The 57,550-nt window shown below is 38.1% G+C and carries 58 protein-coding genes, 2 riboswitches and 1 other annotated feature; of the genes, 24 read left to right on the top strand and 34 right to left on the bottom strand.

The window, feature by feature from the left end:
* Positions 1–39: 39 nt before the first annotated feature.
* Positions 40–2,454: a leucine--tRNA ligase gene (gene leuS, locus BN1068_RS07385; RefSeq protein ID WP_077602174.1), complete on the bottom strand. Its 2,415-nt coding sequence runs from the start codon at positions 2,452–2,454 to the stop codon at positions 40–42.
* Positions 2,455–2,562: 108 nt separating this feature from the next.
* Positions 2,563–2,785 (bottom strand) — a binding site (T-box leader).
* 283 nt (positions 2,786–3,068) lie between these two features.
* On the opposite strand from leuS, the gene BN1068_RS07380 reads away from it, so the two are divergent.
* Positions 3,069–3,635 carry a tRNA 5-(aminomethyl)-2-thiouridylate-methyltransferase MnmM gene (locus BN1068_RS07380; RefSeq protein ID WP_077602173.1) on the top strand — a complete coding sequence of 189 codons (567 nt, stop codon included), beginning with the start codon at positions 3,069–3,071 and terminating at the stop codon, positions 3,633–3,635.
* Positions 3,636–3,657: 22 nt separating this feature from the next.
* Here BN1068_RS07380 and BN1068_RS07375 read toward each other — a convergent pair whose 3' ends face one another.
* Positions 3,658–4,047: a hypothetical protein gene (locus BN1068_RS07375; RefSeq protein WP_077602172.1), complete on the bottom strand. Its 390-nt coding sequence runs from the start codon at positions 4,045–4,047 to the stop codon at positions 3,658–3,660.
* A 545-nt stretch (positions 4,048–4,592) separates the two neighbouring features.
* Between BN1068_RS07375 and BN1068_RS07370 the strand changes: the two genes are divergently transcribed.
* Positions 4,593–5,120, top strand: coding sequence for a gamma carbonic anhydrase (locus tag BN1068_RS07370; RefSeq protein WP_077602171.1), 528 nt, complete (start codon positions 4,593–4,595; stop codon positions 5,118–5,120).
* 62 nt (positions 5,121–5,182) lie between these two features.
* On the opposite strand, the gene metK is transcribed toward BN1068_RS07370, so the two are convergent.
* Positions 5,183–6,382 carry a methionine adenosyltransferase gene (metK, locus tag BN1068_RS07365; protein ID WP_077602170.1) on the bottom strand — a complete coding sequence of 400 codons (1,200 nt, stop codon included), beginning with the start codon at positions 6,380–6,382 and terminating at the stop codon, positions 5,183–5,185.
* 178 nt (positions 6,383–6,560) lie between these two features.
* Positions 6,561–6,666, bottom strand: a riboswitch (SAM riboswitch).
* A gap of 388 nt (positions 6,667–7,054) precedes the next feature.
* On the opposite strand from metK, the gene pckA reads away from it, so the two are divergent.
* From pckA to BN1068_RS07345, 4 genes are all read left to right on the top strand, one after another.
* Positions 7,055–8,641: a phosphoenolpyruvate carboxykinase (ATP) gene (pckA, locus tag BN1068_RS07360; RefSeq protein ID WP_139344763.1), complete on the top strand. Its 1,587-nt coding sequence runs from the start codon at positions 7,055–7,057 to the stop codon at positions 8,639–8,641.
* Between the two features lie 255 nt (positions 8,642–8,896).
* The gene (locus BN1068_RS07355) at positions 8,897–9,811 is read left to right on the top strand and encodes an ABC transporter substrate-binding protein (protein WP_439822972.1); all 915 of its coding nucleotides are present in this window, start codon (positions 8,897–8,899) and stop codon (positions 9,809–9,811) included.
* A gap of 12 nt (positions 9,812–9,823) precedes the next feature.
* The gene (locus BN1068_RS07350; protein ID WP_077602167.1) at positions 9,824–10,630 is read left to right on the top strand and encodes an ABC transporter ATP-binding protein; all 807 of its coding nucleotides are present in this window, start codon (positions 9,824–9,826) and stop codon (positions 10,628–10,630) included.
* Positions 10,617–11,408, top strand: coding sequence for an ABC transporter permease (locus BN1068_RS07345; RefSeq protein WP_077602166.1), 792 nt, complete (start codon positions 10,617–10,619; stop codon positions 11,406–11,408). The genes BN1068_RS07350 and BN1068_RS07345 overlap by 14 nt, the downstream gene beginning before the upstream one ends.
* Positions 11,409–11,450: 42 nt before the next feature.
* On the opposite strand, the gene ytkD is transcribed toward BN1068_RS07345, so the two are convergent.
* From ytkD to BN1068_RS07300, 9 genes are all read right to left on the bottom strand, one after another.
* On the bottom strand, positions 11,451–11,921 hold the full coding sequence (ytkD, locus tag BN1068_RS07340) for an RNA deprotection pyrophosphohydrolase (protein WP_077602218.1): 471 nt from the start codon (positions 11,919–11,921) through the stop codon (positions 11,451–11,453).
* 30 nt (positions 11,922–11,951) lie between these two features.
* A complete protein-coding gene (locus BN1068_RS07335; RefSeq protein ID WP_077602165.1) occupies positions 11,952–12,464 on the bottom strand; it encodes a hypothetical protein in 513 nt (170 codons plus the stop codon).
* A gap of 188 nt (positions 12,465–12,652) precedes the next feature.
* Entirely contained in the window at positions 12,653–12,967 is a 315-nt protein-coding gene (locus BN1068_RS07330; protein WP_077602164.1) for a hydrolase, read from the bottom strand.
* A 141-nt stretch (positions 12,968–13,108) separates the two neighbouring features.
* Complete coding sequence (locus tag BN1068_RS07325) at positions 13,109–14,662, bottom strand: mechanosensitive ion channel (protein ID WP_077602163.1); 1,554 nt, start codon at positions 14,660–14,662, stop codon at positions 13,109–13,111.
* Between the two features lie 117 nt (positions 14,663–14,779).
* Positions 14,780–16,216, bottom strand: a complete 1,437-nt coding sequence (locus BN1068_RS07320) for an o-succinylbenzoate--CoA ligase (protein WP_077602162.1) — start codon at positions 16,214–16,216, stop codon at positions 14,780–14,782.
* 96 nt (positions 16,217–16,312) lie between these two features.
* Positions 16,313–17,131, bottom strand: a complete 819-nt coding sequence (gene menB, locus BN1068_RS07315; RefSeq protein ID WP_077602161.1) for a 1,4-dihydroxy-2-naphthoyl-CoA synthase — start codon at positions 17,129–17,131, stop codon at positions 16,313–16,315.
* 39 nt (positions 17,132–17,170) lie between these two features.
* Positions 17,171–17,953: a 2-succinyl-6-hydroxy-2,4-cyclohexadiene-1-carboxylate synthase gene (menH, locus tag BN1068_RS07310; protein WP_077602160.1), complete on the bottom strand. Its 783-nt coding sequence runs from the start codon at positions 17,951–17,953 to the stop codon at positions 17,171–17,173.
* Positions 17,950–19,695, bottom strand: coding sequence for a 2-succinyl-5-enolpyruvyl-6-hydroxy-3-cyclohexene-1-carboxylic-acid synthase (gene menD / locus BN1068_RS07305; RefSeq protein WP_077602159.1), 1,746 nt, complete (start codon positions 19,693–19,695; stop codon positions 17,950–17,952). Before menD ends, menH begins: the two co-directional genes overlap by 4 nt.
* A gap of 4 nt (positions 19,696–19,699) precedes the next feature.
* Entirely contained in the window at positions 19,700–21,100 is a 1,401-nt protein-coding gene (locus BN1068_RS07300) for an isochorismate synthase (protein ID WP_077602158.1), read from the bottom strand.
* A gap of 312 nt (positions 21,101–21,412) precedes the next feature.
* Between BN1068_RS07300 and BN1068_RS07295 the strand changes: the two genes are divergently transcribed.
* On the top strand, positions 21,413–22,348 hold the full coding sequence (locus BN1068_RS07295) for a 1,4-dihydroxy-2-naphthoate polyprenyltransferase (protein ID WP_077602157.1): 936 nt from the start codon (positions 21,413–21,415) through the stop codon (positions 22,346–22,348).
* A 41-nt stretch (positions 22,349–22,389) separates the two neighbouring features.
* Positions 22,390–22,743 (top strand): TraR/DksA C4-type zinc finger protein, encoded by a 354-nt coding sequence (locus BN1068_RS07290; RefSeq protein WP_077602156.1) that lies wholly within the window; start codon positions 22,390–22,392, stop codon positions 22,741–22,743.
* Between the two features lie 344 nt (positions 22,744–23,087).
* Here the strand turns inward: BN1068_RS07290 and BN1068_RS07285 are convergent, their stop codons facing one another.
* The 4 genes from BN1068_RS07285 to BN1068_RS07270 all read right to left on the bottom strand — a co-directional run bounded on the left by BN1068_RS07285 (position 23,088) and on the right by BN1068_RS07270 (position 27,980).
* Complete coding sequence (locus tag BN1068_RS07285) at positions 23,088–23,891, bottom strand: alpha/beta fold hydrolase (RefSeq protein WP_077602155.1); 804 nt, start codon at positions 23,889–23,891, stop codon at positions 23,088–23,090.
* A gap of 14 nt (positions 23,892–23,905) precedes the next feature.
* Complete coding sequence (locus BN1068_RS07280; RefSeq protein WP_077602154.1) at positions 23,906–24,988, bottom strand: Gfo/Idh/MocA family protein; 1,083 nt, start codon at positions 24,986–24,988, stop codon at positions 23,906–23,908.
* Positions 24,989–25,018: 30 nt separating this feature from the next.
* Positions 25,019–25,837: a sugar phosphate isomerase/epimerase family protein gene (locus tag BN1068_RS07275; protein WP_077602153.1), complete on the bottom strand. Its 819-nt coding sequence runs from the start codon at positions 25,835–25,837 to the stop codon at positions 25,019–25,021.
* A gap of 97 nt (positions 25,838–25,934) precedes the next feature.
* Positions 25,935–27,980: a PTS sugar transporter subunit IIABC gene (locus tag BN1068_RS07270; protein ID WP_077602152.1), complete on the bottom strand. Its 2,046-nt coding sequence runs from the start codon at positions 27,978–27,980 to the stop codon at positions 25,935–25,937.
* Between the two features lie 481 nt (positions 27,981–28,461).
* Between BN1068_RS07270 and BN1068_RS07265 the strand changes: the two genes are divergently transcribed.
* Entirely contained in the window at positions 28,462–29,214 is a 753-nt protein-coding gene (locus tag BN1068_RS07265) for a DeoR/GlpR family DNA-binding transcription regulator (RefSeq protein WP_077602151.1), read from the top strand.
* Between the two features lie 205 nt (positions 29,215–29,419).
* Here BN1068_RS07265 and BN1068_RS07260 read toward each other — a convergent pair whose 3' ends face one another.
* Together BN1068_RS07260 and BN1068_RS07255 are read right to left on the bottom strand one after the other, a co-directional pair.
* Positions 29,420–30,001: an ECF transporter S component gene (locus tag BN1068_RS07260; protein WP_077602150.1), complete on the bottom strand. Its 582-nt coding sequence runs from the start codon at positions 29,999–30,001 to the stop codon at positions 29,420–29,422.
* A 163-nt stretch (positions 30,002–30,164) separates the two neighbouring features.
* Positions 30,165–30,288, bottom strand: a riboswitch (FMN riboswitch).
* Between the two features lie 93 nt (positions 30,289–30,381).
* A complete protein-coding gene (locus tag BN1068_RS07255) occupies positions 30,382–31,446 on the bottom strand; it encodes a M20/M25/M40 family metallo-hydrolase (RefSeq protein ID WP_077602149.1) in 1,065 nt (354 codons plus the stop codon).
* A 185-nt stretch (positions 31,447–31,631) separates the two neighbouring features.
* On the opposite strand from BN1068_RS07255, the gene BN1068_RS07250 reads away from it, so the two are divergent.
* The 5 genes from BN1068_RS07250 (at position 31,632) to BN1068_RS07230 (ending at position 36,988) form a co-directional block, all read left to right on the top strand.
* Positions 31,632–32,186 carry a thioredoxin family protein gene (locus BN1068_RS07250; RefSeq protein WP_077602148.1) on the top strand — a complete coding sequence of 185 codons (555 nt, stop codon included), beginning with the start codon at positions 31,632–31,634 and terminating at the stop codon, positions 32,184–32,186.
* 132 nt (positions 32,187–32,318) lie between these two features.
* Positions 32,319–33,317 carry a potassium channel family protein gene (locus BN1068_RS07245; RefSeq protein WP_077602147.1) on the top strand — a complete coding sequence of 333 codons (999 nt, stop codon included), beginning with the start codon at positions 32,319–32,321 and terminating at the stop codon, positions 33,315–33,317.
* Positions 33,318–33,511: 194 nt separating this feature from the next.
* A complete protein-coding gene (gene yugI, locus BN1068_RS07240) occupies positions 33,512–33,880 on the top strand; it encodes a S1 domain-containing post-transcriptional regulator GSP13 (RefSeq protein WP_077602146.1) in 369 nt (122 codons plus the stop codon).
* Positions 33,881–34,112: 232 nt separating this feature from the next.
* A complete protein-coding gene (locus BN1068_RS07235; protein ID WP_077602145.1) occupies positions 34,113–35,459 on the top strand; it encodes a glucose-6-phosphate isomerase in 1,347 nt (448 codons plus the stop codon).
* Between the two features lie 341 nt (positions 35,460–35,800).
* Complete coding sequence (locus tag BN1068_RS07230; RefSeq protein ID WP_077602144.1) at positions 35,801–36,988, top strand: MalY/PatB family protein; 1,188 nt, start codon at positions 35,801–35,803, stop codon at positions 36,986–36,988.
* Between the two features lie 105 nt (positions 36,989–37,093).
* On the opposite strand, the gene BN1068_RS07225 is transcribed toward BN1068_RS07230, so the two are convergent.
* From BN1068_RS07225 to BN1068_RS07215, 3 genes are all read right to left on the bottom strand, one after another.
* Complete coding sequence (locus BN1068_RS07225) at positions 37,094–37,702, bottom strand: superoxide dismutase family protein (RefSeq protein WP_077602143.1); 609 nt, start codon at positions 37,700–37,702, stop codon at positions 37,094–37,096.
* 72 nt (positions 37,703–37,774) lie between these two features.
* Positions 37,775–37,996 (bottom strand): hypothetical protein, encoded by a 222-nt coding sequence (locus tag BN1068_RS07220; protein WP_368483273.1) that lies wholly within the window; start codon positions 37,994–37,996, stop codon positions 37,775–37,777.
* Between the two features lie 118 nt (positions 37,997–38,114).
* Positions 38,115–38,378, bottom strand: a complete 264-nt coding sequence (locus BN1068_RS07215) for a phosphocarrier protein HPr (RefSeq protein ID WP_077602142.1) — start codon at positions 38,376–38,378, stop codon at positions 38,115–38,117.
* Between the two features lie 207 nt (positions 38,379–38,585).
* Between BN1068_RS07215 and deoD the strand changes: the two genes are divergently transcribed.
* Together deoD and BN1068_RS07205 are read left to right on the top strand one after the other, a co-directional pair.
* Complete coding sequence (deoD, locus tag BN1068_RS07210) at positions 38,586–39,293, top strand: purine-nucleoside phosphorylase (protein WP_077602141.1); 708 nt, start codon at positions 38,586–38,588, stop codon at positions 39,291–39,293.
* Between the two features lie 141 nt (positions 39,294–39,434).
* Entirely contained in the window at positions 39,435–39,914 is a 480-nt protein-coding gene (locus BN1068_RS07205) for a divergent PAP2 family protein (RefSeq protein WP_077602140.1), read from the top strand.
* 60 nt (positions 39,915–39,974) lie between these two features.
* On the opposite strand, the gene BN1068_RS07200 is transcribed toward BN1068_RS07205, so the two are convergent.
* Both BN1068_RS07200 and BN1068_RS07195 read right to left on the bottom strand, forming a co-directional pair.
* A complete protein-coding gene (locus BN1068_RS07200; RefSeq protein WP_077602139.1) occupies positions 39,975–40,286 on the bottom strand; it encodes a YuiB family protein in 312 nt (103 codons plus the stop codon).
* A gap of 426 nt (positions 40,287–40,712) precedes the next feature.
* Positions 40,713–41,921 (bottom strand): NAD(P)/FAD-dependent oxidoreductase, encoded by a 1,209-nt coding sequence (locus BN1068_RS07195; RefSeq protein WP_077602138.1) that lies wholly within the window; start codon positions 41,919–41,921, stop codon positions 40,713–40,715.
* A 310-nt stretch (positions 41,922–42,231) separates the two neighbouring features.
* On the opposite strand from BN1068_RS07195, the gene BN1068_RS07190 reads away from it, so the two are divergent.
* On the top strand, positions 42,232–43,215 hold the full coding sequence (locus tag BN1068_RS07190; protein WP_077602137.1) for an NAD(P)/FAD-dependent oxidoreductase: 984 nt from the start codon (positions 42,232–42,234) through the stop codon (positions 43,213–43,215).
* Positions 43,216–43,474: 259 nt separating this feature from the next.
* Here the strand turns inward: BN1068_RS07190 and BN1068_RS07185 are convergent, their stop codons facing one another.
* The 3 genes from BN1068_RS07185 to BN1068_RS07175 all read right to left on the bottom strand — a co-directional run bounded on the left by BN1068_RS07185 (position 43,475) and on the right by BN1068_RS07175 (position 45,110).
* Entirely contained in the window at positions 43,475–43,831 is a 357-nt protein-coding gene (locus tag BN1068_RS07185) for a HesB/IscA family protein (RefSeq protein WP_077602136.1), read from the bottom strand.
* Positions 43,832–43,908: 77 nt separating this feature from the next.
* Positions 43,909–44,763: a diaminopimelate epimerase gene (gene dapF, locus BN1068_RS07180; RefSeq protein ID WP_077602135.1), complete on the bottom strand. Its 855-nt coding sequence runs from the start codon at positions 44,761–44,763 to the stop codon at positions 43,909–43,911.
* Positions 44,764–44,783: 20 nt separating this feature from the next.
* Positions 44,784–45,110, bottom strand: a complete 327-nt coding sequence (locus BN1068_RS07175; protein ID WP_077602134.1) for a YuzD family protein — start codon at positions 45,108–45,110, stop codon at positions 44,784–44,786.
* Positions 45,111–45,342: 232 nt separating this feature from the next.
* On the opposite strand from BN1068_RS07175, the gene BN1068_RS07170 reads away from it, so the two are divergent.
* Both BN1068_RS07170 and BN1068_RS07165 read left to right on the top strand, forming a co-directional pair.
* Entirely contained in the window at positions 45,343–46,704 is a 1,362-nt protein-coding gene (locus BN1068_RS07170; RefSeq protein WP_077601279.1) for a transposase, read from the top strand.
* Positions 46,705–46,858: 154 nt separating this feature from the next.
* Positions 46,859–47,083, top strand: coding sequence for a NifU family protein (locus tag BN1068_RS07165; RefSeq protein ID WP_040979025.1), 225 nt, complete (start codon positions 46,859–46,861; stop codon positions 47,081–47,083).
* Between the two features lie 68 nt (positions 47,084–47,151).
* Here the strand turns inward: BN1068_RS07165 and BN1068_RS07160 are convergent, their stop codons facing one another.
* Both BN1068_RS07160 and BN1068_RS07155 read right to left on the bottom strand, forming a co-directional pair.
* Positions 47,152–48,117, bottom strand: a complete 966-nt coding sequence (locus BN1068_RS07160; protein WP_077602133.1) for a 2-hydroxyacid dehydrogenase — start codon at positions 48,115–48,117, stop codon at positions 47,152–47,154.
* A gap of 74 nt (positions 48,118–48,191) precedes the next feature.
* Positions 48,192–49,157 (bottom strand): hypothetical protein, encoded by a 966-nt coding sequence (locus BN1068_RS07155; protein ID WP_077602132.1) that lies wholly within the window; start codon positions 49,155–49,157, stop codon positions 48,192–48,194.
* 86 nt (positions 49,158–49,243) lie between these two features.
* On the opposite strand from BN1068_RS07155, the gene BN1068_RS07150 reads away from it, so the two are divergent.
* On the top strand, positions 49,244–49,762 hold the full coding sequence (locus BN1068_RS07150; RefSeq protein ID WP_077602131.1) for a phosphatidylglycerophosphatase A family protein: 519 nt from the start codon (positions 49,244–49,246) through the stop codon (positions 49,760–49,762).
* A 49-nt stretch (positions 49,763–49,811) separates the two neighbouring features.
* Here BN1068_RS07150 and BN1068_RS07145 read toward each other — a convergent pair whose 3' ends face one another.
* The 3 genes from BN1068_RS07145 to BN1068_RS07135 form a co-directional block, all read right to left on the bottom strand.
* On the bottom strand, positions 49,812–50,579 hold the full coding sequence (locus BN1068_RS07145) for a TIGR01457 family HAD-type hydrolase (RefSeq protein WP_077602130.1): 768 nt from the start codon (positions 50,577–50,579) through the stop codon (positions 49,812–49,814).
* 62 nt (positions 50,580–50,641) lie between these two features.
* The gene (locus BN1068_RS07140; protein ID WP_077602129.1) at positions 50,642–51,277 is read right to left on the bottom strand and encodes a helix-turn-helix transcriptional regulator; all 636 of its coding nucleotides are present in this window, start codon (positions 51,275–51,277) and stop codon (positions 50,642–50,644) included.
* A 30-nt stretch (positions 51,278–51,307) separates the two neighbouring features.
* Complete coding sequence (locus BN1068_RS07135; RefSeq protein WP_077602128.1) at positions 51,308–51,745, bottom strand: DUF86 domain-containing protein; 438 nt, start codon at positions 51,743–51,745, stop codon at positions 51,308–51,310.
* A 161-nt stretch (positions 51,746–51,906) separates the two neighbouring features.
* Here BN1068_RS07135 and BN1068_RS07130 point away from each other — a divergent pair, with 161 nt between their 5' ends.
* Both BN1068_RS07130 and BN1068_RS07125 read left to right on the top strand, forming a co-directional pair.
* Entirely contained in the window at positions 51,907–53,337 is a 1,431-nt protein-coding gene (locus BN1068_RS07130; RefSeq protein ID WP_077602127.1) for an amidase, read from the top strand.
* A 62-nt stretch (positions 53,338–53,399) separates the two neighbouring features.
* Positions 53,400–53,648, top strand: a complete 249-nt coding sequence (locus BN1068_RS07125) for a hypothetical protein (RefSeq protein ID WP_077602126.1) — start codon at positions 53,400–53,402, stop codon at positions 53,646–53,648.
* Positions 53,649–53,721: 73 nt separating this feature from the next.
* On the opposite strand, the gene BN1068_RS07120 is transcribed toward BN1068_RS07125, so the two are convergent.
* Entirely contained in the window at positions 53,722–53,997 is a 276-nt protein-coding gene (locus BN1068_RS07120; RefSeq protein ID WP_077602125.1) for a YutD family protein, read from the bottom strand.
* Between the two features lie 199 nt (positions 53,998–54,196).
* Here BN1068_RS07120 and BN1068_RS07115 point away from each other — a divergent pair, with 199 nt between their 5' ends.
* Positions 54,197–54,742 (top strand): YhcN/YlaJ family sporulation lipoprotein, encoded by a 546-nt coding sequence (locus BN1068_RS07115; protein WP_077602124.1) that lies wholly within the window; start codon positions 54,197–54,199, stop codon positions 54,740–54,742.
* Positions 54,743–54,813: 71 nt separating this feature from the next.
* Entirely contained in the window at positions 54,814–55,758 is a 945-nt protein-coding gene (locus BN1068_RS07110) for a M23 family metallopeptidase (RefSeq protein ID WP_077602216.1), read from the top strand.
* Positions 55,759–55,841: 83 nt separating this feature from the next.
* Here BN1068_RS07110 and BN1068_RS23330 read toward each other — a convergent pair whose 3' ends face one another.
* Together BN1068_RS23330 and BN1068_RS07100 are read right to left on the bottom strand one after the other, a co-directional pair.
* Positions 55,842–55,943, bottom strand: coding sequence for a methionine/alanine import family NSS transporter small subunit (locus BN1068_RS23330; RefSeq protein ID WP_077602123.1), 102 nt, complete (start codon positions 55,941–55,943; stop codon positions 55,842–55,844).
* 14 nt (positions 55,944–55,957) lie between these two features.
* Positions 55,958–57,481: a sodium-dependent transporter gene (locus BN1068_RS07100; protein ID WP_077602122.1), complete on the bottom strand. Its 1,524-nt coding sequence runs from the start codon at positions 57,479–57,481 to the stop codon at positions 55,958–55,960.
* Positions 57,482–57,550 lie beyond the last annotated feature (69 nt).

The raw sequence follows: 57,550 nt of genomic DNA, 5'->3' as shown, positions 1-57,550 counted from the left end.
TCCGGTTTCTTTTTAATATACATTCATTTAATAAAGGTATTAATTAGCTACAACATTAACAAGTTTATCCGGCACAACAATCACTTTCCGGATTGTTTTTCCTTCCAGCCATTTTTGGACGCTGTCTTCACTTAATGCCAGTTTTTCAAGGTCATCTTTCGCAGTACCAACAGGAACGCTTAGTTTTGCACGAACTTTCCCCATTACCTGCAGCACTACCTCAACCTCATCCTCAACAAGCTTTGATTCATCATAAGCAGGCCAGCCAGCATAACTAATACTCTTCTCGTTACCAAGCTTTTGCCAAATCTCTTCACACATATGTGGTGCGACCGGAGAAAGAAGCTTCACAAATCCTTCTGCATAATTCTTTGGAATCGAATCTGCTTTGTAACATTCATTAACAAATACCATCATTTGTGAAATTCCAGTATTAAAGTGAAGGTTCTCAAAGTCTTCTGTTACCTTCTTCACTGTTTCATGATAAACCTTATCCAGCTCTGTTGCAGCCTCATCTGTAATTTTATCTGTTAACGAGTTATCATCATTAATATACAGTCTCCAGACACGGTCCAGGAAACGGCGGGAGCCGTCTAAACCATTTGTTGACCAGGCAACAGAAGCATCCAATGGTCCCATGAACATTTCATACAACCTTAATGTATCTGCACCATGAGAAGAAATTATATCATCCGGATTAACTACATTCCCCTTTGATTTACTCATCTTCTCATTACCTTCTCCAAGAATCATCCCTTGATTAAACAATTTCTGGAAAGGTTCTTTTGTAGAGACAACACCGATATCATAAAGGAATTTATGCCAAAAACGTGCATATAGAAGATGAAGTACAGCATGTTCTGCACCGCCGATATAAATATCAATCGGGAGCCATTCTTCCAATGCTTTGGGATCAGCAAGCTGTTCCTTATTATGCGGATCAACATAACGAAGGAAGTACCAGCAGCTTCCGGCCCATTGCGGCATTGTATTTGTTTCTCTTCTGCCCTTCATTCCCATTTCAGGATCGACTACATTCACCCACTCTTCATTCGTAGCAAGTGGAGATTCACCAGTTCCCGATGGTTTGATTTCTGTCATTTCAGGAAGTTCCAGCGGAAGCTCCTCATCTGGAACAGCTGTCATACTGCCATCTTCCCAATGAATAATTGGGATAGGCTCACCCCAGTAACGCTGTCTTGCGAAAAGCCAGTCACGCAAACGATACGTAATTTTCTTTGTACCTTTTTCATTTTTTTCCAGCCAGTCAATCATTTTTGAGATAGCTTCGTCTTTACCCAGACCATCCAGGAACTCTGAATTCACGTGAGAGCCATCTCCAGTATAAGCTTCTTCTTCTATATTTCCGCCAGCAACAACTTCTTTAATCGGAAGTTCAAACACTTTGGCAAATTCATAATCGCGCTCATCATGTGCAGGTACAGCCATGATTGCTCCGCTGCCATAACTCATCAATACATAATCTGCTACCCATATTGGCATTTTTTCACCGTTAACAGGATTGACAGCATAGGCACCGGTAAATACACCTGTTTTATCTTTCGCAAGGTCTGTACGCTCTAAATCAGACTTTGTTTGTACTTCATGCAAATAATTTTCCACAGCTTCTTTTTGATCAGCTGTAGTAATCATCTTAATAAATGGATGTTCAGGAGCCATTACTGCATAAGTTGCTCCGAATAATGTATCTGGACGTGTCGTAAATACAGTAAAGGTTTCATCATGTCCTTCAATGGAAAAAGTTACCTCAGCACCTTCTGAACGGCCGATCCAGTTACGCTGCATTTCTTTCAGACTTTCCGGCCAATCCAAATCTTCTAAATCAGTAAGCAGACGATCTGCATATGCCGTTATTTTAAGCATCCATTGTTTCATCGGTTTACGGACTACCGGATGCCCTCCCCGTTCACTTTTACCATCAATTACTTCTTCATTTGCAAGGACAGTTCCAAGAGCCGGACACCAGTTTACAGCCACTTCATCCATATAAGCAAGATCATTTTCATAAAGCTTTTTGAAAATCCATTGTGTCCATTTGTAATAATCAGGATCTGTTGTATTCACTTCTCTATCCCAATCATAGGAAAAACCTAACTCTTTAATCTGTCTTTTAAAGGTTTGAATATTCGCTTCTGTAAACTCTTTAGGGCTGTTTCCTGTGTCAATGGCATATTGCTCCGCCGGAAGTCCAAAAGCATCCCAGCCTATTGGATGCATGACCTCATATCCTTGCATTCTTTTCATTCTGGCTAGAATATCTGTAGCTGTATATCCTTCCGGGTGCCCAACGTGCAGCCCCTGGCCGGATGGATAAGGAAACATATCAAGTACATAAAACTTTTCTTTATTAGAAAATGTATTTGTTTTGAATGTTTTATTTTCGTCCCAATATTTTTGCCATTTTTTCTCGATTCCCAGATGCTCAAAGCTCATCGTTATCCTTCCTTTCCTTCCTAACTTTTGTATCGTCCAATCACCAGCGATACTAGTCTCTAACCTGATATTCCTAAAATTAGGTATAAAAAAAGCCACTCATCCCTGTGAAGGGACGAGAAGCTGTGATTATTTCCCGCGGTACCACCCAAATTAGCGCATCAGCGCCCGCTTGACATCAGTAACGTTGATGAAACGACAGTAACTACTTTACTTTCGTTACTGCAAACTAAAAAGGTGAGTTCATATGTTTATCAGTAGCAGTTTTCACCACCCACTGCTTCTCTGGAACTGATACAACTTATTACTAATCCTTTTTCATTGTCTTTGATTTTATGATATTGGAATTATAATGAAATAAACATATCATGTCAAGATGATTAAAATTTATCTTATCTTTAGTATACACAATTTTATACATTTGGAAACAATATATTGAAGAAATTTGGATAAACTTATTTATTTTTCCTTTTACAACTAATAAACAAGAACCTGCTTTCCTTTGTTATAATAAAGGAAAACTGCAAAACGGGAGTCTTTCATCCAGTTATACTGCGATAAATGATGAAGTTTTGAACAATTGAGTCAGAAAAGTATATAAGGAGACAGTTTAGATGCTATTAAATATTTTAACCTACGCACACACTCTATTAAGGGAAAGCCTGAAAGAAGGAGATATAGCAATTGATGCCACTTGTGGAAACGGTCACGACACGTTGTTTTTAAGTCAGGCAGTCGGATCTGCAGGCAAGGTCTATGGATTCGATATTCAAAAGCAGGCTATTCAAAAAACGAAAGAAAAACTTCAGGAAAACGACTGTCAAAATGTATCTCTAATTCAAGACAGCCATGAAAAGATTCCTGACTATATTAAAGAAGATATTTTCGGGGGAGCTATTTTTAACCTTGGTTATTTACCAAAAAGTGATAAATTAATTATTACAAAACCTCATTCCACCCTGGCAGCAATAGGAGCTATATTGGAAAGGCTAAAAACAAATGGTCTGATTATCCTGGTTGTATATTACGGACACTCCGGCGGAAAGGAAGAAAAGGAAGCAGTTCTTTCTTACACATCACAATTAGATCAAAAAAAGTATCAAGTACTTCAATACAGATTTATCAATCAGCAAAATCAGGCTCCATTTTTAATCGCTATCGAAAAAAAGAAACGCTCCTGAATCAGAGCGTTTCTTTTGATGATTATGCAATTCCTAAAAATAATAACCGGAAGAATAAATTTAAAAAATGTCCGGTTGTCATGATAATAAATATAATAAGTGCAATCATGAGAGCGCGGCTCCGTAATGTTTTATATTTTTTCGGATAAGGAATCCAAATATAAGCTGATACAATCATCAGCGGAACGGAATATAAGTATCCGAATACGTAGACCCACTGCTGCAGAGCAGAAATATCGAACACTTCCGTATTCTGTAAACTATTTAACTCATTAATATATCCAATTGCAAAAATAATTGTTAACAGAATAATATAACTGTACGTCGTCACGCGCAGCCATTTCTGTTCATCACTAATCAGTATATAAACACCAATAAAAAATAAAATTCCTATGACAATTTGAATTAACATGAAAGTACAACCCCATTTTTAACGATAAATCAGTTTTCTTCCTGACAGGCAAAAAGTTCATTTTCAAAGAAATGCTTTTGCTGTAAAAGTTCATCTGGTTGAATAATATTTTACTCATTCATAGATTAGACCGATTTATACAATTACTTGTCCCGATAATAACCGAAACAACTGCCAGTTCTCCCATTTATAAGATTACAGATGGAATAAATCAGGATAGCATTTATCTATTTATTTATCACTATCATTATGTAACCAGCTTATTTATTCTACCATAAAAAGATTCACATCTGTAGAGGATATAAAGAAATAAATATACATTCAAACTAATTATCCATAAGAAATAAGTGATTTAGAATATATGCCCATAACTTAAAAATTATTTTAGAATCCTGCATTACTATTTCTATCATAATTTGGGGGAACCAATGAGCCGGCGGGAAAAATTCATAAACAGCTGAAAATCAACAGTTATCCAGACTTCTTTTCAGAAAATATTTCCTCTGATATACTTTAATCATTATGTATTTAGTTGGAGGAATACGATGATTGAATCTTATAAAGGCATCTCCCCTTCTATTAATCCTGCAGCATTCATTGCAAAAAATGCTGTGATTAATGGTGATGTGACAATTGAAGAAGAAGCAAGTATCTGGTTTCATACTGTTATCCGGGGAGATGTTGCCCCTACAAAAATCGGTAAAAGGACAAATGTACAGGACCTTTCCATGCTGCATCAAAGTCCGGACATGCCATTAATTCTTGAACATGATGTAACCGTCGGCCATCAGGTGACCTTGCATTCAGCGATTATACGCCATCATGCACTGATCGGTATGGGTTCTATTATTTTAGACGACGCAGAAATTGGAGAGCATGCGTTTATCGGCGCCGGGAGCCTGGTGCCTCCGGGAAAGAAAATACCTCCTGGAACACTAGCAATGGGCAGGCCTGCTAAGGTAGTCCGTGAATTAACAGATAAGGACTATAAGGAAATGGAACGTATCCGCAAATCCTATGTGGAAAAAGGACAATACTATTTAAAAGAAACATCAATGGGAATGGATAAATAACATCACCATCCCTTGAATGTATGTAAGAAAAACGTCAGGTATCCTCGGACACCTGACGTTTTTTATTTAGCAGTTAAAGCTTTTAATTCTTCCACTTTATCTGTTTTTTCCCACGGAAATGTGATATCTGTGCGGCCAAAATGACCATAAGCAGCGGTATTTTTAAAGATTGGTCTTCTTAAATCCAGCATGCGGATAATACCTGCCGGACGCAAATCAAATAGCTCGCGCACTGCTTCCACTAATTTTTCTTCACTGACCAGCCCTGTACCGAATGTATTAATCGAAATTGAGACCGGCTGAGCAACACCAATAGCATAAGCTAATTGAACTTCACAGGAATCAGCCAGACCTGCAGCAACGATATTTTTAGCAACATAGCGTGCAGCATAAGCAGCAGAACGGTCCACTTTCGTTGCGTCTTTTCCGCTAAAGGCTCCACCGCCATGTCTTGCATAGCCTCCATATGTGTCAACAATGATTTTTCTTCCTGTCAGACCAACATCTCCTTGTGGTCCGCCTAATACAAAACGGCCAGTCGGATTAATGAAGTATTTTGTTTTATCATCCAGTAATTCACCTGGCACAACAGCTTCTACAACATGTTTGATAATATCCGCTTCAATTTGTTCATTTGTTATATCTGGATGATGCTGTGTAGAAACAACAATGGTATCTACACGCAGCGGCTGATCATTTTCATCATACTCAACCGTTACCTGAGTCTTTCCATCAGGACGCAGGTAATCCACAATCTTCTCTTTACGGACATCCGCTAATCTTCTTGATAAACGATGTGCTAAAGAGATTGGCAGAGGCATAAGCTCTTCTGTTTCATTGCAGGCAAAACCAAACATCAAGCCCTGGTCTCCAGCTCCTATTGCTTCAATTTTCTCTTCACTTTCCTGTCCCTGCCTTGCTTCTAATGCTACATCCACGCCACCGGCAATATCAGGAGATTGCTCATCAATAGCAGTTAACACAGCACAGGTTTCAGAATCAAAACCAAATTTTGCCCGTGTGTATCCAATATTTTTCACTGTTTCACGTACAATTGCAGGAATATCTACATATGTACTTGTAGAAATCTCTCCGGCAACTAATACAATTCCTGTTGTAACAGTTGTTTCACACGCTACTCTGGCATTCGGATCCTTCGAAAGAATTTCATCCAGAATAGCATCAGAAATTTGGTCAGACATCTTATCCGGATGCCCTTCAGTAACTGACTCAGAAGTAAATAAACGACGATTTGCAGCCATAAGGCTAACTCCCCTTTTCCTTGTATGTTACGGAACTCTGTTTCAATATAAATCTATCATTCCACCCAATGGGCTTTCATTTTTTATGCAAACTTTTAAGATATTTAAAAAGTCTCCTAAAAACAAAAAAACCTCTCCTTCAAAATACATGAGGAAAGGGAAACATATTGGCCTTTCGCTCTTATTGTTCAAGGAATGATCCTTGCATCAGGTTAGCACCTTTCACACTTTGTGAGGTTGCTGGGCTTCATCGGGTCTGTCCCTCCACCATCTCTGAATAAGAGTATCCGTTCAATAATTAGATTAACGAAACAAGCCTCTCCTGTCAACCCAATTATCCTATGTAGCATAAAAAATATTTTTTCATAAATGAATTCTTATTCAATATTAGCCTCGTCCAGCTCCAAGCGCCAAAAACTAGGTGATTTCCCGTCGCAACCTATGATAAGTCATCATCGATTCGCTAAAGCTCATCGTGATTCCTTTATCTCAGTTGAGCCGCTCCAATCACTACGTTTTTAAACAGGCGCTTTCCGCTTTTGGCCCTATGTAGCATAAAAAATATTTTTTCATAAAGTAGTATGGACTATTATATTTAATGTGTTATACTAATAAACATATTTTAAGGATAAATTGAATTCTATACCATTAAAAGGAGTGAATAATTGTCTTATGAAAATATTACGGAGAAGTATTCTGGAGGAGTTCACTTCAACAAATATTTACAGCAACTATTCTGTAGGCCAGCTTATTGAGAAAATTATTAATCGCGATGAAGCAAAATTGACAGCTACCGGTGCTGTTCGTGCTACCACTGGAAAATATACGGGACGTTCTCCGGAAGATAAATTTATTGTAAAAGATGCTTTATCAGCAAATAAGGTAGACTGGGGAAATGTCAATCGGCCTATTGAAGAAGATGTCTTCAATCAGCTGCTTGACAAAGTAATTGCTTATTTAGACAATAAAGAGGAAATTTTTCATCTCCAGGCTTATGCCGGTGCAGATGAAAAGTATAAACTTCCTATTCAAGTTATTAATGAATATGCTTGGCACAATTTATTTGCAAGACAATTATTTATTCCTATTGAAAAAGAGATGGAACAATTGCATGAAGCTGATTTTACAGTAATCTCTGCTCCCGGTTTCAAAGCAGATCCTGAAGCAGACGGTACAAATTCAGAAGCGTTTGTTTTAATTTCTTTTGAACAGCGCATTGTACTTATTGGAGGAACAGAATATGCAGGAGAGATAAAAAAATCAATCTTTTCTGTAGCTAATTTCCTGCTTCCTGAGCAGGATGTCCTGTCCATGCACTGCTCTTCCAATGTAGGAAAAGAAGGCGATGTAGCTTTATTTTTTGGATTATCCGGAACTGGAAAAACCACACTCTCAGCAGATGTTGACAGACGATTAATCGGTGACGACGAGCATGGCTGGAGTGACGATGGTGTATTCAATATTGAAGGCGGCTGCTATGCAAAATGCATCAATTTATCTGCAGAAAAAGAACCTCAGATCTTTGATGCTATCCGTTATGGCTCTGTCCTGGAAAATGTAGTATTGGATGAAGATACACGCATTCCTGATTATGATGATACTTCTTTAACCGAAAACACACGTGCGGCATATCCATTAGAAAATATTGATAATAGCCTGGAGCCGAGTGTTGCAGGACATCCAAATACGATTATTTTCCTGACAGCAGATGCTTCAGGAACCTTACCGCCAATCAGTAAACTGACAAAAGAACAGGCGATGTATCATTTCTTAAGCGGATATACGAGTAAACTGGCCGGTACAGAGCGTGGTGTAACAAAGCCTGTCGCGACATTTTCAGCATGCTTCGGCTCTCCATTTTTACCATTAAATCCGTCGGTATATGCAGAAATGCTTGGAGAAAAAATTGATAAGTTTAATACAAATGTATTTCTTATTAATACAGGCTGGACTGGCGGCGCTTATGGGGTTGGAAACAGAATGAAGCTGTCCTATACACGGGCAATGGTCCACTCTGCTTTAATAGGTGAGCTCAATGACGTTGAAACAACGACAGATGAAATTTTTGGATTAGCTATTCCAAAATCAATTCCAGGTGTTCCAGATGAAGTCCTTGTTCCAAGAAATGCCTGGGATGATAAAGAAAGCTATGAAACTGAAGCAAAAAAACTGGCTGGCAAATTCCATATGAATTTTGAGAAATTCACTGAAGTGAGTGAAGACATTCGGCAAGCAGGTCCAGTTTATAAATTAGTATAATTATCTGCTCTATAAAAAGGGTAAGCTCATTATTTTCTGAGCTTACCCTTTTTTTACTTTTTTCCCCCTCTGTAATTATTTAGCCTATTTCTCCTAATTTATAGGCATTCACACAATCAACCCGCTAATCATATATTTTTAGAAGATGTTCAAGAACAGTTTTTTTTAGAAAGGAAGATGAAGGTGAGAAAACTTTCCTGTTTCATTTTATTAATAAGCTCTCTGCTTCTAATTAGCGCCTGCGGCCAAAATAAAATGACTAAAATAGATCTTGCAGAAGTAACTCGTTCTATTTTTTATGCACCGCAATATGTTGCTTTAGAAAAAGGTTTTTTTGAGGAAGAGGGACTGGACGTCGATTTACAAACAACCTGGGGGGGAGATACGACAATGACAGCGCTTCTGTCTGATAGTGCAGATATTGCTCTCGTAGGTTCTGAAACATCTATCTATGTCTATGCTCAGGATTCCAGAGACTATGCTGTCAACTTTGCCCAGTTAACCCAAACAGACGGAACATTTTTAGTAGCCAAAGAAGCAGATGAAGACTTTCATTGGGAGGATTTACGGGACAGCAATTTTCTTGGCCAGCGGGTTGGCGGGATGCCGCAGATGGTTGGAGAATATGTTTTGAAGCAGCATGATATTGATCCCCATGAAGACTTAGATTTAGTTCAGAATATTGACTTCGCTAATATCCCGGGTGCTTTTGCCAGCGGTGATTATGAATATGTTCAGTTATTTGAACCTACAGCAAGTATTTTTGAAGCAAATGGTCAAGGACATATTATTGCTTCCTTCGGTGAAGAATCCGGTCAGGTCCCATATACGGTCTTCATGGCAAAGGAAAGCTTCTTAGATGAAGAAGAGGAAACTGTGAAAGCATTCACCAGGGCAATTTATAAGGCACAACAGTGGGTACAGGAAACAGACTCATTAGAAATTGCCAAGGTAGTAGAGCCTTATTTTGAGGATACAGATGTAGAAATGCTCGCAAATGCAATCGAGCGTTATAAACAGCAAGGCTCTTATGCAACATCTCCACTGCTTGAAGAAGCCGCCTGGGAAAATCTGAAAGGTATTATGGATGAGGCCGGCGAGCTCCCTGGAGATGCTCCATATGAAGATCTTGTTAACACAGATTATGCCGAGCAAATTATTGAAGAATAAAGGAGGGTAAAGATGTCTTATCTAACATTAGATGGAGTATCTCATTATTACTTCTCCAAAAAGCAATACACGGAATCATTGCACAATATTTCTTTCTCTGTTAAGAAGAATGAATTTGTTGCTTTACTCGGGCCAAGCGGCTGCGGGAAATCAACATTGCTTTCAATGATTTCTGGAATGCTCCAGCCTGCTGAAGGTGAGATTTTAATAAATAATGAAAAAATAGAGATAAGCGAGTTAGAAATCGGCTATATGCTGCAGCAGGATTATTTATTTCCCTGGAAAACTATTATTGATAACGTACTCATTGGACCTCAAATTAGAAAAAGACAGACTAGTGATTTAAAACAAAAAGCAATTGCTCTTTTGGAAGAAGTCGGGCTCAAAAATGTAGCTGATAAATATCCAAGTGAACTATCTGGAGGGATGCGGCAGAGGGCAGCTTTAATAAGAACGCTTATCACAGAGCCGGAAATTCTATTGCTGGATGAACCTTTTTCTGCCCTTGATTTTCAGACAAAATTAAAACTGGAAGTATTGGTATCTGATTTACTTAAAGCTTATCAAAAAACGGCTATACTGGTAACACATGATATTGGAGAAGCAATTTCCATGAGCGACCGGATTATTTTAATGTCCTCGAACCCTGGTGCTATTGCTAAAATATACGATGTACCTGTTGAATTAAGAGATGAATCTCCTTTCCTTGCAAGGAAGCATCCTAAATATGGACGGCTGTTTGACAAGATCTGGGCAGACTTAGACCAGCAGAAGCATACTGTAAAACCTATGGAGGAGAATGCTTATGAACGGTCCTAAGTTATTTGCAGCTTATCAGCAAAAGTTAAAAAAAGAAGCAAAAATTGTACTGACCTGGCAGCTCTCCATTCTGGTTCTTTTTTTCGCCTTTTGGGAAGCAGCCAGCAGATTGTATTGGATTGATCCGCTTTTATTCAGCTCTCCCAGCCGTGTATTCAGCTCTATATGGAGCAGACTTATACAAGGATCTTTACTTGGTCACATTCAGATTACGCTGTTTGAAACCATACTTGGCTTTTTAATCGGTACGATTGCCGGAATCGTCATAGCTTCCATGCTTTGGAGTTTTCACCGCTTTTCAAAAATCATGGATCCTTATCTGGTAGTCTTTAACGCTATGCCAAAGGTTGCTCTCGGTCCAATACTTATTGTCGCTCTCGGCCCAGGGTATTTATCAATTATTGCGATGGGATTTATTATTTCTGTAATTGTTACCACGCTGGTCGTATTTGCAGCCTTTAATGAAGTCGATCAAAATTATCTAAAAGTATTAAGGAGCTTTGATGCTACAAAATGGCAATGCTTTAAAGAAGCTGTCTTTCCCGCTTCCTTGCCTGCCATTATCTCCACATTAAAGGTAAATGTCGGGCTCTCCTGGGTAGGCGTTATTGTCGGAGAATATTTAGTTTCCAAACAAGGTTTAGGATATTTAATTATTTACGGCTTCCAGGTATTTGACTTTACACTTGTTATGTCCAGCCTGGTCATTATCGCTATCCTCGCTGCAATTATGTACAAAACCGTAGAGAAAATTGAACAGCTGCTAATAAGAAAATAGTCTTCTTAAGTAAAGAACAGACAGCTGCGTGCTGTCTGTTCTTTACACATACGTTTTTTTAATCCGGAGCATACAGGATTCTAAAACTGCATCCTTCATAATAAAACTGTAATTTGATTTTCTTTTTACATTCGCCGGTACTTCTTTCAATAATACCGGTCCATTTGTTTCGTAATAGGTGGGCTGCGGAACAAGTTCTTCAATTTCTGCAAAATAAACGTTCTTAATTACTGTTTCATAACGCCCGTCCACTTTATATTGGCCGATATAATGAAGCTTTTTTACAGTAGCTCCTGTTTCCTCCATTACTTCCCGCACTGCTGCTTGTCCGGCAGTTTCTCCAGGTTCTACCTTTCCTCCGGGAAACTCTATTCCTCTTTCCTTATGATCTGTTAACAGCCATTTACCTTTATATCTGCAGATAACCCATACATGCTTTGGATTTTTTGAAAATGGATGATCTAAAAAAGATAATTGTACCGTATTATTGTAATAATCTTTAAAAACGTTCACTTCTTCCACTACTTTCCCACGGTGGTGTCATCACTTATAGCTTATATCTTGGATTTTCCAGCCGTTTTGAAGTGTCATCTCCACTACAAGAGTGTAACTTCCTACCATGTCATTTTCATTTTCCTGTACCAGTTGTACGGAATGATTAGATGTATTAATCATATCATATTCATTTTCTTCTTGAAACCATGGCATTGTTTCTGTCGGAATCACATAAACACCATCTGCTTCAGTCCGGAAATAGTAATCAACAAACTGTGCAGCTAATTCTGGTGTTAAATATACTTCAAAAGCTTCCGTAAGTTCTTGTTCCGTTGCATAGTTTTTTAGCTTGTACGAATCATCAGCCTCCTGAACCAGAGTGTCTAATACTCCATTCATTATACGCATAACTTCTTCTTTATCAGGCTGTGTTTCCTCTGCTTCAGCTACAGATATATTTGTCTGGTTCTCTCCTTGTACAACACCCTCTTCTGATACAGTCACCGAGAATACTATTGCTGTCATCATGATAAAACAAAGAATTAAAGCGAGCTTTCTCATTGGCAGCACTCCCTCACGTTATCTATGTTTGAATACAAATAAACTATTTGTTCCTTCTGACAGATAAAGTTATATTTTTTTGATTATTCTCTAATATACTGTACCTTTTTATTATATCATTTAAACATTCCTATACTAAAGTACTAATTTACCTATACTTTTATAATTACTTCTGTTTTTTACGCTATTTATTTTTCATTTAATATCCCCATCGTCCGGATATGGTTCTTCGTCTGTTCATCCCCTAAATCATATAACGTCTGATACACATCTGACATTGTTTCATCATATACATCATTAGCCGTATCCAAATGATATGGAACAAAGGGTATATGGGACCGTTTATAAGTATCGAAGCTTGCTTCATGCATTCCCTCAAATTTTCTGCGCAGCATTAACACCTCATCTGCAGTTGCATAAATAACAAAGTCATCATTGCCTTGATATGGAATTCGTGAAATCTCACCCTGTCCGATACTGATAAAATATTTTTGTTTATCCATTTTAATCACCTCCCGCTTATATTCTCCTCAAAAAATAAAAATAAACGAAATATATCATTTGAAATTAATCATTTCAATAAATCTTCTAAAGAAAAAACGCGTATACCAATTTTGGTACACACGCTTTTTCCATATCTATTGTTATTGAAAATCCTGACTGTCAGGATTATCTTGATTTTGCTGCTCCTGATTAATGGAAGTACTACCAATCGTCCGGTCAAATTTCTGCAGATATTTTGCTGCAAAATCCTTTCCTCCCAAACCAAAGGCAAGACCAAAGGCCAGCGCCAATGCTGCAAGTAATAAGATAAACGCACTGTTAACGATTGTTGATGCAATACCTAATTGCGACACCGCCATAAATGCTGCAAGAATTAAAATACTATACTTCGCAAAACCTGCCAGTGCAGCTGATGCCGGTCCATTTAACAGATGCAGCAACAATTTCTGCACCAATGAAGCAAGAAGCAGGGCAATACCTAAAATAAGCACTGCTGCTAACACATTTGGCAGATAAGCAGTAATTGCTGTTGCTATACCGACTAAGAAATCCAGCTGAATCAGATACAGAGCCTGTACGGTTAAGAAGAAAATAATTAAAATCTGTACAACATATCCAGCAATATAAGATGGTGTCCATTTCGCCTGGTTCACTGCTTTATTATTACTGACAGCAGAAACAAAACGGTTAAATCCTAATTGGGCCAGATATCCGCCTACAAATTCTCCAATCAGCTTGCCTAACCAGATTCCAACCAAAATTAAACCAATCGCAATTAAGATATTTGGAATCATTTGCACGACACTGTGCAGCATACCAATTGCTGGTTCCGTAATCCCTGCCAGCTCTAATTGCTCTAAAGCAGAGATAGTAATCGGAATCAAAATAAGGATGAAGACAATGTTTCCGACAAATTTTGCAAAAGATGTCCCTTCAAATAAATTGGACAGCTTTAATTTATAAATCCACTTTTCTGTACCTGCTGCTTCTAATAAATTCGTCACAACACTGCGGACAATCTTTCCGACAAACCAGCCTACTGCAAAAATAAGTACTGCTGCGGCCAGTTTAGGGATAAAGTTTAAAACAGAAGCCAGTAAACCGCTGAAAGGTTCAGCTACTCCCTGAATATTTAATGCCTGCAATATTCCAGGAATAAATAAAAGTAAAATCAGATAGAATGCAAACTTACCGACTGTTTCCGTCGTTTTTTGGATTCCTTCTTCATTATCTGCAATTCCTAATTTTGTAAACAAACGCTGAATACGTAATTTCCTGCTTCCCTGTACAATAAGCCACTGTACAATTGTTGCAATTACCCAAGCCAGCATTAATATTAAGGCTGCCTTAATCACTGCCGGGATAAAGTTTAAGAATGTTGAAATTAAATCCGATAATGGATTGGCAATCATCGACAGATTAAGGATATTTAAGAACAAGATTAAAGCAACAACCAGCAGTATGTAATAAACTACTTTCGCAATAATCTTTTCCGACTTCACCGGTTCTCCTTTTAACCGGAAACGGTTAAATAATTTGTCATCCCAGTTCGTTTTCTTTAACGCTTTTTCTACCGTATTGCTAACCAGTTTAGCGATTAACCATACAATAAGAAAGACAATAAGCGCTATAACTACATTTTGGAGCCCCGTCCAAAAATTTGCTGTAAAATAATCATTCATAAAGTTTTCCATAGATTTATGCTCCCTTCTAAACAGTATATTTAGCGCTACCCTCCAGCAAAAAGGACAAAACCTATGTTATGGAATTGTAACAAAACAGCAAAGAACATGCTCCAAACTGTCATGTATTTAAAGATACTTCTTTAATGCCTGTCGAACCAGTTTATTTGCTGCATTTCTCGGCAGCTGGTCAACAAAATAGACCTCTTTGGGCTGCTTATAACGTGCTAATTTATTTCTTAAAAATAAGTTTATATCTCTATTTTCGATTTCTCTGTCAGTGACAACAAAAGCGATTGGAACTTCTCCCCACTCCTTATCTTCTCTTCCAGTTACTCCTGCTTCACGAATCCCGTCTATCTGCAGCAATACATTTTCAATTTCTGAAGGGTAAATATTTTCACCACCAGAAATAATCAAATCACTGCGTCGGTCTATGACATATAAAAAACCTTCCTCATCAAGGCAGCCCACATCTCCTGTTGCCAACCAGCCATTATCAAAAGATTTTTTATTTGCTTCTTCCCGATGGTAATAACCCGGCGTTACCATCGGGCCCTTCACCAGAATTTCTCCAACCTCATTCGGACCCTGCCCCCGGATTTTTAATTGCGCCGGAAATAATGGCTTACCAGCAGAACCAATTTTACGCAATGCCTCTCCAGGACTTAATGTTACAATTTGCGAAGCCGTTTCCGTCATCCCATAGGATTGAAATACGGGAATCTGTTTTTCTTTCGTCTGCAAAAGTAAAGATTCAGGAGCTGGACCACCGCCGAGCAGCATACAGCGGAAGGATTCCGGATAGCTGGCATCTCCAAGATATTTCAAAAGATGCTGAAGCATCACTGTTACAACTGATGCCATTGTCACCTGCTTATTCATAATGGCATCGTGCACATCTTTGATATCGAATTTTTCAAGCAGATAAATTGGCATGCCATAAATAATTCCTTTTAGCATTGTTGACAAACCACTCACATGAAAAAGAGGCAGGGGAATCAGCCATTTATCATCTTTGTGTATTCCAAAATTAAGACCTGAGCTGGTTGCACTCCACCAATGATTTTCATATGTATGCTGGACAGCCTTTGGAAACCCGGATGTACCTGATGTATACATCATTGTAAATACATTGGACAGCTCTATTTCCTCTAACAACAGCACTTCCTGGGAAGCGTCGATCTGATCCAGTTCTTCAAAAGTCAGCTGCTTTATTTCCGTTAAATCAGTTTCCTCAGCTTCTCTAATCAGAATAGTAGCCTCTGCATCCAGCAGCTGCTGTTTTCGCTCATAAGCTGTTAATCGTTTATTTAATAGCACCACAACTGCACCTAAATAGCTGCATGCGTGGATCATTTCCATCATTTCAACACTATTTCCTGAAAGAATAGCAACGTGATCTCCTTTTTTGATATTAGCAGCTGCAAGCTTTCTTGCCTTTATTCTGCTATTTTCAGCCAGCTGGCTAAAAGTAACTGTTGTTCCATCCTTTAGTTCTACCGCTACTTCATTCGGGGATAAATCGGCTTGTTTATCAAGCCAATGGGGAATAACTGTACTCATTTTTCTTCCTCCATCATTATTATTGTCGTCTGTTTATTCCTTCTTTTTGCGAAAAGAAACCTTTGCGTTATCTGCAAAGGTTTCTTAAATACAAGCTTAAGGGAATCTAGGGAACTGCTTGAAGTCCGGCTTTCTTTTTTCTTTAAAAGCATCTCTTCCTTCTTTCGCTTCATCGGTAGTGTAGTAAAGAAGCGTTGCATCTCCACCAAGCTGTTGAAGACCTGCCAGGCCATCTGTATCTGCATTGAAGGATGCTTTTAAGAAGCGTAATGCCATCGGAGATTTTTCTAAGATTTCCTCACACCACTGTAATGTTTCTTCTTCCAGTTTTTCTAAAGGTACAACGGTATTTACTAAGCCCATCTCATAGGCTTCTTCTGCATTATATTGACGGCATAGGTACCAAATTTCACGTGCTCGCTTATGACCGACTAATCGAGCTAAGTAGCCTGCACCATAACCAGCATCGAAGCTGCCCACTTTTGGTCCGGTTTGGCCGAAGATGGCATTGTCAGCCGCAATAGTTAAATCACAGACAACATGAAGCACATGACCGCCGCCAATTGCATAACCCGATACCATAGCAATAACCGGCTTTGGTATCGTACGGATTAAACGCTGCAGGTCAAGTACATTCAAACGTGGAACTTCATCGCCGCCAACATAGCCGCCGTGACCGCGCACTGACTGGTCTCCACCGGAACAGAATGCTTTATCCCCTTCTCCGGCTAAAACAATCACACCGATAGAAGAATCATCTCTTGCTTCCGTAAAAGCATCAATCATTTCTTTTACGGTATTTGGAGTAAATGCATTGCGTTTTTCAGGACGATTGATGGTTACTTTTGCAATCCCGTTATATTTTTCATAAATAATTTCTTCATAGTTCTTTACTTTTTGCCATTCAACTGACATGTTAATGACTCCTTTCAAGCTCAAGGCTTATGTAGTAATTTAATTTTCACCTAAGAACACATTTACCATTTTACCAAAGTTTCGCGATTTTTCCACATGAACAGCATGCCCTGCTTTTGGACAAATAATAAATTCTGCCTGTGAAATCTCCTTTTGCATCATTTTATTTATCTCAACAAACTTTTCATCCGCTTCACCGGCAATTAATAAAGTTGGTTTCGAAAGCTTTGGCAACTCCCTCCACCATGAGGGCTGAGCTCCTGTTCCCATAGCATGAAGGGACATTGCTAAACCTGCTTCAGCTTGAGAAAGACGTTCGTCTCTGATTTGTTTTTGCACAGCATCCGGCAGCTGTTTTTGCGTTGCGAACAGAGGAAGCCCCTGCCACATATTCACAAAATTCTCTACTCCATAATCTAAAATACGCTGCGCAAGCTTTTCATCCTTTTCTCTCCGGGCAAAACGAGCTGCCTCTTCCTTTAACCCTGGAGAGGAGCTCTCTAAAATAAGGGATGAAACATAATCCGGATAATACAGCGCAAAGCTTAACGCTGTTCTCCCCCCCATAGAATAGCCAATGACATGTGTTTTATTTATCCCTAATTTATCTAACAGATCCACTAGTAAGGAACAGCAATCTTCCATAGAAGAAATTTTACTATTTGTTTTCCCATGACCAGGCAAATCAACTAAAATACATTGATAGCTTGTTAAATAAGAACACGTCTCTCTCCACGTATCCTTTGTTCCTGTGAACCCGTGTAATAATAATACCGGCTCACCCTTACCAATGATTTCATATTGTAAGCCGTCTGCACTCATTGCCATCCCTCTTTTATTTCTTTCATAATCCGGGCCCATTTATCTCGATGCCAGGCAGCATTTTCAGCACGGTTTGTTTGCACTTCAATGATAGATAAACCCTTATTCTCATAACTGCGCTCCAGCTGTGTTTTTAACGCGCTCTCTGTGGAAGCAACTGAATAATCGGCTCCATATAATTCTCCTGCTTTTTCAAAAGGTAAATCAACCGGCGTGCCAAAAAGCGCTTCAAAATGTTTCTTATCATTTGCTTGCGGAAGGAAAGAAAATATTCCGCCGCCATTATTATTCACGAGCACAATGGTGATTGGCAGCTGGTATTGTTTCGCTGCCAGCAGCCCATTCATATCGTGGAAAAAGGATAAATCGCCAATCAGCAGCGTAACCCGCTCTCCGGAGGCGGCTGCTCCAACAGCACTTGAAATTACTCCATCAATACCATTTGCACCACGGTTGCAAAGAATCGAAACATTTTTCGAGGTTGTCATAAAAAAGCTGTCTACATCACGGATAGACATGCTGTTACCTGTATACAGTGCTGTATTATCGGGAATAACTTCTGCTATCCCCCGAACTGCCTCTCCTTCTGTAACCTGTGCCTCTTCGCCTGATAATAAATGCTGTTTGGCAATTTGATTGTATTTCATCCACTCAATCAGCCATTCCTCATTATTCTGCCTATCTGCTGATTTTTCTATCAGCTGATTACACATCTGCTTTGGATCAGCATAAATATAAACAGTATCATTCCCGGATGGATCACGGAAGCCTTCATTTTCTTCCACAATAAATTGTGGGATACTACTATTCTCTTTTATAAAGAACAAATATGCTTTTGATACGGGCATTGCGCCAAAGCGAATAATATAATCCGGTTTCAGCCGCTCACGAATATCTGGATCACGTAAGAAAGCATCATACCCTTCTATCACTTGGGTTTTATCATGTGCGCCTGTCCGTACTTGTGATAACGGATCAGCCAGGAGAGGAATATTCCAATGATGTGCTAACTGACACACACTTTCTGCAAAATCTGTATCCTGCTGTGGACCGCACACAAGGAGACCCTTTTGAGAAGAGCCAATAAGGTCTGTAAGTGCCCTTACATTTTCAGCAGCTAAATACTTCACGCCTTCCATTCTGCTTATGCCGGAAGTATTTTCATTCCTTTTCATCCCCCAAATATCAGGAAGCGAAAAGTCAGGTGTAAGTGGTTCCCGGAATGGAAAATTCACCTGCACCGGCCCCTTATTCCCCTGCTCTGTATAAGCAAAGGCCTGTGCTGCTTTTTGACGGGAGTACCTGAGCATTTGCAGTGACCCTTCCGGGGTTGCCATTTCATGAAACCATTTCACATAGTCCCCATACATTTTAATTTGCTCAATCGCCTGCGGAGCACCTACCTGACGTAATTCATGCGGGCGGTCAGCTGTCAAAACAAGCAATGGCACTCTGCTGTAAAAAGCCTCTACAATAGCGGGATAATAATTGGCGGCAGCTGTTCCGGATGTACATACCAGTGCTACTGGCCGATTCGTTTTTTTTGCTAAACCTAATGCAAAAAAGGCAGCTGACCGTTCATCAATTACAATCCATTCTTTAATAGATGGATGTTCAGAAAAAGTAAGTGCTAAAGGAGTAGACCTGGAACCGGGAGAAATAATGACATCTGTCATTCCATTATTCACCAGCTCATCAACAAAGTTTGCAGTATAACGTGTTAAACTTTCCGTATAATTCATTTCTCTAATCCACTCCTAAAACAGATAACATCGGCATTAATTTAATCTTAGTTTCTTCATATTCACTCTCGGGAACAGAGTCTTCTACAATTCCACACCCTGCAAACAGGGAGGCTTCATCCTTTTGAATAAGGGCGGAACGTAAAGCCACAGCAAATTCCCCATGATTATTACTGTCCATCCAGCCAATAGGCGCACCATACCAGCCCCGGTCCAATAATTCATTATCACGGATAAATGCTAAAGCATCCCGTCTCGGTGTTCCCCCAAGTGCCGGAGTTGGATGCAATCCGCTTATAATGGAAAAAATACGATGATTCTCTTTTAACTTTGCCCGCACAGGCGTATATAAATGCTGCAAAGTTTTGTACTGATGAACCACAGGCTCATCAGGAACCACTATATCCGTACAATATGCTTCCATCGTACTGCGAATCATTTGCACAACATAATCATGCTCTTCACGGTTTTTCGGATCTTGAAAAAGATTATTTGCTATTTGCTCATCTTCTTCTACTGTCTTTCCTCTTGGTGCCGTTCCTGCCAAACAGGTCGATAACACCTCATCATCCTTTACCTTCACAAGACGCTCAGGTGTTGCTCCAAGAAAACAATCCTCCCCCATCTCATAGCCAAACACATATGAATTGGGCTGTGTACTTACAAGCCGCTGAAGAATGTCTGGAATGTTTACTGACTGATTGAAATGTAACCGCACTTCTCTCGCAAGAACAATTTTATCAACTGCCGTTTTTTTCATAACATCCGTAGCTTTTTTAATCGTTTCTTTCCACAGTTCCGGTGCAATCTCCTGTTTGCTTTGAACACGTAATACTGATGCATTATGTGGGAGATCTGTATTATCTATCAACGCTTGACGGTTATTTTGTAATTCCTCTAATACAGTTGAATAAGTTTCCCCGGCACGGATGAGACGGTTTATAGTAAGGTAATAATTTCCATCTTCGTGCGTTAAAATATAACTCGGAACGGAAAAATGACTTTCAGGAAAATTTTTCCACAGCTTTGTCTGAGGCTTCAACGGATCAAAAGAAAATCCTCCCAGTGCGACAACTCCGGTTCCCGATGTATGGTAAGGATTATAGATAACAGCATCATCTAATAAAGCGTTCCATTCTTGCTCTACCTGATCATAGCGGTATCTGGAAGCCTCCGCAGATAATTCAAAAGCATGCCCTGCTCCCGCCAGCTGAAAAGCTTCCGTCGCGCTGGACCAAAATGTCCGTGGGAGCTCCAATATCCCGGCTTTTTCTAAAAATCTATATAAGTTGACTTGATTTATTTTTTCTGTATAACTAAACAGTTTATTTTTTTGATCTGTTTGAACTGACTGTATGGCAGCCTCCAATTCAGCTGTAAACTGTTTTTCTTTTACTTCAATCATGACGATAAACCTCCATAATAGTTGGACAGGTATTTAATTATCCTTTACTATTTTATGCCCTTTTCTCTACTTTCTCAAGAAAAGCCTTCTAATTCATTCAAATCCGTTATTCTTTTCCAATTTTCTGTCGATGAATACGACCTTTCCGAAGATGAATAAAGAAAACATTATAGAAAAGAAAATAGGTATTTAAAATAATAAAAAAGAATTACTTTCCTTCTTTAATTCTGTTGTTATTATAAAATAGGTTTGACACGCCCATACCACTTATCTAAAATAAATACGATATGGTTTTTTAGGAGGAAGCAGGTAATGACAACAAATGATTCAGCTAATATAAAAGAATTGTTAAATGAACGGGAAGGATTTCACAAATGGTGGCGTTTAATCCGGCCCCATACACTTACAGCATCCTTCGTCCCTGTTTTTGTCGGGACAATGATTGCTCTTAATGAAGGGACAATCAACTGGCTGCTATTTTTTGCAATGATGATTGCTTCTATACTTATTCAGGCAGCAACCAATATGTTTAATGAGTACTACGATTTTGTACGCGGTTTAGATAACGATCAATCTGTAGGAATCAGCGGGTCTATTGTCCGCGATGGGATGCATCCGAAACGAATCCGTAATATTGCCTTTATTTTTTATGCTATATCCGTTGGAATCGGTATTTACATATGTATAGCTTCCAGCTGGTGGATTGCAATTATTGGTTTATTTTGTATGGCAATCGGTTATTTATATACTGGAGGCCCTATTCCCATTTCCTATACGCCTTTTGGAGAATTATTCTCCGGTGTACTGATGGGATCAGTTATTATAGGGATTACTTATTATATTCAAACCTCTACTATTACAGTGGAAATGATTTGGATTTCCATCCCAATTACAATTTTTATCGGGTGCATTAACTTTGCAAATAATATCCGGGATCGCGATGGAGATGAAACAGGAGGTAGAAAAACCATCGCTGTGCTTATTGGCAGACCAAATTCCGTTAAGCTGCTTGGGATTTTATTTATTGTTGCTTTCTCTATAACAATTATTCTTATTCTCACCGGCATTCTTCCGGCTTGGTCCTTTCTGACGCTATTAAGCGCCCTGCCGGCAATCGGGGTGATAAAAGGATTTCAAGGAAAAACAAAAGCGATAGAGATGATGCCGGCTATGGCAAAAACAGCGAAAACCAATACGATATATGGTATGCTTTTAGGTCTCTCTTTATTGATTTCCGGATTATTGTAAAGCATGCGTGCATTCTGATCCAGAAAGGATGACACAAAATCATGCAAACAGAACATTTAACCAAAGAAGATATAGCTCTATTTAAGAAAAAGCTTTTAGAAATGAAAGAAGAAGCGGAAGGATATACTGCACAGGAAAATAAACAAGAGGATGAGTTGGCCTCTGTCAATAATCACCCGGCAGATTTAGGAACAGAACAGTTTGAACAGCAGCGGGATGCCGGCTTAGACCAGATGCGAAGAGAAGAGCTGAAGGATATTGAAGATACCTTACAAAAAATAGAAGACGGCACTTTTGGAATCAGTGAACAATCCGGCAAGCCTATCCCGAAAGAAAGGCTGGAAGTAATGCCTACAGCGAGAATTCTTGTTGAAGAAGCTCCAACCAATGATTAACAATATAAAAAATAGTTAGAGAGAGGTTAACCTCTCTCTAACTATTTTTATCATAATTAATTCAGTTAATGCAAATGAAAACAGACGATATGGTGTCTTACATCCCCCGGCTTAATTCAGCTTTTATTCTCACTACTAAGATTCTATGTTCTAATCAATTCATATTCTCTTCCACAATTAGAAATAAATACTTTTACAACCCTTTCCCCTGCATACACTACAATAACGATTTTCTCTACTTTAAATATGCTATACCATTTCAATAACAGCATTTGTTTGTACTGCCACGTTTGAGCCCTTAATCTAATTAAACAATGTTATTTACGTTCTCATCTACTAAACAGCTAGTCTGTGATAAATTTACGAATTTCTGTTACAGTATCCGTCTTATGCCTGCTCCCGGAAATCGTTTTCGATGTTATTTCTTTAAAAATTGAATCCGGGATACCAGCATGGAGTGTTTCCGCAAACTCAAGCGGATGCAATGGGTCTTTCTCAGATGCTAAAATCAAAGTTGGAACTGATATAGACTTCCAAACGTTTTTGCTGCTATTCGGACAATCTGATGGAATACAGATTAATTTTGGTGAAGTTTCTTTAGCAAAAGGGTAATCAAATTGTCCTAATAATGTTTTTCCGGCGTAACTGGAAATTCCGTTCATTTTTTGATAAATCACTGTTTGCTTAAATGTTCCTTTATTATCCGAGACAGCATCATCATTCAATATCTGATAAATTGTTCGAAAAGCTTCCTTTATTATCTCTGGCTGAGGCTGATCTTCCCAAGCTGGACGAGAAAAAACTAATTTTTGAATTCCTTTTGGATAGCGCAAGGCAAAATTCAAGGCCACCCCAGCACCAGTAGAGATTCCACCAATGATAAACCGGTCAATTTCCAAGAAATCGATTAGAGCTTTCACATCATCTGCAAATTGATGGAAACTCAGCTTACTAGTTTCACCGAAATGGATTGTTTTTCCATGTCCCCGAAAATCAATTGTGATACGTCTGATGTGTGGAATTTCATTCAAAATGTCCTGTGTTTGATTTACATCTCCGCCAAGTCCATGAAGAAATATAAAAGGTACTCCCTCGTTGCAATCATCCTGATAATAAAAATGGATCTCATCAAAATTAAATATAGGCATTCTTTATCTCCTCCCTATAGTTCCCCAGAAACAGAGTCCACCCGAACCTTTTGACCAGTTTTAACCGATTTTTGAACTGCCTGCATAATTTTCATTGTTTCAATACCATCAAAAACAGTTGCACCCCTTCCTTTTTCACCGGTCAATACGGTACGTGCAAAATCTTCAATTTGACGACGATAGAAATGGCCATCCGCAGCAATCGGACGATGATAACTGTCGTCTGAGGATTTAAATATTTCCACATCGCTTCCTTTAAAGAACCACGGATTATATGTTTTTGCAAGAATTGATCCATGCTCACCATAAACTTCAAAACCTTCATGCCAATCCATTCGAACTTGTAAAGTTAAATCTAACTGCCCAACAAACCCATTTTCATATTCCGCTGTTACAAGCCATGAATAAGAACCATATTTTTCAGTTAACCAGGCAGTAACTGCAATAATATTTCCACCTAAATAGCGTGCAGTATCAAATAAATGACTTCCATGACCGCGCATATAATAACGGCGCTTGTCCGCTTTCGGATTTCCGGCAGGCTTTTTCGCATTAGGTCCTTCTAAAATAATCGGCTGCACATTATCTGTTGTTGTATAACGATACGTGTTATCACAATACCAAGCTTTTAAAGCCAGCATCTCACCCATTTCCTGATCAATAAAATCCTTAGCTGCTTCAATTCCCGGATCAAAGCGTTTCATGTTTCCAACTTGAACATGCAGATTGGAATTCTTAACATGCTCTCCTAATTCTTCAACTTCTTCAATGGACATACCTAAAGGTTTTTCTACTAAAACCGGCTTACCTGCTCGAACTGCTTTCATAGTCATTGGAACATGAAAATTATCTGCAATTCCTATTACAATCGCATCAATTGCCGGATCAGCCAGCATTTCATCATAATCACGATAAAGTTTAGCAGGATGATAGATAGCATCCATTTCATTTAAAAGAAATTCATCCAGATCACAAATCGCGTAAAGCTCTGCATTACTTGATCTTCTAATGGAATCAAAATGCGCTGCTTGTGAAATTTGTCCCGCTCCCAATACACCAATTTTTACTAACTTATCTTCTTTTTTTATATCCGTCATATAACATTCTCCTCATTTATTTATATCAACTTAAAATTGAGCACTTTTTAATGCAAAGGCAATATCTTCTTCATCTAATCCATGCATAATCACCGGACCATCATAATATTTTTTTAATTCCTTTAAATATTGATTTAATGGAAGACTGCCTTTGCCAATAGGTGCAAATGTAACTTTTTCCTTGGAAACGAGGCAGTCCTTGCAATGGGCCACTGCAATATACTTACTCAGTTCCTTCAAAGAGCTGTTAATTTTATTTTCCAATTGGCCAATATCATCAACAGTTACAATATTGGCAGCATCAAACAATACTTTTAAATAGGGACTACGATAATGATTCATCAACCGCTTGGTATCCTCTACCGTACTAATAACATTCGCCTGTTCCGGTTCAATTACAATAGTCACTTCATTACGTGAAGCAATATCCAGCATTTCATCCAATGATTTGAACAAGTAATTCCAGGCTTTTTTGGTATGGTTATCAGGGTGCGGGCTCCAAAAATCTTCTTGATTAAAACTGCCTGTTGAAATAGAAACATATGGCACATTTAGGTTTTTGGCCGCCTCCACTACGTTTTTAAATCCTTCTATATTTTTTTTCCGTGTCTCGTTATTTAATTCTAGTGTGTTAAATGTCCCTGAGATGACAGAAATTGAAATCCCTGTCTTTTCACAAGCCTTCTGTATCTGCTCAAGAATTTCATTACTTACTTTTGAAGGCAGGCTGGGCAGCCCAACATTAGCAAAATTAAATTGTACTGTACTAAAACCAAATTCACGAATCTTTATAAAAGCTTCTTCTAAAGGGTATTTAACAAATACTTTAGAAAAAATTCCTTTCTCCATCAGGTAACCTCCTATTTTATTTTATAAATAAAACCTTTTAAAAAAGTAAATAATTGATTAATTTGATTGGAATCATATAAGTTATAATTAATTTCAATTAAAATTTGATCAGGTTTTTCTGACCAGCTTTAATTCTTCCTTTCACTGAAAGTTTAACTTCATACATTTCTTTGTCCAGATTAGTAAAGATAACTGGTGTAATCAGAGAATAACCTTTATTTCTGATTTGTTCTGAATTAATTTCAGCAATTAAATCATTTTGATTAATCACATCGCCTTCTTCAACCAGCAGCCGGAAACCTTCTCCCTCTAAATTAACTGTATCCAGACCAATATGAATAAGAACTTCATTACCAAAATTGTCGATAATAGAGATAGCATGTTTTGTTGGAAATACTCCTACAATTTTGCCTGACACGGGAGCGTAGATCACATTGTCCTGCAGTTCAATTGCAAAGCCATCCCCCATAGCTCTTGTAGAAAACACCTGATCCGGAACTTTATCAATTGAAATTATTTCTCCGGTTGCAGGAGCTGTGATATCTAAAAGTTTAGCTGGTTCTGATTGAACAGCTTTAGCAGTTTTTTCCGTCTCAACCATTGGCTCATAATCGTCTCCCCGAAGCTTTGCCAGTACGCCTTCTTTAATTCCAACTGCTGCGTTACCATAAATCACTTGAACGTTTTTACCTAAAATACTTACACCGGAAGCTTCTAATTGATCTGTGAAAATATCTTTATCAACAACTGCAGTATCTGCTACATCCACACGTAATCTGGAGTAACATGCATTCACATTACGAATATTTTCTTTGCCCCCTAAACCTTTGATAATATTTGTAATTTGATCGCCATCATAATTTACATTAGATTTTTTTGAGTTTTTATCTTTGTCTGTCATACGGCCAGGAGTCTTCAGATTAAATTTCACAATTGCAAATCTAAATAAGAAATAATTGATTGCAAAGAAACTTAGTCCTACCGGGATAAGAATCCACCAATGAGTCCGGGTTGTCAGTAAATTAAAGAATGCAAAATCCAGTAATCCTCCTGAAAAGGAAAGTCCTAAATGCGCACCCAATAAATTCATTGCTGTAAATCCCAGGCCGGTAACTACTGCATGAATTAGAAATAAAACTGGAGCTGTAAAGATAAATAGAAATTCAAGTGGTTCTGTTACACCAGCGATTAAAGAAGTTAATCCTGCAGATAATAAGATACCTTTCACTTTAGCTTTTTGTTCTTTTTTCGCTGTATGATACATTGCTAAAGCAATTGCCGGTATCGAGAATATTTTCAATACAAATAATCCATTCATAAAATTACCAACAGTAATTGGTACGTTATCTGCTAATTGAGAGAAGAAAATCAATTGATCTCCATTGACAACTTGCCCTGCGGCATTTGTATATTCTCCAGCTTGTAACCAAAATGTTGGCCACCATACGTGATTCATACCGAATGGAATGGTTAATCTTTCTACAAAACCAAACATAAAACCAGAAAAACCTGCGTTTAGATTTACAATAAATGTTGACAAATTATTAATTCCGCCTTGAATTGTCGGCCAAATGATAATCATTATAAATCCTAAAAAAAGAGCGCTAAAAGCAGTAATTATTGGCACACTTCTTTTCCCGGCGAAAAATGCTAATGATGTTGGCAGCTTAACATCGTGAAATTTATTAAATACAGTTGCTGAAAGCAGCCCAACAATGATACCTCCCAAAACGCCTGTTTGAACGGTTGGAATTCCTAAAATTTCTACATACATATCTGATTCAGCAACCATCTCTGGTGTAATCCCCATTGTTCCGCCAATGGTTACGTTCATAATCAAATAGCCGACAATAGCTGATAATGCTGCCACACCATCATTATTCGTTAATCCAATAGCTACCCCTGCGGCAAAAATCAACGGTAAATTAGCAAAAATAATATTTCCTGTAGCTAATAACACGTTAAAGATATTTTCCATCACTGGATTATCTGCAATAGGCATCATTTCCAAGAAAGCAGAATTTGTAAAAACTGTTCCTAAGGCTAATAGCAGTCCTGCAGCTGGCAAAATAGCAATGGGCGTTTGCAATGACGCGCCGATACTCGTCAATTTATTTACAAACTTCATAAGTAGATTTTTCATTTTGTCATCTCCCTAAAAATATTATTGATTTGCAGAAATAATTACTATTTTTAAATAATTAAAATTAATAAAGCCTATTCTTCTTATAGTTTCTATGACTTCAACCTTTGGGAACGCATACATTAAATTACCCATGTAAATCATACAATCACATTTTTGTGATACTGATGATAACTTATAAGTTCATGTCTCTTCATACTTTATATCACACCATTTTTAATTGTTTATAATTGAATCGAATTTAATATTATCGTTTTTAATTGAATGTGTCAATAAAAAGATATTGGATAGTCTGATATCAGCTGATTATAACTTCACTCATATTGACCTATCTTTCTATTTAAAAGATAGAATAGTAAATGTCTTCATAATTCCCGCTTTCATTAATAGTACTTCTTTATTTATTATGATATAATTATTTTTATAAATAGCTCGACATAAACAATTTGATTCAATTAAATACAATAAAAAGGTGATAAATATGCTAAAAAAAGAACGTCATATCTACATATTAGATAAGGTTCAATCTGAGGGAAGAGCATTGGTTTCTGAATTAACGAAGGAACTAAAGGTAAAGGAAGACACAATTCGAAAGGATATGCAGGAGCTGTCGGCAAATGGATTAATTAAACGGGTTCATGGTGGGGCATTAAGCATTGTTAACGACAAGGTAGACTTTAACACGAGAATTGATCAAAATGCTAAAGTTAAGGAAGAATTAGTCAAGCTTGCTGTACCTATTCTGGAAAAAGCGGATGTACTTTTTATTGATGGCGGCACGACTAACTTGAAGCTGGCTGAGAAGCTGCCTCAGTCTTATAAAGGGAGAGTATTAACGAATAGCCCTTCAGTTGCCTTTGCTCTAAGCAACCATCCTCATGTACAAATCTATGTTATTGGTGGTGAATTCAATAAGAATTCACACGTTAATACAGGTTCCTTTGCTATTAAAGAAATTGAGAGGATTCACGTAGAATTATGTGTACTTGGTATTTCATCAATTGATTCTAATCTTGGAATTACAGTTCCTCTTTTTGAAGAGTCCCTGCTAAAAAGTCAGTTAATTAAACAAAGTTCTCAAATACTTAGTGTGGTGACCAAAGAAAAGTTAGAAAAAGTCTCGACTTTCTTTGTCGAAAAAAGCAATGCTTTAGATTATCTCATAACTGAGAAATCTGTACCGGCTAATATCATTGATGCATATAAGCAAAATGGGATAGAAGTCTTGCAATAACAAACCATTTTTAACTTCAAGGATGATTTACAAAAATAAATGATATCTTTCACCTATTTTTTCAGAATATAGCACTTATTCATCTATTTGTTTTCATACACCAAAATAATTTACTCCCCTTTTATGAACTACTAGATAAAATAGAAAGAGGCCGGATTTGATCCGGCCTCTTTCTATTTTATTTCTCGGTTCTTTTTATATTGTATTATATAAACCTGGTCCGCTGCTGTTGAATCCAGCTCTGCAGCTTATTGAATAATGGGATAAATAAAATTCCGATAAAAATTCCTTTGATTATATTAAATGGCAGCACACCGCCAATAACGGCAATCCATTTCATTTGTTCAGACATTTCCCAGCCCATAAACCAGCCGTAAGCAGGTAAAATCAGATAGTAATTGAGCACACTCATACCGACTGCCATGATAACAGTACCTGTCGCTAATCCACTGATAAGACCTTTTAACCCTTTTATCCGGTGATAAATAAGCGAAACTGGTAATACAATCATTAATCCGGCAACAAAGTTAGATAATACGCCGATAGGCTCTCCTGATCCTGAAACAGCCAGATATAACAGGTTTTTAAATCCAACGACAAGTACCCCGGCCATTGGTGAAAAGATTAAGGATGCGATTAATGCCGGCACATCACTGAAATCCACTTTTAAATACGGTGTTGGTAAAAACGGCAGTGGAAAATTAAGAAAAAATAAAACAAGAGAAATAGTACTTAATAATGCGATAATAATTAACTTTAACAGCTGATTTCTTTTCTTTTTTTGCATCAGCTTACCTCCTCCATCATTTTTCCGATTCCAACTCGTGATGAAGGCACGATGCTATTCTTATCCTATAAGCAATTTAAAAACCCTAAAGCATAAGGGCTTTAGGGTTTGAGTCATCGCTAAATAGATACACAAAAAACATGCGTATGGTTAAAAACAAGCTCGACATCTTCTCCCATCCAGACTATCACTGTCGGTTCTGGAATTACACCAGATCAACTGTAACAAAGTACAGTTCGCGGACTATTTCCGCCGGTCGGGAATTACACCCTGCCCCGAAGATTGGAATCGAATATTAAATTACTTTAAGTATACCACAGCATATTCATTTGACAAGAGAAAAGTTTTTAATTCAAAGTAATTTTGGACATCCTCTTATTTTAAACATCATCGTGCAATGGATTTAAATCTTCATCCCCTGTCAGATTTTCAAGCATCGTTACTAATAATTCAATTTCCTTATCAATATCTTTCTTGCTTACGGTTTCCACTGGTGAATGCATATATCGAAGCGGCAGGGATACTAATGCTACCGGCACTCCTTTACCTGTGTAACGCATTTTATCGGCATCAGTTCTTGTTGCATCTGGTGTTAATTCATATTGTAATGGAATTGATTTTTCTTTTGCTGCTTTTTCCAGCCAATGATTGACTTTGCGGTGAATCGGTGCTCCTTTTGCTAAAACAGGACCGCCCTCCAAATGAACCTCAGCCAGCTTTTTCGGATCAACATTAGGATAGTCCGTTGCAAAGGTCACATCCACAGCAATCGCAAAATCAGGCTTTATTCCAGCCGCAGCAAAGTAAGCTCCCCCCATATTTGTCTCTTCGTTCACCGTGCTTGCACCGTAAACACCAATCGACAAATCTTTTTCAGACAGCTTGCGAATTACTTCTGCTACGATAAATGCTCCGGTACGATTATCCAGCCCTCTCGCGGAAATATACCGATCCTGTAATATCTCCGGATCTGTTTTTAACACACAGAGATCACCGATTTGAACCTTTTTAAGTGCCTCTTCCTTTGACTGAAATCCACAATCCATATAGAGGTCCTGCACACCAATATCACCTTTGCTTCCTCCATGATGCTGTGCATTGACACCAATGACACCTGTAAGTGTTTCCTGATATCCCAGCACTGTCACTCTCATACCAATAGCTGCTTTCGGATTGATTCCACCCAATTTTTCAAAGAATATAAAGCCCCGCTCATCAATACGCTGAATAATGAAGCCAATTTCATCACAATGCCCTGCTAACAGGACTTTAAATGGAGCATCCGGGTTAAGAACTCCGATTGCATTGCCCACATGATCTGTCTTGATTTCATCTGCATAATCTTTAACATAATTAATCCATTTCTTTTGTATTTCCATTTCCATACTTGATGGAGACGGAGTATGAAGTAAATCCATTAAAACATCATATTTTGTATCTGCCATGCTATAGCCTCCTATAAATGCTTGTCCAAAATTACGATGAAAAATTCAAGCCGTCATTTTCATTGTACTTTTTAAACATTCCCTATAAATTCTTCCTTATTCTTCCTTACAAGGTAACTTTGGTTTACCAATTCTGCAGAAGAAGGTAAACTAACTATATCAAATAATTGAAATGAGGGATATAGATGTCATTAAATGAATGGTATGAAAAAGGACTTGATCCAGATGAATATATTGAAGCAATGAATGTAAATAAAGATGATTTATTATACATTTATGATAACTTTTCATTACCTGCAGATGATGCCTTTTTTGAAGAAATCAGAAGTAAGAACCTAAGAGCGATTATCCTTACAGAAGATTGGTGCGGTGACGCGATGTTAAACATGCCGATTCTTCTTAAAATTTCAGAAGCTGCCAATATGCCTATGAAGGCCTTGCTTCGGGATGATAACCTTGAATTAATGGATCAATACTTAACAAATGGAACAGCCAGGTCTATCCCTATTATTATTTTTATTGATACAGAGGGGCAGGAAGCCGGTAAATGGGGACCAAGAGCTCCCAAAATCCAAGCATATATTGACGAAGCACGCGCTCAGCTTCCATCAAAAGAAGCCAGTGATTTTGAAGAAAAGCAAAAGCAAATGCACCGGTTTATTTCAAAATCCTATCGTGATAACCAGGATAACTGGTCTATTGTTTATGAAAGTATCAAAGAAACCTTAAAAACAATATAATTTTTTAAAAACGCTGATTTAAAAATATAAATTGGCGTTTTTTAATTATGTATATTTACAGATTCAGTTTTCAACGAATAACATCCCCTCCTAATCGCACATACTAACAAAAATAGATAGGAGGGTTCCCTGATGAATGAGCGTTTTCTGAAACTGCTTTACTATCGCATTCCTAATATCCTGAAACTGTTGCTTCTAGTTATAATTTCATTGTCGCTCTTCGGATATCTTATTTATTTAATTGAACCGCAGCGTTTTCCTACAATATTAGATGGAATATGGTGGGCACTTATTACAGGAGCGACTGTCGGTTATGGAGATTATGTACCTGTCACCTTGCCCGGCCGGCTAATTGCAGCATGCCTAGTTTTATCCGGAGGCGGATTAATTGCATTTTATATTGCCTCCATATCCACTACAGCCATAAAACGTGAAAAAAAATCCCAGGAAGGAAAACTTGCCTTCCATGGTACAAACCATTATGTATTCGTCGGTTTTAACGAACGAACCCGACAGCTCATTGACTTAATCATTCATCATTATCCGGATAAAAAAATTGTTATCATTGATCAGACTTTAACCAATCTTGCCTACACTAAGCTGCCGGTGCATTATATTAAAGGAAATGCAGCCGAAGATGCCATTTTGCATATGGCCAACATTAAGGCAGCTGCCTGTGTATTTATTGCTGCGGATAACCAAAAATCTGATTATGAATCTGATACGCATGCTATTCTGATTACCATTGCTATCCGGGGAAACAACCCTGACATACCTGTTATCTCAGAAATTCTATCTAAGAAGCAGATTGATAATGCCGCCCGTGCAGGTGCAACCACGATTATTCGGTCAAATGATTTTATGAGCAGTCTGTTTTTCCATGAATTAGATCCAGAGATACTAGCCACACCATTTGAGGATATTTATCATCTCCTTACCCAGCATAAATTTATTCACCGGCCTGTACCTGATGCACTTATTGGAAAAACTTATTTAGAAGCGGTAACTCCCTGCTTGGAAAAAGGATTTCTTGTAATCGGTGTACTTCGTGAAAAAGAATATATTCTCCATCCAGAAACTGCTTTTATCCTTCAAGAAAAAGATACACTTATTAATCTTGCCAGCCGGTAGGTTAGATTGGATATTTCCTATACTTTATGATAAAGTAGTATATTGTTGAAAAAAGCACGTGTTCAAAAGATGCAGAAAAAGATTTACATTTTTATTTACTAGCTTCATAGCTGGCATAAAAAGCTGCCTTTTCTTTTTCCATCCACTTTGGATAACTTAAAACAGAATTGAAAAAGATATAGGAGATGTTCAATATGACTACAAACGTAGAAGTAGGTCAAGTTTTAGAAGGAAAAGTAACAGGTATTCAGCCTTATGGTGCATTCGTTGCGATTGATGGTGACACACAGGGGTTAGTTCATATTTCTGAAATCATGCATGGATATGTAAAGGATATTAACGACCATTTAAGTGTTGGCGATACTGTTAATGTAAAAGTCATTCAAATCGATGAAGCAAAAGGAAAAATTTCTTTATCTATCCGCGCTACAGAAGAAGCACCAAAAGAAACTGCTAAACAGGAAAACACAGTAAAAAACAATGATTCCGGCAATGAATCAAGCGGTTTTAACATTCTTAAAGATAAGCTGCAGGACTGGATTGACCAGACACAAAATAAATAAAATAACAATGATCACACCACACAGGTATCTGAATTTTCTTCAGGCACCTGTGTTTTTTTATGAAGTATATTCATCCGTCTGGATTATATCTTTTTCAGATAAATCAACATGTTTTTCAGCACTTTTTTCCCGGTTTAAATGAAAGCCCTTCAGGTCGTTACCCTTGATTTCATCACATTAATAGATTAAAGTAGAATCATATATGGAATCAATTTTAAAGGGGGAACTATAAATGACACATGTAACTTTTAAATATGATAAAGCACTTTCTTTTTTCGACAAAGAAGAAATTAAAAATCTTTCTCCATTTGTATTGCGTGCACATCAAATGATTCATGAAAAAATTGGAGCAGGTAATGATTTTCTAGGCTGGGTTGACCTTCCTAAAAACTATGATCAGGAAGAATACGCACGCATCAAGAAAAGTGCAGAAAAAATCAAAAATGACTCTGACGTTCTTCTTGTAATTGGAATCGGCGGTTCCTATCTTGGAGCCAAAGCAGCTTTAGAAATGCTGAACCACTCTTTCCAAAACCTCCTTTCTTCTGAAGAAAGAAAAGCACCGCAGGTCATTTTTGTAGGTCACCATTTAAGCTCTACTTATATGAGTGAGCTGACTGATGTATTAAAGGGTAAGGATTTCTCTATTAATGTTATTTCTAAAAGTGGTACAACAACAGAACCGGCAATTGCTTTCCGTGTCTTTAAAAAGCTTTTAGAAGAAAAATACGGTGAAGAAGAAGCTAAAAAGCGTATCTACGCAACAACTGACCGTAAAAAAGGTGCTCTAAAAACAACAGCTGATGAAAACGGGTATGAAACATTTGTTATTCCAGATGATGTTGGTGGACGGTACTCCGTATTAACTGCAGTAGGTCTATTGCCAATCGCAGCAAGTAATATTGATGTTGATGCAATTATGAAAGGTGCGCAAGCTGCAATGGAAGACTTGTCTGTGCCTGATATATACAGAAATCCTGCATATCAGTATGCAGCAGTACGTAATATTTTCTATCAAAAAGGCAAAGTAACAGAATTACTGATTAATTATGAGCCTGCCCTTCAATACTTCTCTGAATGGTGGAAACAGTTATTTGGCGAAAGTGAAGGAAAAAATCAAAAAGGAATTTATCCTTCATCAGCAAACTTCTCCACAGATTTGCACTCTCTTGGCCAATATATCCAAGAAGGAAGAAGAAATATTTTCGAAACGATTCTTCATGTAAATGAATCTAAGAAAAATTTAACTGTCGAGGAAGAAGCAAATGATTTAGACGGATTAAATTACTTAGCTGGTAAAAGTATTCATGAAATAAATAATAAAGCATTCCAGGGCACTTTATTAGCCCATACTGACGGTGACGTTCCAAACCTGATCATTGAGGTTCCTAAACTGGATGCTTATACTTTTGGCTATTTAGTATACTTCTTTGAAAAAGCATGTGCTGTCAGCGGCTACCTGCTCGGTGTTAATCCATTTGACCAGCCGGGTGTGGAAGCATATAAGAAAAATATGTTTGCTTTGCTTGGCAAGCCTGGATTCGAAAACGAAAAAGAAGAGCTTGAGAAAAGATTATAATATAAGTGCGTGTTCAAAACAAAACTTCATTTCACAGGGATTATAATCTCTGAGAAATGAAGTTTTTTCTATGGAATCCTGATTGTTTAACACGATCATGCGTTAATAAAAAATAAATCCAAAAATTTTTTTAAATTTTTTGGTTTATTCTTTTTAACAACGGGTATTACTATTATTGTAAGGCTTTCTCGTATTCCCCCTGTAGGCAGAGCGTATAACGCTTTGCTTTTTTTTGTCTAAAAACAGGAATCCCAAAAGAAGTTTTAGCCAGTTCTCTACCTTTCTAAAGTATCTTTGTTATAATAGAAAAATGATATGAATGCAAGGAGGCAAATAAAAGAATGAGTTTTTTTGAAGAAGTACATGACCGCAAGCAAACAAAATCTGTGAAATGGGATATGCTGCAGATGAGATTCCAGTCTGAGGATGTCCTGCCGATGTGGGTAGCTGATATGGACTTTAAAGCTCCAGATGCTGTCAATCAGGCGCTTATCAAACGGGCAGAGCATGGAATTTACGGATATACCGTAATTGATGAAGATGTTACATCCTCTGTAACCGATTGGGTAAAAAACCGTCATGGGTGGGATATTCAATCCGAATGGCTTAACTACAGCCCCGGAGTAATTAACACGCTTCATATGGCGCTGCAAGCATTCACAGAACCAGGTGATAAGATTATGATTCAAACACCTGTATATACGCCATTTTACAATATTATAAACGTTTTGGATCGTGAACTTGTAAAGAATCCATTGATTCATCAGGATGATTATTACACGATTGATTTTGAAGATATGGAAAATAAATTAGCAAGTGGTGTAAAAGCATTTATTTTATGCTCCCCACATAATCCGGTGGGCCGCGTCTGGACAGAAAAAGAGCTGCGTAAAATGGCAGACCTCTGCCTGCAATATGATGCCATGATTTTTTCTGATGAAATCCATGCAGATTTAGTTTTTCAAGGACATAAACATCTGCCAATCGCGAGCCTGTCAACAGAAATCGCCGATAAAACAATTACTTGCATGGCACCATCTAAAACATTTAATTTAGCCGGTCTGCAAGCGTCTTATGCGATTACACCAAATGAAGAAAACAAGGAAAAATTAACAAATGCCTTTCTTCGTCAAGGATTCAATAATTCCTTAAACGGAATGGCTGTCACAGCAATGGAAGCTGCATACCGCCATGGACAACCCTGGTTAGAAGATCTGCTCGAGGTTATCCAGAGCCATACGGAGTACATCAAGGAAATGTTTGCTGCACATGCTCCTGAATTAAAAGTGACAAAGTCAGAAGGAACATATCTCGTCTGGGTAGATTGCTCTGAATTAAATATGGATAAAAAAGAATTAAACCGGTTCATGATTGATAAAGGACGTGTCGGCTTAAATCCTGGTCAGGACTATGGCGTAGAAGGGGACGCATTTATGCGTATCAATGTCGCCTGTCCACGGACAACCATCGAAGAAGGCGTTAAACGGATTATCCATGCTGTAGAAGTTTGGAGAGAATCTAATAATTAAACCCCTATAAATAGAAAGAAGCTGCTATTCGAATAGCAGCTTCTTTCTATTTTTCCCATGACAGTTGCCTCAAATTTTTGTTAGCAAATGAAGCAGCCGGAGTAATTATCCATTCTCTTCCTTTTCCTGTTTATCATTATTCTCTGTCGGATCAGTAGGAGATTCTTCCCTCTCTCCACTTTGAGAATCGTTTTTAATCACTCCGCAAACAATACGGTTACCTGAATTCCCGGCTGGCTGACTCATTCCATCATCCACTCCATCATGAATGATTAAAGAAGTCCCATCATTAGTAATCAGGCTGTTCTTACCTTTTTTTAACGTTGCCTCAGCAATCACCAATTCTTCTTGAACGTTCCCATCTTCATCTGCTTCAATATTAGGAAGATCTCCGAGATGGGCCCCATCCGTCCGCAAAAGACCATGTTCTTTACCATCAGGATTAAAGTGGTTACCGCTCGTAGAAAACTCAGGACCCTCACATTTTCCATACTCATGAACATGGATAGCGTGGAAGCCAGGGCTTAACCCTTCTACTTCAATAGTTACGGCCACTCCTCCATCTGTCTCGTTTAATCTGGCTGTTCCTACCCGGTCTCCATCCGCATTATACATTTCTACCATTTCTGAGTTTTCATGCGGCAGCAGGCACCCTGATAAAAGAAACAGCATTGCGAGAGCCGTCATCATCGTCCATTTATTCCGTATTCTCATCGATAAACTCCTTTGCTTTTTCCATAGTTTGAACAAAGAAGCAATTTTTTAGTCAAAAAAACTCCTCAAATCCTATTGATTAGAGGAGGAATTTGTTACATTATTATTGTTGTTCTGTGCCTTATTTAAAGCATCATGGTATTCCTGTTCAAAATTTTCCTGATCTCTCTTCGATTTTTTCATCATCCAGCGCATAAAAAATGCTGCTAAAACCAGAAAAATGACCAATGTTATTACAGCAGGAATATACTCTGTTTTATCTTCCGGAAAATATAGAAATGGCATCATAATCATAAAAAATTCACACCCTTCCTGAAACAATTATAACAAATGCTTGAGGCATGTAAATCAATCCATGTACAACGTATAAAAGCGCCCTGATGCCAGAGCGCTTTTATACGTTTGTTAATAATTATTCGCCTAAATGTTCTTTGATAACGTCAGCGATACCTTTTAAAGCATCAGCTTCATCTTTTCCGTCTGCGCTTACTTCAATGTCAGCACCTTTAGGAATTCCTAAAGACATAACGCCCATGATTGATTTCAGGTTAACGTTTTTGCCTTTGTAGCTAACTTCAATTTCAGAATCAAATTGACCAGCTTTGTTTACCAGCAAAGTAGCCGGGCGTGCGTGTACTCCGGTTTCTGCAGTAATTTTAAACGTTTGTGACTTCATTATATACAACATCCTTTCAATTTGAAAATCTCTGTCGTTTATGTACCTGTTATTCATCTCACATAAACCTATGTTATATTATATACAAAAATCACGAAATATGAAATACATATCTACTTTTTTTATGAAAATGTATTCATTTGTTTTTCAAAAACCTTTATGATACCTTTATCTTAAGGACAAAATTGAATAATGGAGGTTTACGAAATGAGTGTACATATTGGAGCGAAACAGGGAGAAATTGCAGATAAAATTTTATTGCCGGGAGATCCGTTACGGGCTAAATATATCGCTGAAAATTATTTAGAGGATGCACAGCTTTATAATGAAGTCAGAGGCATGTATGGCTATACGGGAACTTATAAAGGAGAACGTGTTTCTGTACAGGGAACCGGCATGGGAGTACCTTCTATCTCTATCTATGTGAATGAGCTTATTCAAAGCTATGATGTCAAAAAACTTATTCGCGTAGGTACGTGTGGAGCAATTCAAAAAGATGTTAAGGTTCGCGATGTTATCTTAGCACAGGCTGCTACAACAGATTCACAAATAAATCAGCTGATCTTTCAGGGGATTGATTACGCTCCTATTTCCGACTTTGAATTATTAAAAAACGCTTATGAAGCCGGTACTGAAAAAGGATTACAGCTGCGTGTCGGAAATGTATTTACAAGCGATACCTTCTATCGTGATAATGCCAAAGAAGTGAACGAATTGCTTGCTAAATACCAAGTACTTGCAATCGAAATGGAATCTACTGCACTATATACTCTGGCAGCTAAATATGGCCGTCAGGCGCTATCCATCCTTACAGTTTCCGATCATCTTATTACTGGCGAAGAAACTACTGCTGAAGAACGTCAGACTACATTCCATGAAATGATGGAGATTGCATTAGATACAGTTATTAAATAAATATTTTACAGGAATACGCATTTTTTAACCTGCAATACCGCATATTCCTGATGGTTGCTGAGCCTTTCTTTTATTATGATACAGACTATGGTAAAATAACAGAAAATTGATGCGTTAGTCAGGAAGGAAGTACCCTCATTCATGACATTATTGACGAATTTCCCATTATGGGCTGCTCTGATTGCTATTGTGTTTGCGCAAGTTATAAAGATACCTATCAAGCTGATTTTCACCAAGGAATTTCAACCTGGACTTGCTTTCAGTACAGGGGGAATGCCCAGCAGCCACTCTGCAGCAGTTACTTCTTTAGCTACTGCTATCGGTATTGCAGAAGGGGTATCATCAAGTGTATTTGCGCTTGCTTGTATATTTAGTGTGATTACGATGTTTGATGCTTCCGGAGTCCGCAGACAAGCAGGTGAACAGGCAATTGTTATTAATCAGCTGGTTCGCGATTTTCAATTAATCACCTCCAGTGCCAAAGGCTGGAGTAAAAAGAAAGAAAACGAAAAGATACAAGAATTAAAGGAATTACTCGGACACCAGCCGATAGAAGTATTTTTTGGTGCAATCACAGGGATTATTATTGCTTTTTCCCTTGCTCCGCTCTTCTCTTATTGAATAAAGAAGGCCAATGCCAAGCAGCATTGACCTTCTTTTATTTTTATGTAATTCATCTTTTTAAAACATTTGATAACCACTTTTTCTTAAAAAGCGGATAACAAAACCAGATACAATTGTACCGAGAAAACCCGATAACAAAATCAGAATATCAGCAATCGTTAATCCGACAATACGATCCCCGAGTGCTGAAAAAGATTCCCCTGGACTTGTAAAATAGCTAATAAAAGAAACATTATCTATAATAAAAATCATTACTATAGGAAATAAACATGCCATCAGCCATGTTTTTCTTAATAACATATTTAAAATAAATGCAATACCAAAAAATATAACAAAATACAATACAACAGAAACAACAAGTTGAACCATTCTCTTCCCTCCGTCCTTTCTAAGGATACATACAAGGGACATTTTATCTTAAAACTGCAAAAAAGCAAAGCAGCATCTGCCAAGCTTCGCTTTTTTGTCAATATATTTCTATAAGTTTGTGTTCAAAAATTCCGATAAATAAGACCAAGAAGTTCAAGGCGACGAAGATTTTTCAAACGGACTTGCGCGTGTTGTGGTGACTTCTGTGTTGTCCACAGGACGTGGACAACACAGAAGTTCCTCTATGCTTTATAATACGTGAGTAACGCTTTTGGTGGGGCGAGTAATCGCAGCCCCATTGAAAAATCTTCGTCAACGCACTTCCGCAGGATGCGGTGGCTTCTACGTTGCCCACACGACGTGGGCGTTCTTAGTAGAAAATCCTCTTATCGCCGTGTCATCTTTTTTGGACTTTTTTAACATCCTCTATAATAGATGAAAATTCCCCTTCTTCAACAACAAATTCCATCCCCCTAATTTATATAAATAATGATTATCAGAAATCCGCTTTATTAATACCGCTTTCCAGCCGAATATCTTATGATTCTGTATCGTCGCTACCCCGTCATCTCTTCCTAAGGTGGCAAGCATACCTTGCTTTACCGGCTGACAGAAAGTAAGTTCTTTGTTCCTGAGCCATAAGGAGATATTTTTTGCAACAACAGCTGCCTCCTCTACAGCTTTTTTTGCAGTTGGAAGAATTTCTTCTCCATTTTCATTTACAGTATATGCACACTCGCCTACAACGAAGATCGAATCATCTTTGGTAGACAGCATATTAGAATATACTTCTATTCTTTTATTTTTCAAGGTTAGTCCAGCTTTTTCAAAAATTGGATTAGCCTGTACCCCGCCGGTCCAGATAAAAGTGCGAGAGGGAATAACATATTCTTTGCCTTCCATTTCATAAACGACTTTGTTATCCTGACACTCCTTCAGCTTCGCCTGATGGATAACTTCTACGCCTCTGGATTGTAAAGAAGTAATTGCATAGTGCGCCAGCTCCTCATCAAATCCCTGCAGCAAAGAAGTATTTTCTTCAAGCATATAGAGACGTATCTGTGTTTTCTCAACATCATATTCTTTACACATAATCGGGATCTGATTGATGAGCTCCCCTGCAAACGCAACACCAAGAATTCCTCCGCCGCCAATCACAATATTTAATCTGCTCTCATCCTTTTTAATATCATTGGCATAGCTGGCAAAATTATATTCAATGTGTTCACGGATAAAACGGGCACTGTTAATATCTGTGATAGGATAAGTATACTCATTCAATCCTGGAATCCCTTCCGTATTCGGCTCAGCTCCCAGTCCGATTACGAGTAAATCATAATTAAGCTTTCTGTTTTTAAGCCTGATTTTTTTGGCTTCCCGCTTGATAGAAACAACTTCATCTATTATAAAATTTATTTTTGAACGATTGATGATATCTTTTATTTTTATTTTAGAGCAATCCTGATGCAGCGTCCCAGCAGCATTCTCGTGCAGACAGCTTGTTTGGAAATGATAGTCATATTTATGAACTAATGTGATTTCTGCTTCATTCTGTCCCAGCTGCTTCTGAAGCTTTACTGCTGTCATTATACCTCCATAACCCGCTCCTAATATAACAATATGCGGTTTATTCATGGTTTTTCACTACTCCTATTAATTAATATAATTCTTATCAAAATATTTTTGTCATATAAATAACTTCATTTTGTAATCAAATTGTAATAATCACTAACTTATCTTAAATGCTCTGCTAAAAAATAGCAAGCTTTAAAAACTCTTTTTTATCTATACTTATGAAAAAAAAGTGAAGACATGCAAAGAGTATTAAACTGTCAAAATAAAATACCTTTGAATTATCCTTTCTTTTAAAGCGATTTAATACAAACAAAAACGAGTTTATGATACCATAGGATTGGTAAACGTTTAGAAAGAAAAGAGGTATTCTATGGAGAAAGTTTTTGATGTAACCATCATTGGAGCTGGACCCACTGGCTTATTCACAGCCTTTTACGGCGGCATGCGTCAAGCCAGTGTTAAAATAATTGAAAGCCTGCCTCATATCGGAGGTCAATTGACAGCACTATATCCGGAGAAATATATATATGATGTTGCAGGATTTCCAAAAGTTCGTGCACAGGAGCTTGTTGATCAATTGGAAGAACAGGCAAAATTATTTGACCCTGAGATTGTACTCGGGCAGGCTATTGAAAGTGTTGAACGGTTGGAAGACGACAGCTTTCGCCTCATTTCAAACACTGGAGAAGTTCACCTGACAAAAACAATCATTATTACTGCCGGCAATGGTGCATTTCAGCCTAGAAGATTGAATGTAGGTGACAGTGAAGCATACGAAGGCAGAAATTTACACTATTATGTGACGGATATGAATAAGTACAAGGATAAGCATGTTGCTATTTTAGGCGGAGGCGATTCAGCTGTAGATTGGGCATTGATGCTGGAAAAAACTGCTGCTAAAGTAACGTTAATTCACCGTCGTGATCAATTCCGTGCACATGAACATAGTGTGGAACAATTAGAGGCATCTGCTGTTGAAAAGCTCACACCATTTGCCCCCGCAGCGATTGTTGCAAACGAGAAGATTGAAAAGCTTATCTTACAGGAGATAAAAGGAGAAGAATTAGTCGAATTAGAAGTAGATGATATCATCTGTAACTACGGTTTTATTTCCAGTCTTGGACCAATCAAAGACTGGGGTCTGGAAATTGAAAAAAACAGCATTGTCGTTAATTCAAAAATGGAAACAAATATCCCGGGAATATATGCTGCTGGAGATGTTTGTACGTATGATGGTAAAGTCAAGCTGATTGCAACTGGATTTGGTGAAGGTCCGACAGCTATTAATAATGCTAAAAATTACATTGACCCGAAAGCAAGAATCCAGCCAAAACACTCTACAGCAATGTTTTAATAAATATACCATGAGCTATATAATAATTTGAAAAAAATCGTTTGAATGAGAAATAATCCCGTTCAAGCGGTTTTATTTTTCTATTTGTTAAAAATGAAAAGGAGCTGCAGGAAGCTTTCTGTCTTTTTTTAAAGAATAAGTGATTTTCTTGGTTTTTCTAAGTGGTATGTTACAGCAGGTATTGGGGAAATTCAGTTTACATCACACAGAGAGTTAAAAGAAAGATTGACAGAAAATCTCTGCCAATCTTTCTTCTCCATTAACAATCACCGGGTGCGCCGGCATGCTCTGCAGTACGGAAGGAAGAACCGCACCCGCAGGATATAATGGCATTCGGGTTATCGATACTGAATCCGCCGCCCATCATATTTTCTTTATAATCAATCTTTGTTCCTTTAATAATAGGAATATCCTGATTGAAAAAAACAATTGGAATATCATTAATGGTTTCAATAATATCCAATTCTTCATTAACCTCATCTTCAAAGCCCAATGAATAAGACAGACCGCTGCATCCTCCTCCTTTTACACCAAAGCGGAGAAGCGATTGATCCGGTTCTTCTTTCATCATTTCTTTAATCTGTGCACTTGCACGATCAGTCAGTTCAATGATCATCTTCTGAACCTCCTTTATCCTTGTATATCCTATAAACTTAGTATACACCCACACTTGTCAGAATCAAGTAATTCATTCTATGCGTAGAAAATTCCTGAAGCGATTGTTTCTGCTCCGCCAGTCATCCAGATATGATCGTCTTCTTTCCATTCAATGAATAAATCACCGCCAGCTAAATGAACAACAATTTTTTTCCCTTTGCTTACCTTATTATTTAATGTCGCAGCAACAACAGCTGCACATGCTCCAGTTCCGCACGCTTCCGTAATCCCGGAGCCGCGTTCCCAGACACGGAAATGTAATTCTTCCTCAGATACAACTTCGATAAACTCTGCATTAACACCTTCAGGGAAGCGCTCATCTTTTTCTATAATTGGTCCCAGCGTTGTTAACGGCGCATTATCAATTGCGTCTACCATTGTAACAACATGCGGATTTCCCATCGAAACTGCAGTAACATATAGTGTTTCATCAGCAACCTGGAATGGCTCATTGATAACTGTTGTCTCTGCTTCTCCAAGCATTGGAATCTGCTCTCTTTGTAAAATGGGCTCTCCCATATCAATCGTGACCTCTTCTACTTCCTTATCTCCATTCACTTTAACAATAGCATGGACAACATTTGCTTTCGTCTGTATGGAAAACTCTTTTGTATTTACAATACCAGTTTCATAAACATATTTTGCCGTACAGCGCAGCCCATTACCGCAATTCATGCCCTCCGAACCATCCTTATTAAAAATTCGCATTCCTACTTCTGCTTTTTCTGCAGGATGGATCAGAATCATTCCGTCTGAACCAATTCCCGTATTTGGGTTTGACATTTTAACAGCTAATTCAGACAATCGTTCTTCTGGTAACTCTGTATGAAAAAGATCTATATAGATATAATTATTTCCTAATCCATGCATTTTTGTAAATGGTATTTTCATCTGCTACTCTCCTCTTCTGCTTATCCTTCTTTTGTCTCTAACCCAAGCTGGTTTAATACTTGATAGATTGGCTTTAAGGTTGGAATACCTTCAGCTACCATTTTATCATTTACCCAGATGATAGGATAAAAAAGATCCTCTTCGATTATTTTGTCAACATATGCCTGATGAATCGAATCTGATTGCGGTTTATTTATATCAATATAATTATATTGAACACCATCAGAAGCATACTTTCTTCCAATGGCTGCCTGCAGCCATTCGTACGTATCTTTGGAGCCTGGGGCACCGACACAGCTGGCACAGATTTGTTCGCTTCCATAGACTGTTATCGTTATTTCCGGCATATTATACACTTCCCTTCAGAGTCATGCTATCTTTTAGCGTATACCTATATTAATTATTTTACAAAATAAGCGGAAAAAGATAAAATATAATTAACCAGCTAATTGAGTGAATTTCATAATTCTTAACCCTTGCGTCCCAATGAGTTCAGGGCATAAAAAAAGAAGTACCTCCCCAAATCTTGTATAATGGTAATAACCACAAAACCATAAAAAGACTGGAGGAGTACTTCTTATGACCATTATACGACAACCGAGTCTATTTGGCATCCAAGAATTATATGACATGGAACCTACCCAAAAATATGAAGCGATTATTTCAGCGATTGATCTGGATCGTATTTATCATGCGATTAATAAGAAATCCCGGCTTGGAGCGCCTGTTGAGCTAAATTATGCAGGGATGATTATTTCTTTTTTTATTCGCTACATCGAGCGCATCCCAACGATCAAAGACTTAATCAAGCGTCTAAATGATGACTTTATCTTTAAAATGAACTGCGGATTTCTTGTTTCCGATTCTACACCGTCAGAAGCTGCGTATTCTCGCTTGGTTACAAAACTGAGTGAATCAGATATTTTAGAGAAATCCTTCGAAAACGTAACACTGGCAGCTATCACAGAAGGATTTATCGCTGATGAAGTCATCGCCATTGACGCAACCCATTTTGAAGCCCGGGACAAGGCGCCCGTTCAAAAAGAAGAAAAATCGGAAATCAGACCCAAAAAGCGTGGGCGTAAATCCAAGAAAGAACGCGACCAATATCTCAAAGAACAAGCAGAAAAAGAAGCGAATCTTCCATTGTATGAAAAGAAAATAGAAGCTCAATTAGACGTTCCATTAGACGTATTGCGTGCAGAAGTGCCACAGAACCCAAAATGGGGTGTGAAAAAGAATGCAGATGGTAAAAACGAGTATTGGTTTGGCTACAAAGGACACCTCGCAGTTGGGGCATCAAGCCAGTATATTCTACAATCCTTGTTTTCTTCCGGCAGCTTAAATGATGGAAAAGCCGCTATCGCCCTATTGAAGGGGATAGATCAACGACTTCCGCTTACGTCTGCTTCTTACCAGACATTGGATGCGGGCTATGATTTCGAGCCGATTTATGAACAAATTCATCGCATGGGACAACAGTCTGTCATTGCCTATAATAAACGCAATGAAGGCGAAATGATCGGGTTTGATAAGGATTTTGCCCCGACCTGTTTGCGAGAACATTCCTATAAATATGACAGCTTTGATCCGAAATACGAAACATTGAAGTATACCAGACCTAAGGAATGTAGCAACTGCCCACTTGCAAATGAAGGTATCTGTCAAAAAGTGTATAAAGTCAAAATAACCACCGATTTAAGACGTTATACGGCGCCTGCGCGCGGATCAAGAGCTTGGAAAAAGATTTTTAAACAACGGACAGCAGTAGAACGTGTCAACGCTTATTTAAAAGAGTTCTATCAGTTAAATAATGTTCGCTATCGCACTGGAAAGCGTGCGAAAGTCCATTTTGACATGGTCGCTTTGATTTACAATGCTTCCAAATTAGCTGCGGATCGCATCCAAGCGGAGCTTATTCAGCAACAACAAGCTGCATAATTTTTGTTTTTTAAAATACACTTTCGAAAATTCTGTTCGTCTTTGTATTTTTAAAAAGAGCAATTATGAAATTCATTCAATTGAAAATCATTTTCAAATAGATTTTTGTGTTTAATCGCGTTATAATAGATTTGTAGGAAAGGAGTAGGTTATTGTGGAAGAACAAGTACAAGAAGTATTAAGCAAGCTTCGTCCATTCTTATTACGTGATGGCGGGGATGTAGAATTAGTTGACGTTGATGATGATGGCGTCGTTTTATTACGTCTCATGGGAGCATGCGGCAATTGCCCAAGTTCAACCATTACTTTAAAAGCCGGAATTGAACGCGCACTTATGGCAGAGGTTCCTGGTGTAACAGAAATCGAACAGGTTTTTTAATGAATTTAATATAGAACGGAGCGCTCTTTTGCCTTGATAGAGACACTCCGTTTTTTTATTATCCTTATTTACGATACGGGGGTAATGGCTGGTTCCCCAGTGACAACTGCCTGAATATTTTCCAGACAGAGCTGAACCATTTTTGTTCTTGTTTCTACACTGGCAGAGCCGATATGCGGGATACATACCGTATTCTTCAAACCGACAAGCGGGTGATCTGCTCTAATTGGCTCTTCATCAAAAACATCCAGACCTGCTGCCTGAATTTCCCCAGTTTTAAGTGCCTCTGCCAACGCTTCTTCGTCCACTACTTTGCCGCGCGAAATATTTATAAAAATAGCGCTGGATTTCATTTTTTTAAAAACATCCTTATTAAATAATTTATCGGTTTCTTTGGTGTGTGGAACAACGGTCACAATAAAATCAGAAGTCTCTAACAGCTCATCGAAGCTGACATATTTTGCATTTAATCGTTCCTCTGCATCTTTTTTCCGGGAACGATTGTGGTACTGTATATTCATGTCAAAACCAGCTGCCCGTTTAGCAATAGCTTCTCCGATTCTCCCCATTCCAACAATTCCAAGTGTTTTCCCGTAAATATCTGTGCCGGCAAAGAAAAATGGGGCCCACGACTGCCACTTATCCTGCTTCACCCATTCATCCGCCTCCACAATACGCCTGGCAGTAGCCATAATAAGTGAAAAACCTAAATCTGCGGTTGTTTCCGATAAAACATCAGGGGTATTTGCAACAACAACTTGATGCTTTTTACATGCCTCCACATCAATATTATCGTAGCCGACAGCCATATTAGCAATAACCTTTAAACGAGGAGCTTTTGATAACAGCTCTTCATCAATAGTGTCACTTAACACTGCGAATAAAGCATCAGCATCTGCTATCTCTTTAAAAAGTGTCTCTCTCGGTACAGACTCCTCCTCTTTTTCCCACATGTGAATATCTAATTCATTCCGATATGCTTGTAAGTACTTTTCATCAATCTTACGGGTAATGTAGACCTTTGGTTTAGACATACTGGTGTTCTCCCTCCTGCGAATAAATGATAATTATTTCTCTGATATTTCTTTTTTATTTGTTATGATACTGCTTACAACCAGCTTATCATAGGAATCCGCCAATCGGAAACATCTACACCCGTCATTTCGTAAAATCGTGCCAGTCTTCTCTCATACACTTCCTGATGCTTTACCAATTGCTCCAATCTTTGAAAATCCTGATACTGAAATCCTTCTTCTAAAAAATCATAAAGATGAATCGGAAAGAATAGCCTGGCAAACACAAGCCTCCATGCAAACACAGATAATGGCTGATAATTTTGATAATCATTTAAGAATTGATTAATTTCTGTGTCCGGCCGATTTTGCAAAAAGGAAAAACGAATATACTCAGCAATGTCCCGGGTTGGATGGTCATATACGAGTTCATCTGTCCAAATAATTGTTTTCCCGAAAGTACTCCACCTGGAGAAAGTCACTGTTCCCTGATCAGTTTGTAAGATCCGCTGCTCTTTCTCACTCTCCCGTAAATATTGGATAGCATTCTCACTGATTCCAACAATATAAGGTAAAACATCCATTACTTCCGATAAATAACTGCTTGCCGCCTCTTCCTTTGCCTGCCTGGTCAATTCTTCTTCAAAAAAAGTAAGCTTTTCTTCCCAAAGCTTTCTCCATGTACCATAGCTGGAAATAGCTTTAGGCTCATACTGAAAACTGCTGCCAATACGATGAATATCTCCAAGTTTATTCCCTGCACTCCCGCTTCCTGAAGCCTGTGAATAATCTTCTAATACAAGAACCATCCAAAGTCCGTTTCCGTGATTGGTAAACCATTCCCCATTGATATTCCTGATTGGATAAGCTACAGAGGATATGCCATTTTCTCTTAAGTAGTAGGCTAAAGTTGCCTGTTCCATTAATATCATTTCCTTGTTTCCAGCAGGAATGGTAAAATAAATATAATGCTCTTTTTGATAACCTTCACGCTCTTCAATAAACTGCTTCCCTTCAACCTGGATTGCGTATTGACTTCGGAGCATTTCTGACATAGGCATCAACAAACTCCTCCTTATCGTATATATTAAATATATGAAGGAGATGACTATACAATCATATTAAATCAAAAAAGGTGTGTTTTAAAATGACGAAATATACAAGCAAAACAAAACTGGAAGTTAGAGCAAGACAGCTGTTAAAAGAACGTGGAGTAAAAATAGATGATATTGCAGAATTGGTATACTATCTGCAGTCAAAATATCATACAGATTTGACAATGGACAAATGCCGCTTTAATGTGAATCGTGTTTTAACCAAAAGAGAAGTGCAAAATGCTGTCATAACAGGCATTGAGCTGGATGTACTGGCAGAGAAAAAGCTATTAAGCGAACCGCTTCAGGAAACAATTCAAATTGATGAAGGATTATATGGCATTGATGAAGTAATTGCCTTATCTATTGTTAATGTATATGGCTCTATCGGCTTAACCAATTTTGGTTATATTGATAAACAAAAACCTGGTATCTTAGAAAAACTAAATGATAAAAGCAGCGGCGAGATTCATACATTCTTAGATGATATCGTCGGTGCTATTGCTGCAGCAGCATCCAGCCGTCTCGCTCATGGAGATGCAGAAAACGAGCATGAGGAACTGGACGGATAAAAAAAAGCATTCATATTCTGTTTTGATATAGAATATGAATGCTTTTGTATTACTCAAAAATCCATTCTGATAATTTTTCCATTATATAAGTCGGCTGTTTCTCAAAAACAGCCAATTCTTCCTTAGAGGTAACTCCTGTATGAACAAATAAGGTATCCACCCCTGCATTAAATCCTGATTGGATATCTGTTTGGTAATTATCCCCCACCATCAAAACATCCTCTTTTGGAAAGCCGAGAACATCTAATGCCTCTTTCATAATAATTGTATCCGGTTTTCCAATAAAAACAGGATTTTGTTGAGTACTGGTTTGGACCAATGCTGTAAAAGCGCCATTACCAGGTCCCATTCCTGCTTCAGTCGGGATAGCGTGATCCCGGTTGGTAGAAATAAACCGCGCACCTTTTCTGACAGCAATACATGCTGTGGCAAGCTTATCATAATTAATGTCCCTGTCTAATCCTACAACTACAGCATCTACATCTGTACTGTCTTTCAATTGGATACCATGTTCTTTTATCGGCTCCTTCAGTCCGCTTTGACCAATACAGTAGCATGTTTTTACAGACTGCTCCTGCAGATATTTTGCTGTAGCCATACTGCTTGTAACAACCTGATTATGATCTGCCTGGATTCCTAATCGTTTTAACTTTTCAGCTACCTCCTGCGTGCTTTTGGTAGAATTATTCGTTACAAATACATATGGAATATTTCTATCTGCTAATTGCTTCACAAAAGGAATAGCTTCTGGGATGACTTCATTCCCCCTGTACATCGTTCCATCTAAATCAATAAGATACCCTTTATAGTTTTTCACGTTATGACCTCTCTATCTCTATTTCTTCATTGAAGTTTCCATACATCAGGTTGACAGGTTAATCATTCTGAAACGGCAGCAATTTTCCACTGACAGCATTTCTCACCATCGACCAGCAATGATTTTGTCTTTATTTCCCGATTTGGAAATAAAGCTTCGTACATTTCTTTTTCATGGTGGCACATCACTGGATAATCCTTTGCCACTTCTAAAAAAGGGCAATGAAAATTATTTAATTGAAACCCTTCCTGTCCCTTATTCTCCACTTGAAACATATATCCGCTTTTATTCTGCAGATCCTTTAAAGCAGTTATTTTCTCTTCAGCAGTTGAATACTTATCTAAATACTTCTTTAATTGCTCTTTTTCTTTGGATGACTGTTTTTTGAGAAGCTCACTGATAAGCTGGTTTCCCTGCAATTCTTCTAAGTCATGAAGCAAATCTAAGGAGAGTTCTTTATAGCGATTGGGAAAACGTACCTGGCTCTGTTCCGTCAGGCTGTATGTATGGTAAGGCCGCCCAATCTCTTTTTTATGCTGCTGTACCTCAATAAACCCTTCTTGCACAAGTGTATGAAGCTGTTTCCTGACGGCTGTCTCTGAAATAGCAAAGTGCTCCATAATGGCGTCCATCGTTAACGTTCCCTGTTCCTTCAGCACCCGGATAATCTTATCCTTTGTCGAGATACGTTTTCCCATCCGCTTAAGCCCCCTTTTTAAACATGCTTATTACTTATTAGAAAAAGCGTTCGCAACACCTAATTCATTTTGCAGATACTTATCGATCCGCTCCGAAAATTGCATGAATATATTTAGATTTTCTTTGAAAAACTGTTCTAAGCTTTTATGATCGATTGTCTGATAATCATGTACTAAAGGTTTTCTCCAGAGAATGAGCGCTTTATAAACTTCTTCTTCCTCTGCGGGAATAACTTTTTCATCCACTAAAATATCAATAATATCCTCATAGCTGCCGGGATCTCTCATAATAAATCCGTCTATCATCATGTTCCCGACATCCAGCGTACCTTCTATAAAAACATGTGCCATCCGCTCTAATGCCAGATAATCCATTTTACTTTTATAGGAATGATTTTTAAATGCATCTAAAATGTCATTCATAAATGTCAATGTGTGTCTAATTTTTTCTTGATCTACAAAATACATTAATGATACCTCCAAAAACGTCTATACTACTATCATATCATAATTACATGGGTAATTTCACCGGACTTTCATTGAAAATAAAGAGGGCAGACGAATTATATCCTTCTTTTTTAAAAACATGGTATAGTAAATCTAATAAGAATTAAGGGGACGTATGCACATTGGAAAAGTTACAAATTTTAAAAATGGATGCAAGCAGTATTGCAACAGCAATAAAAAAGAAACAAATCACCTCTGTAGAAGCTGTGACGGCTTTTATAGAACAAATCAATGCGATTAACCCTGCTATCAACGCTGTTGTAGAAAACCGGTTTTCTGAGGCGCTGCAGGAAGCACATGAAGCAGATGAGCAACTTCAAAATAAGGTATCTTTAGGCAGATTACATGGCGTACCAATCAGCATCAAGGAATGCTTCCATGTAAAAGGAATGAAGACAACAGGCGGCTTAGAGCATCGCCAGGATCTTATTTATCAGGAAGATGCCGAAGTTGTACGCCAATTAAAGCAAGAGGGTGCCATTATTCTTGGAAAAACCAACACCCCGGCACTTTGCTTTTGCCAGGAGACAGATAATAAACTATATGGCAGAACGAATAACCCTTGGGATATAACAAAAACTGCCGGCGGATCAAGCGGTGGAGAAGGTGCACTGCTGGCTGCTGGCGGTGCACCGGTCGGCATCGGTTCTGATATTGGCGGATCCATTCGGTTTCCGGCACATTTCAATGGTGTTATCGGCTTTAAGCCAGGCAACGCTGCCGTATCGGTCGAAGGACATTTCCCTGCGGTCCAGCATGACCTGCAAAAACGTATGCTTACTGTAGGGCCAATGGGAAAGTCCGTTCAGGATATGCAGCTTATCTACGAAATTTTATCTCAATCGCCGGTAAAGCCGCAAACTTTGCGTGATTTTAAAATAGAGATATTACCGCTGAATCCCGGCTATCCTCTTTCCACCAGAACAGGACAATTATTAGGACAGCTGGCGAATTTCCTTGAAAAAATTTACAATGTCCAGCAGATTATGCCTCCTTATTTTAGAGACAGTGCATTAATCTGGCAGGAAGTGATGTCCATCAATGGAAGTAAATTAGTTGAAGATGAAGCTTTTAATAATGACCGTTCCGGCTTATTGCGCTCATTTTTAAGAGAAAAACTGAACCAGCGTACAAATGTCCATCCTTATTTGTCATGGGCAATCATGGGAGCTAAAATGTTTAAGCCTTCCCGAAAAAGAATCATGGAAATCGCTGATATTCTCCAGCAGGGCGATGAATTGTTAAAGACATATTTAGATAAACGTCTGTTGATTCTGCCTGTTTATTATCAATCTGCACTGGAGCATGGTCAGGTTTTTAAAGAAATTTTCTCTATACGTAAAACCTATCTGCAATATATGCCATATACAGCATACGCAAATGTATGGGGACTTCCTTCTCTTACTGTACCTGTCGGTGAAGACGAGAAAAATATGCCGATAGGAGTACAGATAATCAGTGGGACTGGTAATGAAGACGCCATTTTCCGACTTGGAAAATTACTTACCAAGCGTTTTCGCGGATATAAAATGGCTCCGGTGGAAGAACGGTAATTTTTAGAAGGCGTTATTTCCCTCCATCTGTACAAAATGAAATTATAAGGAGGGAAATGAAGATGCCGAAAAAAGATTATCAAGAGCTCTCAACAGTTCAAAAACAGCATGATGCACTAATTCCAGAGGAGTTTCCAGAAGGATCTTATGGATCAGATATTCGTGAAAATGATTTAGTTTCCGGAAAATCAACAGATTGGGAAGAAGGTCAGCAACGGACCAGTGCATTTACCTACGCAGATAAAGAACAGCATAAAAAGCTGCAGAGAAGAGCTCCAGGAGCACATCCATTAGAGAATGAGGACGACTAACGTTTTATTACGTATAGAAAAGAAGTTCAAAATGCCTTCTTATTCCATCATAAGAAGATATATTGAACTTCTTTTATTTCTGCACCTTTTTCAAAACAAAATACGCACAGCCAAAATTGCAATATTCATACATATAATCCTGAAAGCAGCTGATTTTAGCATCAATAGGAGCCTTGGCATGATTATCATGGTAGAAGCCCTTTAAGCGCAACTGTTCATACGCCCAATCACCGACAATAAAATCATACTTTGATAAAACCTCTGAATACCGTTCCTTAATAGCCTCAGCTTCAAAACCATTTTTATTTTCTTCAATTAATTCATATGTTTTCCCATTTAATTCAATCATGAGATGACACCCACACTCCTTATCAATTACTTTTTAGTTTATCACAGAAACAGTTAGAAAAACCAGAAAAAATTACCTGCATGAATTACGCTTCTTTTCCAAAACTAATATATATAATATCTAAAAACGATAGCAAAAGAAAAGATATCTTTTTTTCAGGCATATCTTTATTTAAAAAACTTAGCAGGGAGCAATGAATATGAACAAAGGAATAGGAATTATCGTATTAACCGCTTTTATAATGCTTGCAGGCTGTGGAGCCGACCAAAATAATGCAGATCCAGACCCTTTAGATCCAAAGAACAGAAATCCGGAGATGAAAACTGACACCAACTCGCCAGCGCGTGATCAGCTTGGTTTTGTCCGCTATACTCAGGATGAATTTGAACAGAATAACCAAACCGAACCAAAAGCAATCCATGTTGACAGAAATGAAATGGCTGATATGATTACACGTATTTTATTACAGAACCCTGATTTTAAAGAAGTGGCTACTCTGGTAACCGATGAGGAAGCATTAATCGCATTTGAAGCGTCTGATAATATTTCTAAACAGGAAGCTATTGAAAATGCAGAAAAAACTGCACTATCCATCCTTCCCGGCTTCTATACAATTCATGCTTCTGACGATAAAAGCTTAATTCAAAACATTGAAACACTGCATTATTCCGTTATGGAGGATGATGATTTAGATATTGAACCATTAGTACAGACGATCGTTGATTCCATGAAGAAAGATGACTAAAGTGAAATGGCATATCTATAGTTCATAAGGAGGTGATTCATCTGGCTAGAATTCGCAATGTCACACTGACGATGCTTTGTTTCTTTTTTATTTTTCAAACAGCTTCTTTGGTACAAGCAGAAGCCGAAAATCAAATATATACAGATAGAATGGCTTTATTTAAAAAAATAGAAGCAATTACCCAAGTCCCGTGGTACTATTTTGCAGCAATGGATAATTACGAGCGAAATACGCTTCCTTCCACTGAAGAAGAAAAAGTTATTTCAATCCAATTCGATGAAACAGAATGGTTTGGTTTGGGAAATGCAGTGAAATCAACTGAACAGGACATTATAAAACAATTTGGCGGAATTGGTAAAGACGGAAATGATGATAACCAGGCAGATTCTAATGACCCGGAAGACATCCTTTATACAATGGCAAATCATATTTTATCCTACGGCTTACATGAGGATGATGTTAAAATTGCAATCTGGGAGCATTATAAACGTGACCTAACTGTACAGACCATCATGAATACCGCAAAAGTGTTTCAAAAATTTGGTGATATTCATTTAACAGACCGGGCTTTTCCACTGGATACGAATTATAATTACAGCTATCGCAGCACTTGGGGAGACCGTCGCGGATTTGGAGGATTACGAATTCATGAGGGTACAGATATTTTCGCTTCCTACGGGGTTCCAGTACGGTCAACAACGTATGGAGTTGTTGAAATGATGGGTTGGAACCTGTACGGCGGATGGCGTATCGGAATTCGTGATATTTACAATATTTATCATTACTATGCGCATATGAGCGGCTTTGACGAAGATATAAAAGTAGGACAGGTTGTGCAGCCTGGTGATATACTGGGCAGTGTCGGATCCACAGGCTATGGACCTCCTGGAACATCCGGTAAATTTCCTCCGCATCTTCATTACGGCATGTACAAAGATAACGGATACAGTGAATTTTCATTTGATCCCTACCCTTTTATTTCGAAATGGGAGCGGATGGAAAAAAACAATAATTAAATTTATATTGACAAGATGGTGTGTATCCCATTCTTAACGGAATACACACCATCTTTTAAATACAATCATAATTTTTATGAAGCTTATCCTTTACCTTTTTGAACAGCATTCCAAATGCTGGCTGCTAATCCGCCCCATATAACAACGATACCGATAATCATTACAATAATTGCTGAAGCACTCATAAGCACTTTCCCTCCTATTTATCGTCGTAATCAGATAATGAATCATTGGATTTCCATTTTATTGATGCCAGAATAATTCCAAGTATTAACACACCAGCTACGACTGCCCAGCCTGTATTATTTATAAAGGCATTTGAATAGTTTTCATAATTCCCGGAGTCTGTGTCAAACTCTCTCATTAAATTCAGCTTAAACAGACCAAACATCATATAACCCATTACAATCGGTGTAATAACAGCAATGCTGATTGTCCACCATGATCCAAGCCGGATATCAGAAATTTCATTGGCATGATTTTTAAGCATATTGGTTTTACGAAGAACCCAGGCAATTAAAACTACCTCGACAAGTCCAATCATGGCCACACCGAATTGATTGATAAAATAATCAATATTATCTAAGAAGTACAGGCCGCCTTTGGAAGCATATAATAATGAAATAAGCGCTGCAAGACCGCCGCCAAAAAGCACAGCCTTCGATCTTGAAATTTTAAATTTATCTACTAATGCAGCTACATAAGTCTCTGTAATAGACATCAATGATGTTATTCCGGCAAGGGTTAACGATATGAAGAACAGTGCCCCGAAGAGACCGTTAAATGCCGGTAATTCATTGATAATAGCGGGAAATACAACAAACGCCAGCCCGACTCCTCCGGTAACAACCTCATCCACACTTACACCGGCGGAAGTAGCCATAAATCCTAATATTCCAAATACCCCGATACCTGCTAATAACTCAAAGCCGGAATTTCCGAATCCGACAATAAATGCGTTATTCGTAATATCTGATTTTTTAGGTAAATAACTCGAATAAGTAATCATAATTGCAAATGCAATGGATAAACTGAAGAAAATTTGACCATAGGCAGCAATCCATACACTAGGTGACAGAATCTGACTGAAATCAGGTGTAAAGAAGGCATTCAAACCTGTCATTGCCCCTGGTAAAGTGACTGCTCTAATCACAATTATAAGAAACACAACAAGCAGTAAAGGAATAAAAATACGGTTTGCTACCTCAATTCCTTTTCTAACTCCCCGGAATAAAATACCCAGTACCAATATCCAGACAATAATTAATGGAATTAATACACCAGGCACTAATCCGCCAATTTCACCTGGAATATCTGCTAACTGCAGGTGCTGTCCAAATAAGAAACCTTCTGTATCTTCTCCCCAGGACTGATCAAAGGAAAAGATAGAGTAAGATATTGCCCAGGCAATAATCACGGAATAGTATGTGGAAATGACAAATGCGACAAGCACTGCCCACCATCCGATAAATTCTGTTTTCTTATTAATCCTCCGAAACGTTAAAGGTGCAGATCCGCGATACTTTTGACCCATGGTAAACTCCATAATTAAAATAGGAATCCCCGCAGTCAATAAAGCAAATAAATAAGGAATAAAGAATGCCCCGCCGCCATTCTCATATGCAACTGCCGGAAAGCGCCATATATTTCCCAGACCAACGGCTGATCCTACAGCTGCCAGAATAAACCCGGCACGTGTTCCCCACTGTGAACGATTTTCCATCCTACATAACCCCCTTTTTTAATAAATAAAACAGAATGAAAGCGCTTAAGATATGAATAATAACAAAAA

Origin of the sequence: Oceanobacillus sojae (assembly GCF_900162665.1) — a bacterium.
GTDB classification, from domain to species: domain Bacteria; phylum Bacillota; class Bacilli; order Bacillales; family Amphibacillaceae; genus Oceanobacillus; species Oceanobacillus sojae_A.
The sequence above is the reverse complement of the archived record's forward strand: the minus strand, read 5'-3'. Positions and strand labels throughout refer to the sequence as shown.

Bases quoted from the DNA above. Each gene is read 5' to 3' on its own strand.
- leuS (WP_077602174.1), bottom strand. From the start codon at position 2,454: ATGAGCTTTGAGCATCTGGGAATCGAGAAAAAATGGCAAAAATATTGG.
- BN1068_RS07380 (WP_077602173.1), top strand. From the start codon at position 3,069: ATGCTATTAAATATTTTAACCTACGCACACACTCTATTAAGGGAAAGC.
- BN1068_RS07375 (WP_077602172.1), bottom strand. From the start codon at position 4,047: ATGTTAATTCAAATTGTCATAGGAATTTTATTTTTTATTGGTGTTTAT.
- BN1068_RS07370 (WP_077602171.1), top strand. From the start codon at position 4,593: ATGATTGAATCTTATAAAGGCATCTCCCCTTCTATTAATCCTGCAGCA.
- metK (WP_077602170.1), bottom strand. From the start codon at position 6,382: ATGGCTGCAAATCGTCGTTTATTTACTTCTGAGTCAGTTACTGAAGGG.
- pckA (WP_139344763.1), top strand. From the start codon at position 7,055: ATGAAAATATTACGGAGAAGTATTCTGGAGGAGTTCACTTCAACAAAT.
- BN1068_RS07355 (WP_439822972.1), top strand. From the start codon at position 8,897: ATGACTAAAATAGATCTTGCAGAAGTAACTCGTTCTATTTTTTATGCA.
- BN1068_RS07350 (WP_077602167.1), top strand. From the start codon at position 9,824: ATGTCTTATCTAACATTAGATGGAGTATCTCATTATTACTTCTCCAAA.
- BN1068_RS07345 (WP_077602166.1), top strand. From the start codon at position 10,617: ATGAACGGTCCTAAGTTATTTGCAGCTTATCAGCAAAAGTTAAAAAAA.
- BN1068_RS07335 (WP_077602165.1), bottom strand. From the start codon at position 12,464: ATGAGAAAGCTCGCTTTAATTCTTTGTTTTATCATGATGACAGCAATA.
- BN1068_RS07330 (WP_077602164.1), bottom strand. From the start codon at position 12,967: ATGGATAAACAAAAATATTTTATCAGTATCGGACAGGGTGAGATTTCA.
- BN1068_RS07325 (WP_077602163.1), bottom strand. From the start codon at position 14,662: ATGGAAAACTTTATGAATGATTATTTTACAGCAAATTTTTGGACGGGG.
- BN1068_RS07320 (WP_077602162.1), bottom strand. From the start codon at position 16,216: ATGAGTACAGTTATTCCCCATTGGCTTGATAAACAAGCCGATTTATCC.
- menB (WP_077602161.1), bottom strand. From the start codon at position 17,131: ATGTCAGTTGAATGGCAAAAAGTAAAGAACTATGAAGAAATTATTTAT.
- menH (WP_077602160.1), bottom strand. From the start codon at position 17,953: ATGAGTGCAGACGGCTTACAATATGAAATCATTGGTAAGGGTGAGCCG.
- menD (WP_077602159.1), bottom strand. From the start codon at position 19,695: ATGAATTATACGGAAAGTTTAACACGTTATACTGCAAACTTTGTTGAT.
- BN1068_RS07300 (WP_077602158.1), bottom strand. From the start codon at position 21,100: ATGATTGAAGTAAAAGAAAAACAGTTTACAGCTGAATTGGAGGCTGCC.
- BN1068_RS07295 (WP_077602157.1), top strand. From the start codon at position 21,413: ATGACAACAAATGATTCAGCTAATATAAAAGAATTGTTAAATGAACGG.
- BN1068_RS07290 (WP_077602156.1), top strand. From the start codon at position 22,390: ATGCAAACAGAACATTTAACCAAAGAAGATATAGCTCTATTTAAGAAA.
- BN1068_RS07285 (WP_077602155.1), bottom strand. From the start codon at position 23,891: ATGCCTATATTTAATTTTGATGAGATCCATTTTTATTATCAGGATGAT.
- BN1068_RS07280 (WP_077602154.1), bottom strand. From the start codon at position 24,988: ATGACGGATATAAAAAAAGAAGATAAGTTAGTAAAAATTGGTGTATTG.
- BN1068_RS07275 (WP_077602153.1), bottom strand. From the start codon at position 25,837: ATGGAGAAAGGAATTTTTTCTAAAGTATTTGTTAAATACCCTTTAGAA.
- BN1068_RS07270 (WP_077602152.1), bottom strand. From the start codon at position 27,980: ATGAAAAATCTACTTATGAAGTTTGTAAATAAATTGACGAGTATCGGC.
- BN1068_RS07265 (WP_077602151.1), top strand. From the start codon at position 28,462: ATGCTAAAAAAAGAACGTCATATCTACATATTAGATAAGGTTCAATCT.
- BN1068_RS07260 (WP_077602150.1), bottom strand. From the start codon at position 30,001: ATGCAAAAAAAGAAAAGAAATCAGCTGTTAAAGTTAATTATTATCGCA.
- BN1068_RS07255 (WP_077602149.1), bottom strand. From the start codon at position 31,446: ATGGCAGATACAAAATATGATGTTTTAATGGATTTACTTCATACTCCG.
- BN1068_RS07250 (WP_077602148.1), top strand. From the start codon at position 31,632: ATGTCATTAAATGAATGGTATGAAAAAGGACTTGATCCAGATGAATAT.
- BN1068_RS07245 (WP_077602147.1), top strand. From the start codon at position 32,319: ATGAATGAGCGTTTTCTGAAACTGCTTTACTATCGCATTCCTAATATC.
- yugI (WP_077602146.1), top strand. From the start codon at position 33,512: ATGACTACAAACGTAGAAGTAGGTCAAGTTTTAGAAGGAAAAGTAACA.
- BN1068_RS07235 (WP_077602145.1), top strand. From the start codon at position 34,113: ATGACACATGTAACTTTTAAATATGATAAAGCACTTTCTTTTTTCGAC.
- BN1068_RS07230 (WP_077602144.1), top strand. From the start codon at position 35,801: ATGAGTTTTTTTGAAGAAGTACATGACCGCAAGCAAACAAAATCTGTG.
- BN1068_RS07225 (WP_077602143.1), bottom strand. From the start codon at position 37,702: ATGAGAATACGGAATAAATGGACGATGATGACGGCTCTCGCAATGCTG.
- BN1068_RS07220 (WP_368483273.1), bottom strand. From the start codon at position 37,996: ATGATTATGATGCCATTTCTATATTTTCCGGAAGATAAAACAGAGTAT.
- BN1068_RS07215 (WP_077602142.1), bottom strand. From the start codon at position 38,378: ATGAAGTCACAAACGTTTAAAATTACTGCAGAAACCGGAGTACACGCA.
- deoD (WP_077602141.1), top strand. From the start codon at position 38,586: ATGAGTGTACATATTGGAGCGAAACAGGGAGAAATTGCAGATAAAATT.
- BN1068_RS07205 (WP_077602140.1), top strand. From the start codon at position 39,435: ATGACATTATTGACGAATTTCCCATTATGGGCTGCTCTGATTGCTATT.
- BN1068_RS07200 (WP_077602139.1), bottom strand. From the start codon at position 40,286: ATGGTTCAACTTGTTGTTTCTGTTGTATTGTATTTTGTTATATTTTTT.
- BN1068_RS07195 (WP_077602138.1), bottom strand. From the start codon at position 41,921: ATGAATAAACCGCATATTGTTATATTAGGAGCGGGTTATGGAGGTATA.
- BN1068_RS07190 (WP_077602137.1), top strand. From the start codon at position 42,232: ATGGAGAAAGTTTTTGATGTAACCATCATTGGAGCTGGACCCACTGGC.
- BN1068_RS07185 (WP_077602136.1), bottom strand. From the start codon at position 43,831: ATGATCATTGAACTGACTGATCGTGCAAGTGCACAGATTAAAGAAATG.
- dapF (WP_077602135.1), bottom strand. From the start codon at position 44,763: ATGAAAATACCATTTACAAAAATGCATGGATTAGGAAATAATTATATC.
- BN1068_RS07175 (WP_077602134.1), bottom strand. From the start codon at position 45,110: ATGCCGGAAATAACGATAACAGTCTATGGAAGCGAACAAATCTGTGCC.
- BN1068_RS07170 (WP_077601279.1), top strand. From the start codon at position 45,343: ATGACCATTATACGACAACCGAGTCTATTTGGCATCCAAGAATTATAT.
- BN1068_RS07160 (WP_077602133.1), bottom strand. From the start codon at position 48,117: ATGTCTAAACCAAAGGTCTACATTACCCGTAAGATTGATGAAAAGTAC.
- BN1068_RS07155 (WP_077602132.1), bottom strand. From the start codon at position 49,157: ATGCCTATGTCAGAAATGCTCCGAAGTCAATACGCAATCCAGGTTGAA.
- BN1068_RS07150 (WP_077602131.1), top strand. From the start codon at position 49,244: ATGACGAAATATACAAGCAAAACAAAACTGGAAGTTAGAGCAAGACAG.
- BN1068_RS07140 (WP_077602129.1), bottom strand. From the start codon at position 51,277: ATGGGAAAACGTATCTCGACAAAGGATAAGATTATCCGGGTGCTGAAG.
- BN1068_RS07135 (WP_077602128.1), bottom strand. From the start codon at position 51,745: ATGTATTTTGTAGATCAAGAAAAAATTAGACACACATTGACATTTATG.
- BN1068_RS07125 (WP_077602126.1), top strand. From the start codon at position 53,400: ATGCCGAAAAAAGATTATCAAGAGCTCTCAACAGTTCAAAAACAGCAT.
- BN1068_RS07120 (WP_077602125.1), bottom strand. From the start codon at position 53,997: ATGATTGAATTAAATGGGAAAACATATGAATTAATTGAAGAAAATAAA.
- BN1068_RS07115 (WP_077602124.1), top strand. From the start codon at position 54,197: ATGAACAAAGGAATAGGAATTATCGTATTAACCGCTTTTATAATGCTT.
- BN1068_RS07110 (WP_077602216.1), top strand. From the start codon at position 54,814: ATGCTTTGTTTCTTTTTTATTTTTCAAACAGCTTCTTTGGTACAAGCA.
- BN1068_RS23330 (WP_077602123.1), bottom strand. From the start codon at position 55,943: ATGAGTGCTTCAGCAATTATTGTAATGATTATCGGTATCGTTGTTATA.
- BN1068_RS07100 (WP_077602122.1), bottom strand. From the start codon at position 57,481: ATGGAAAATCGTTCACAGTGGGGAACACGTGCCGGGTTTATTCTGGCA.